59 protein-coding genes and 1 tRNA gene are annotated in these 53483 nt (G+C 62.9%); 32 read left to right on the top strand and 28 right to left on the bottom strand.

The features are described from left to right. Positions 1-136 precede the first annotated feature (136 nt). Positions 137-658 carry an outer membrane protein assembly factor BamE gene (locus tag P9236_RS27220; RefSeq protein ID WP_278077722.1) on the bottom strand — a complete coding sequence of 174 codons (522 nt, stop codon included), beginning with the start codon at positions 656-658 and terminating at the stop codon, positions 137-139. A 117-nt stretch (positions 659-775) separates the two neighbouring features. On the opposite strand from P9236_RS27220, the gene P9236_RS27215 reads away from it, so the two are divergent. From P9236_RS27215 to P9236_RS27185, 7 genes are all read left to right on the top strand, one after another. Beyond that, positions 776-1318 carry a ubiquinol-cytochrome C chaperone family protein gene (locus tag P9236_RS27215; protein WP_278077721.1) on the top strand — a complete coding sequence of 181 codons (543 nt, stop codon included), beginning with the start codon at positions 776-778 and terminating at the stop codon, positions 1316-1318. An 11-nt stretch (positions 1319-1329) separates the two neighbouring features. Further along, the gene (locus P9236_RS27210) at positions 1330-1881 is read left to right on the top strand and encodes a YceD family protein (protein WP_278077720.1); all 552 of its coding nucleotides are present in this window, start codon (positions 1330-1332) and stop codon (positions 1879-1881) included. A gap of 130 nt (positions 1882-2011) precedes the next feature. Then, on the top strand, positions 2012-3082 hold the full coding sequence (gene plsX, locus P9236_RS27205; RefSeq protein ID WP_278077719.1) for a phosphate acyltransferase PlsX: 1071 nt from the start codon (positions 2012-2014) through the stop codon (positions 3080-3082). A 9-nt stretch (positions 3083-3091) separates the two neighbouring features. Beyond that, on the top strand, positions 3092-4063 hold the full coding sequence (locus tag P9236_RS27200; protein ID WP_278077718.1) for a beta-ketoacyl-ACP synthase III: 972 nt from the start codon (positions 3092-3094) through the stop codon (positions 4061-4063). Positions 4064-4180: 117 nt separating this feature from the next. Next, on the top strand, positions 4181-4504 hold the full coding sequence (locus tag P9236_RS27195) for an integration host factor subunit alpha (protein ID WP_010915609.1): 324 nt from the start codon (positions 4181-4183) through the stop codon (positions 4502-4504). A gap of 130 nt (positions 4505-4634) precedes the next feature. Then, complete coding sequence (locus tag P9236_RS27190) at positions 4635-5174, top strand: MerR family transcriptional regulator (RefSeq protein ID WP_278077717.1); 540 nt, start codon at positions 4635-4637, stop codon at positions 5172-5174. Between the two features lie 106 nt (positions 5175-5280). Beyond that, the gene (locus P9236_RS27185; protein WP_278077716.1) at positions 5281-5577 is read left to right on the top strand and encodes a hypothetical protein; all 297 of its coding nucleotides are present in this window, start codon (positions 5281-5283) and stop codon (positions 5575-5577) included. A gap of 60 nt (positions 5578-5637) precedes the next feature. Here the strand turns inward: P9236_RS27185 and P9236_RS27180 are convergent, their stop codons facing one another. The 3 genes from P9236_RS27180 to P9236_RS27170 form a co-directional block, all read right to left on the bottom strand. After that, entirely contained in the window at positions 5638-5898 is a 261-nt protein-coding gene (locus P9236_RS27180) for a hypothetical protein (RefSeq protein WP_278077715.1), read from the bottom strand. 311 nt (positions 5899-6209) lie between these two features. Continuing rightward, positions 6210-6407 carry a hypothetical protein gene (locus tag P9236_RS27175; RefSeq protein ID WP_278077714.1) on the bottom strand — a complete coding sequence of 66 codons (198 nt, stop codon included), beginning with the start codon at positions 6405-6407 and terminating at the stop codon, positions 6210-6212. Between the two features lie 225 nt (positions 6408-6632). Then, entirely contained in the window at positions 6633-7232 is a 600-nt protein-coding gene (locus P9236_RS27170; RefSeq protein WP_278077713.1) for a hypothetical protein, read from the bottom strand. A 307-nt stretch (positions 7233-7539) separates the two neighbouring features. On the opposite strand from P9236_RS27170, the gene P9236_RS27165 reads away from it, so the two are divergent. Next, positions 7540-7806 (top strand): helix-turn-helix transcriptional regulator, encoded by a 267-nt coding sequence (locus P9236_RS27165; protein ID WP_278077712.1) that lies wholly within the window; start codon positions 7540-7542, stop codon positions 7804-7806. A gap of 168 nt (positions 7807-7974) precedes the next feature. Further along, on the top strand, positions 7975-8433 hold the full coding sequence (locus P9236_RS27160) for a YbaK/EbsC family protein (protein ID WP_278077711.1): 459 nt from the start codon (positions 7975-7977) through the stop codon (positions 8431-8433). A gap of 45 nt (positions 8434-8478) precedes the next feature. Here P9236_RS27160 and P9236_RS27155 read toward each other — a convergent pair. Continuing rightward, positions 8479-8555 (bottom strand) — tRNA-Pro (locus P9236_RS27155). Positions 8556-8927: 372 nt separating this feature from the next. On the opposite strand from P9236_RS27155, the gene P9236_RS27150 reads away from it, so the two are divergent. From P9236_RS27150 to P9236_RS27130, 5 genes are all read left to right on the top strand, one after another. Beyond that, positions 8928-10100, top strand: a complete 1173-nt coding sequence (locus tag P9236_RS27150) for a YcaO-like family protein (protein WP_278077739.1) — start codon at positions 8928-8930, stop codon at positions 10098-10100. Beyond that, positions 10097-11428 carry a TfuA-like protein gene (locus P9236_RS27145; protein WP_278077710.1) on the top strand — a complete coding sequence of 444 codons (1332 nt, stop codon included), beginning with the start codon at positions 10097-10099 and terminating at the stop codon, positions 11426-11428. The genes P9236_RS27150 and P9236_RS27145 overlap by 4 nt, the downstream gene beginning before the upstream one ends. A gap of 212 nt (positions 11429-11640) precedes the next feature. After that, the gene (locus P9236_RS27140) at positions 11641-12879 is read left to right on the top strand and encodes a hypothetical protein (protein ID WP_278077709.1); all 1239 of its coding nucleotides are present in this window, start codon (positions 11641-11643) and stop codon (positions 12877-12879) included. Positions 12880-13146: 267 nt separating this feature from the next. After that, complete coding sequence (locus P9236_RS27135) at positions 13147-13989, top strand: hypothetical protein (RefSeq protein ID WP_278077708.1); 843 nt, start codon at positions 13147-13149, stop codon at positions 13987-13989. A gap of 279 nt (positions 13990-14268) precedes the next feature. Further along, entirely contained in the window at positions 14269-16035 is a 1767-nt protein-coding gene (locus P9236_RS27130; RefSeq protein ID WP_278077707.1) for a tetratricopeptide repeat protein, read from the top strand. Here the strand turns inward: P9236_RS27130 and P9236_RS27125 are convergent. The 4 genes from P9236_RS27125 to P9236_RS27110 all read right to left on the bottom strand — a co-directional run bounded on the left by P9236_RS27125 (position 16027) and on the right by P9236_RS27110 (position 20734). Next, positions 16027-17217, bottom strand: a complete 1191-nt coding sequence (locus tag P9236_RS27125) for an O-antigen ligase family protein (RefSeq protein ID WP_278077738.1) — start codon at positions 17215-17217, stop codon at positions 16027-16029. The two genes, P9236_RS27130 and P9236_RS27125, sit on opposite strands and share 9 nt — an antisense overlap. A gap of 143 nt (positions 17218-17360) precedes the next feature. Beyond that, positions 17361-18896 (bottom strand): undecaprenyl-phosphate glucose phosphotransferase, encoded by a 1536-nt coding sequence (locus P9236_RS27120; RefSeq protein ID WP_278077706.1) that lies wholly within the window; start codon positions 18894-18896, stop codon positions 17361-17363. Positions 18897-19034: 138 nt separating this feature from the next. Further along, entirely contained in the window at positions 19035-20162 is a 1128-nt protein-coding gene (locus tag P9236_RS27115; RefSeq protein WP_278077705.1) for a glycosyltransferase, read from the bottom strand. An 8-nt stretch (positions 20163-20170) separates the two neighbouring features. Next, positions 20171-20734 (bottom strand): polysaccharide biosynthesis/export family protein, encoded by a 564-nt coding sequence (locus P9236_RS27110; RefSeq protein WP_278077704.1) that lies wholly within the window; start codon positions 20732-20734, stop codon positions 20171-20173. 264 nt (positions 20735-20998) lie between these two features. Between P9236_RS27110 and P9236_RS27105 the strand changes: the two genes are divergently transcribed. After that, positions 20999-23185, top strand: a complete 2187-nt coding sequence (locus P9236_RS27105) for an exopolysaccharide transport family protein (RefSeq protein WP_278077703.1) — start codon at positions 20999-21001, stop codon at positions 23183-23185. 299 nt (positions 23186-23484) lie between these two features. Further along, positions 23485-23919, top strand: a complete 435-nt coding sequence (locus P9236_RS27100) for a peptidylprolyl isomerase (protein WP_278077702.1) — start codon at positions 23485-23487, stop codon at positions 23917-23919. Positions 23920-24013: 94 nt separating this feature from the next. On the opposite strand, the gene P9236_RS27095 is transcribed toward P9236_RS27100, so the two are convergent. Beyond that, positions 24014-24250: a hypothetical protein gene (locus tag P9236_RS27095; protein ID WP_278077701.1), complete on the bottom strand. Its 237-nt coding sequence runs from the start codon at positions 24248-24250 to the stop codon at positions 24014-24016. Positions 24251-24344: 94 nt separating this feature from the next. Next, a complete protein-coding gene (locus P9236_RS27090; RefSeq protein WP_278077700.1) occupies positions 24345-25571 on the bottom strand; it encodes a GNAT family N-acetyltransferase in 1227 nt (408 codons plus the stop codon). A gap of 90 nt (positions 25572-25661) precedes the next feature. Between P9236_RS27090 and P9236_RS27085 the strand changes: the two genes are divergently transcribed. Continuing rightward, positions 25662-26720 (top strand): polysaccharide deacetylase family protein, encoded by a 1059-nt coding sequence (locus tag P9236_RS27085; protein ID WP_278077699.1) that lies wholly within the window; start codon positions 25662-25664, stop codon positions 26718-26720. 68 nt (positions 26721-26788) lie between these two features. On the opposite strand, the gene P9236_RS27080 is transcribed toward P9236_RS27085, so the two are convergent. Beyond that, positions 26789-27004 (bottom strand): DUF2842 domain-containing protein, encoded by a 216-nt coding sequence (locus P9236_RS27080; protein ID WP_278077698.1) that lies wholly within the window; start codon positions 27002-27004, stop codon positions 26789-26791. 152 nt (positions 27005-27156) lie between these two features. Here P9236_RS27080 and P9236_RS27075 point away from each other — a divergent pair, with 152 nt between their 5' ends. After that, positions 27157-28248 carry a COX15/CtaA family protein gene (locus P9236_RS27075; protein ID WP_278077697.1) on the top strand — a complete coding sequence of 364 codons (1092 nt, stop codon included), beginning with the start codon at positions 27157-27159 and terminating at the stop codon, positions 28246-28248. A gap of 135 nt (positions 28249-28383) precedes the next feature. Here the strand turns inward: P9236_RS27075 and argC are convergent, their stop codons facing one another. After that, entirely contained in the window at positions 28384-29316 is a 933-nt protein-coding gene (gene argC, locus P9236_RS27070; protein ID WP_278077696.1) for an N-acetyl-gamma-glutamyl-phosphate reductase, read from the bottom strand. 29 nt (positions 29317-29345) lie between these two features. Then, a complete protein-coding gene (speB, locus tag P9236_RS27065; RefSeq protein WP_278077695.1) occupies positions 29346-30347 on the bottom strand; it encodes an agmatinase in 1002 nt (333 codons plus the stop codon). A gap of 125 nt (positions 30348-30472) precedes the next feature. Here speB and P9236_RS27060 point away from each other — a divergent pair, with 125 nt between their 5' ends. Continuing rightward, the gene (locus tag P9236_RS27060; protein ID WP_278077694.1) at positions 30473-31750 is read left to right on the top strand and encodes an acyltransferase; all 1278 of its coding nucleotides are present in this window, start codon (positions 30473-30475) and stop codon (positions 31748-31750) included. A gap of 74 nt (positions 31751-31824) precedes the next feature. Beyond that, on the top strand, positions 31825-32883 hold the full coding sequence (locus tag P9236_RS27055; protein ID WP_278077693.1) for a glycerophosphodiester phosphodiesterase family protein: 1059 nt from the start codon (positions 31825-31827) through the stop codon (positions 32881-32883). A gap of 225 nt (positions 32884-33108) precedes the next feature. On the opposite strand, the gene P9236_RS27050 is transcribed toward P9236_RS27055, so the two are convergent. Beyond that, positions 33109-33981 carry an aldo/keto reductase family oxidoreductase gene (locus tag P9236_RS27050; protein ID WP_278077692.1) on the bottom strand — a complete coding sequence of 291 codons (873 nt, stop codon included), beginning with the start codon at positions 33979-33981 and terminating at the stop codon, positions 33109-33111. A gap of 95 nt (positions 33982-34076) precedes the next feature. Between P9236_RS27050 and P9236_RS27045 the strand changes: the two genes are divergently transcribed. Beyond that, positions 34077-34985 carry a LysR family transcriptional regulator gene (locus P9236_RS27045; RefSeq protein WP_278077691.1) on the top strand — a complete coding sequence of 303 codons (909 nt, stop codon included), beginning with the start codon at positions 34077-34079 and terminating at the stop codon, positions 34983-34985. Positions 34986-35037: 52 nt separating this feature from the next. On the opposite strand, the gene rpsI is transcribed toward P9236_RS27045, so the two are convergent. The 4 genes from rpsI to P9236_RS27025 form a co-directional block, all read right to left on the bottom strand. Beyond that, positions 35038-35514, bottom strand: a complete 477-nt coding sequence (gene rpsI / locus P9236_RS27040; protein ID WP_278077690.1) for a 30S ribosomal protein S9 — start codon at positions 35512-35514, stop codon at positions 35038-35040. Beyond that, entirely contained in the window at positions 35514-35978 is a 465-nt protein-coding gene (rplM, locus tag P9236_RS27035; RefSeq protein ID WP_059184834.1) for a 50S ribosomal protein L13, read from the bottom strand. The genes rpsI and rplM overlap by 1 nt, the downstream gene beginning before the upstream one ends. A 327-nt stretch (positions 35979-36305) precedes the next feature. Then, entirely contained in the window at positions 36306-36845 is a 540-nt protein-coding gene (locus tag P9236_RS27030; RefSeq protein ID WP_278077689.1) for a GNAT family protein, read from the bottom strand. Positions 36846-36968: 123 nt separating this feature from the next. Beyond that, the gene (locus tag P9236_RS27025) at positions 36969-37424 is read right to left on the bottom strand and encodes a PaaI family thioesterase (protein ID WP_278077688.1); all 456 of its coding nucleotides are present in this window, start codon (positions 37422-37424) and stop codon (positions 36969-36971) included. 150 nt (positions 37425-37574) lie between these two features. Between P9236_RS27025 and P9236_RS27020 the strand changes: the two genes are divergently transcribed. From P9236_RS27020 to P9236_RS27000, 5 genes are all read left to right on the top strand, one after another. Then, complete coding sequence (locus tag P9236_RS27020) at positions 37575-38396, top strand: enoyl-CoA hydratase (RefSeq protein ID WP_278077687.1); 822 nt, start codon at positions 37575-37577, stop codon at positions 38394-38396. A gap of 40 nt (positions 38397-38436) precedes the next feature. Next, positions 38437-39213, top strand: coding sequence for an AAA family ATPase (locus P9236_RS27015; RefSeq protein ID WP_278077686.1), 777 nt, complete (start codon positions 38437-38439; stop codon positions 39211-39213). Then, a complete protein-coding gene (locus tag P9236_RS27010) occupies positions 39210-39731 on the top strand; it encodes a CoA-binding protein (protein WP_278077685.1) in 522 nt (173 codons plus the stop codon). The genes P9236_RS27015 and P9236_RS27010 overlap by 4 nt, the downstream gene beginning before the upstream one ends. 160 nt (positions 39732-39891) lie before the next feature. Beyond that, positions 39892-41172, top strand: a complete 1281-nt coding sequence (locus P9236_RS27005; RefSeq protein ID WP_278077684.1) for an O-acetylhomoserine aminocarboxypropyltransferase — start codon at positions 39892-39894, stop codon at positions 41170-41172. A gap of 5 nt (positions 41173-41177) precedes the next feature. Beyond that, entirely contained in the window at positions 41178-41522 is a 345-nt protein-coding gene (locus P9236_RS27000) for a cupin domain-containing protein (RefSeq protein ID WP_278077683.1), read from the top strand. 13 nt (positions 41523-41535) lie between these two features. On the opposite strand, the gene P9236_RS26995 is transcribed toward P9236_RS27000, so the two are convergent. The 3 genes from P9236_RS26995 to P9236_RS26985 form a co-directional block, all read right to left on the bottom strand. After that, positions 41536-42243 (bottom strand): transporter substrate-binding domain-containing protein, encoded by a 708-nt coding sequence (locus P9236_RS26995; RefSeq protein WP_278077682.1) that lies wholly within the window; start codon positions 42241-42243, stop codon positions 41536-41538. Between the two features lie 12 nt (positions 42244-42255). Further along, complete coding sequence (locus tag P9236_RS26990; protein WP_278077681.1) at positions 42256-43494, bottom strand: cytochrome P450; 1239 nt, start codon at positions 43492-43494, stop codon at positions 42256-42258. A 107-nt stretch (positions 43495-43601) separates the two neighbouring features. Beyond that, positions 43602-44324 carry a hypothetical protein gene (locus P9236_RS26985; RefSeq protein WP_278077680.1) on the bottom strand — a complete coding sequence of 241 codons (723 nt, stop codon included), beginning with the start codon at positions 44322-44324 and terminating at the stop codon, positions 43602-43604. 108 nt (positions 44325-44432) lie between these two features. Here P9236_RS26985 and P9236_RS26980 point away from each other — a divergent pair, with 108 nt between their 5' ends. Continuing rightward, positions 44433-44753, top strand: a complete 321-nt coding sequence (locus tag P9236_RS26980; RefSeq protein WP_278077679.1) for a hypothetical protein — start codon at positions 44433-44435, stop codon at positions 44751-44753. A 107-nt stretch (positions 44754-44860) separates the two neighbouring features. Continuing rightward, a complete protein-coding gene (locus P9236_RS26975; protein ID WP_278077678.1) occupies positions 44861-45388 on the top strand; it encodes a gamma carbonic anhydrase family protein in 528 nt (175 codons plus the stop codon). Between the two features lie 27 nt (positions 45389-45415). Here P9236_RS26975 and P9236_RS26970 read toward each other — a convergent pair whose 3' ends face one another. The 4 genes from P9236_RS26970 to P9236_RS26955 form a co-directional block, all read right to left on the bottom strand. Then, complete coding sequence (locus tag P9236_RS26970) at positions 45416-45757, bottom strand: ankyrin repeat domain-containing protein (RefSeq protein WP_278077677.1); 342 nt, start codon at positions 45755-45757, stop codon at positions 45416-45418. 129 nt (positions 45758-45886) lie between these two features. Then, entirely contained in the window at positions 45887-46492 is a 606-nt protein-coding gene (locus P9236_RS26965) for a transglutaminase-like cysteine peptidase (RefSeq protein WP_278077676.1), read from the bottom strand. 264 nt (positions 46493-46756) lie between these two features. Then, positions 46757-47371, bottom strand: a complete 615-nt coding sequence (locus P9236_RS26960) for a PilZ domain-containing protein (RefSeq protein ID WP_278077675.1) — start codon at positions 47369-47371, stop codon at positions 46757-46759. A 173-nt stretch (positions 47372-47544) separates the two neighbouring features. Continuing rightward, positions 47545-48183, bottom strand: coding sequence for a PAS domain-containing protein (locus P9236_RS26955; RefSeq protein ID WP_278077674.1), 639 nt, complete (start codon positions 48181-48183; stop codon positions 47545-47547). Positions 48184-48572: 389 nt separating this feature from the next. Between P9236_RS26955 and P9236_RS26950 the strand changes: the two genes are divergently transcribed. Further along, complete coding sequence (locus P9236_RS26950) at positions 48573-49310, top strand: rhomboid family intramembrane serine protease (RefSeq protein WP_278077673.1); 738 nt, start codon at positions 48573-48575, stop codon at positions 49308-49310. Between the two features lie 214 nt (positions 49311-49524). Continuing rightward, positions 49525-49956, top strand: coding sequence for a CBS domain-containing protein (locus P9236_RS26945; protein WP_278077672.1), 432 nt, complete (start codon positions 49525-49527; stop codon positions 49954-49956). 120 nt (positions 49957-50076) lie between these two features. Here the strand turns inward: P9236_RS26945 and P9236_RS26940 are convergent, their stop codons facing one another. Beyond that, positions 50077-50415 (bottom strand): DUF6455 family protein, encoded by a 339-nt coding sequence (locus P9236_RS26940; protein ID WP_278077671.1) that lies wholly within the window; start codon positions 50413-50415, stop codon positions 50077-50079. A 101-nt stretch (positions 50416-50516) separates the two neighbouring features. On the opposite strand from P9236_RS26940, the gene gatB reads away from it, so the two are divergent. Next, positions 50517-52019, top strand: coding sequence for an Asp-tRNA(Asn)/Glu-tRNA(Gln) amidotransferase subunit GatB (gene gatB / locus P9236_RS26935; protein WP_278077670.1), 1503 nt, complete (start codon positions 50517-50519; stop codon positions 52017-52019). Position 52020: 1 nt separating this feature from the next. Next, a complete protein-coding gene (locus P9236_RS26930) occupies positions 52021-52509 on the top strand; it encodes a GNAT family N-acetyltransferase (RefSeq protein WP_278077669.1) in 489 nt (162 codons plus the stop codon). Between the two features lie 45 nt (positions 52510-52554). On the opposite strand, the gene panC is transcribed toward P9236_RS26930, so the two are convergent. Then, a complete protein-coding gene (gene panC / locus P9236_RS26925) occupies positions 52555-53412 on the bottom strand; it encodes a pantoate--beta-alanine ligase (protein ID WP_278077668.1) in 858 nt (285 codons plus the stop codon). Positions 53413-53483: the final 71 nt, after the last annotated feature.

Raw genomic sequence — 53483 nt, 5'->3', positions numbered from 1 at the left:
CCCGGGGGTCCCCCCCCCGGGGGCCCCTCGGGATCGATCCCGCGGGCCTTTTACGAGCCGGATGACATCGCCCGAAACAAAAACCCGCCGGAACGATCCGACGGGTTTTGATTCATTTGTAGGCTCTTGAGCTGGCTCAGGGCGTACCGCCCCCACCGCCCGGGATGCCGGGCGCCAGCTTGCTGGCGCCGTTGATGACCTGGCTGAGGAAGTTCTGGTCCTTGCCGCCCGTCGGCGTCGTCCTCGAGATGAAGTCGAAGATCTTGCCGTCCTTCAGGCCGTAATTGGCGATCTGGGTGACGCGGCCGTCGGCGCCGAAATAGACCGCCAGCACGTGCTGGTCGATGATGTGCGGGTTGTCGAAGGCGACATAGCGCTTGCGCGTCTGCGATATGTAGTAGAAGGCCTCGTTGTCGAAGGTTGCCGTCGTCGACGGCGTGCCCAGCGCCAGAAGCACCTGCTCGCGACTCGAGCCGACCGGCACCGAGTCGATCGCCGCCTGATCGATGACGTAGCCTTTCGTCAGCGTTTCGCTCGGATGGAGATCACCGAACATCTTGGACGAATTGCAGCCGGAAAGCGCGGATACCGCCACCAGCAGAGAGGCCACGCCCGCCGGCACAGGCGTGAAAAACGACTTGAATTTCAGCGCACCCAACAACAATTCTCCATCACATCCCCGCAACTTGCGCTGGGCCGCAAAACCGGTAAACCAGCTTGCATGCCGATGCAACAAGGCCAAATCAAACAAAAGGTCCCCGGGAGACCACCCTCAATGTTCCAGCGCCTTTTTGGCCGCGAACGTCACGCCAACCGCGCCATCACCGAGGCGCTCTACGCACAAATCGTGGCGGCGGCGCGGCAAACCGTGTTTTATTCCGACTGGAATGTGCCGGATACGCCGCTCGGCCGCTTCGAGATGCTGTCGCTGCATATGTACCTCATCCAGCACCGGCTGCGTGGGGAGGGCGGGCCGGCCGCCGAGGTCGCGCAGGTGCTGATCGACGAGTTCTTCCTCGACGTCGATCATTCGCTGAGGGAGCTCGGCATCAGCGATGTCGGCGTGCCGAAGCGCATGAAGAAGCTGGCAAAGATGTTCTATGGCCGCACCGCGGCCTACGACGAGGCCTTGCGGGGCGACGACGGCGTGGCCCTTGCCGCGGCGCTCGCTCGTAACGTCAGGCCCGATGCCGGCGAGTGGCCGGAAGCGCCGCTGCTGGCGAGCTATGTTTCCGCGGCGTCCGGGCAGCTTGCCGCGCAGCCGACCGAATCGATCGTGTCCGGCACCGTGGTGTTCCCGGTCGCCGGAGCCGCGTGAAAGAGGCGAGAATGAAACAACACGCCGAACAGCGAAGCCCCGTATCCTTCGTCGCCAATGTCGCCCGCCTGCCGCAAAAGGGCCTGCCGGTTGTGGTCGAGGCCGATGAGCGGCAGCGTGCGGCGCTTGCCGCCGAATACGACCTGCTTTCGGTCGAGAGCTACCGCGCCGAGCTGCTGGTGGCGTCCTGGAAACGCAACGGTGTCAAGGTCAGCGGCCGCGTCGAGGCCGACATCACGCAGGCCTGCATCGTCACGCTCGATCCGATCGCGACCCATATAGACGAGCCCGTCGAGGCGTTGTTCTTGCCGGAGCAGTCGAAGCTCGGACGCGAAGGCTTCGAGGGCGGCGGCGAGATCGTCCTCGATGCCGACGGGCCGGACAGCCCGGAAACATTTTCCGGCGACACGGTCGATGTCGGCGCGCTCGCCGAGCAGTTTTTCGGTCTGGCGATCGATGCTTATCCGCGCAAGCCCGGTGCCTCGCTCGACGCCGCCGGCGAGGATCAGCCTGCGGAAAGCGAATTCCAAAAAAAGCTGCGTTCGCTGCTCGGAAAATCCTGAAGACGGCCTGGATTTTGGAAAAGTTGGTTGTGCGGCAGCCCAAAACCGCTATTTTCGCCGAACCTTCGCGAGCCCCCTTACCTCGGCATGCGCACGCCGCTAGCCAGGCAAACCGTGAGAAAAACAACGAGTGATCAGGATTTCCATCGATGCCATGGGCGGTGATCACGGACCAGGCGTGGTCATCCCGGCGCTGATGACGGTCGCCATCCGCCGCCCTGACATCCGCTTTGTCATCTATGGTCGCGAGGACGCCGTGCGTCCCGAACTGGCTAAGTTCCCGAAGCTTGCCGAGGTCAGCGAGTTCGTCCACTGCGAGATCGCGGTCCGGATGGACGACAAGCCGAGCCAGGCGCTGCGCCATGGCCGCTGGAAGTCGTCGATGTGGAAGGCGGTCGAGGCTGTGAAGAACGGCGCCGCGCAGGCCTGCATCTCGGCCGGCAACACCGGCGCGCTGATGGCGATGTCGAAATTCTGCCTGCGCACCATGGCCACCATCGACCGCCCGGCGATCGCGGCGCTTTGGCCGACGACGCGTGGCGAGAGCGTGGTGCTCGACGTTGGCGCCACCATCGGCGCGGATGCGCACCAGCTCGTCGATTTCGCCATCCTTGGCACCGGAATGGCGCGCTCGGTGTTCGGCATCGAGCGGCCGAGTGTCGGCCTGCTCAATGTCGGCGTCGAGGAGATCAAGGGCCAGGAAGAGGTCAAGGAGGCCGGGCGCATGCTGCGCGAGGCCAACATGGCCTCGATGAACTATCGCGGCTTCGTCGAGGGCGACGACATCGGCAAGGGCACGGTCGACGTTGTCGTCACCGAGGGCTTCGCCGGCAACATCGCGCTCAAGACCGCGGAGGGCACCGCAAGGCAGATCGGAGGCTATTTGCGCGCCGCCATGAGCCGCACGCTGATGGCCAGGATCGGCTATGTCTTCGCCAAAGGCGCCTTCGACCGGCTGCGCGAGAAGATGGATGTCGGCCGCTCCAACGGCGGCGTCTTCCTGGGCCTGAACGGCATCGTCGTGAAGAGCCACGGCGGTGCCGATTCGGATGGCTTCGCGGCGGCGATCGAGCTCGGCTACGACATGGTGCGCAACAATCTGCTTGACCGGATCGAGGCCGACCTCGATCTGTTCCACGCGCGCAATCCGAATGCCCAGGCAAACAGGAAATCCGGCGTCGCCGTCGACGCCGAGGAATAGGAACGAACCTTGATCAGATCAGTCGTGCGCGGCAACGGTGCCGCGCTGCCCCGCCGCATCATGAAGAATGCCGACTTCGAAGGCATGGTCGAGACCTCCGACGAGTGGATCGTCCAGCGCACCGGCATTCGCCAGCGCCACGTCGCGGCCGACGACGAGACGACGGCTTCGCTGGGCGAGGCCGCGGCGCGCGCCGCGCTTGACAGCGCGGGTTTGACGCCTGCCGACATCGACCTAATCGTGCTGGCGACATCGACCCCCAACAACACGTTCCCCGCGACCGCCGTCGATATCCAGAACCGGCTCGGCATGCATCACGGCTTTGCCTTCGACATGCAGGCCGTCTGCTCCGGCTTCGTTTATGCGGTCGCCACCGCCGACCTCTATATCCGCGGCGGGCTGGCAAGGCGCGTGCTGGTCATCGGGTCCGAAACCTTCTCGCGCATCCTCGACTGGAGCGACCGCTCGACCTGCGTGCTCTTCGGCGACGGCGCCGGCGCGATCGTTCTGGAAGCGCAGGAAGAGGCGGGCGGCATCGCCGATCGCGGCGTGCTGGCGGCCAGCCTGCGCTCGGATGGCATCCACAAGGACAAGCTTTTCGTCGACGGCGGCCCGTCGACGACGGGCACCGTCGGCCATCTCAGGATGGAAGGTCGCGAGGTGTTCAAGCACGCGGTCGGCATGATCACCGACGTCATCGAGGCGACCTTTGCCCAGGCCGGCATCACGGCGCAAGACCTCGACTGGTTCGTGCCGCATCAGGCCAATAAACGCATTATTGACGCTTCCGCCAAGAAGCTCGGGATTGCCGAACAGAAAGTGGTGGTCACCGTCGATTTGCACGGTAACACCTCGGCTGCCTCCGTGCCGCTCGCTTTGTCGGTGGCCGTCGCCGATGGTCGCATCAAGAAGGGCGACCTTGTCCTGCTCGAGGCGATGGGCGGAGGTTTCACCTGGGGCGCGGTGTTGCTCCGCTGGTAAGTGCCGAACGCTAAGTGCCGAACGCACGGGTTCGGTCCTTGACCTTGCCGGATCAATTACTTAGGCTCTGCCGTTGCCTGTATCGATTTACGTTTTTTGAGCTGATGGGACGGTCGCATGGGGGGAAAGACACTTACGCGTGCCGACCTAGCCGAGGCCGTTTACCGCAAGGTTGGTTTGTCGCGAACTGAATCGGCCGAGCTGGTCGAGGCCGTTCTGGATGAGATTTGCGAAGCCATCGTTCGCGGCGAGACGGTGAAGCTGTCTTCCTTCGCAACCTTCCATGTCCGCTCCAAGAATGAGCGCATCGGTCGCAATCCGAAGACCGGCGAGGAAGTGCCGATCCTGCCGCGCCGCGTGATGACCTTCAAATCGTCGAACGTGCTGAAGAACCGCATCCTGCGCTCGCACCAGAACAGCAAGGCCAAGGGCGGCAAATAGCGCGACGACAAATACGGTTGAAAAACGCCGTCAGCTTTGACGCCGGGCTTGAATATTGTTTCATAAATCGCTGAAATAAGGCCTGATTCGGCATAAATACCGGATCGTCGTCCAGCGTGAGGATTCGCCCATGGACAAGAGCCCCGATGCATTCCGCACCATCAGCGAAGTCGCGGAAGATCTCGACCTGCCGCAGCATGTGCTGCGCTTTTGGGAAACGCGTTTCAACCAGATCAAGCCGATGAAGCGTGGCGGCGGCCGCCGTTACTACCGGCCGCAGGATGTCGATCTGATCAAGGGCATCCGGCACATGCTCTATGACCAAGGCTACACGATCAAGGGCGTGCAGAAGCTGCTGCGCGAGAACGGCAATCACTTCCTGGTCGCCATCGGCAATGGCGACATGGCCGCGGTCGAGGCAATCGCGCAGCGCCGACAGGCCGATCAGGTGCCGCTGACGGCGGCTGCCCAGCCGCGCGGCGACGAGGATGCGCTTGTCGGCCAGCCCAAGGTGAAACCCAGCCGCCGTTTCTTCGGCCTCGGCAAGAGTGACGACGAAGGCCCCGTACAGCCGGACTCCTCGAAATTGTCACGTGACAACCGGGCTTTGCTGCAGGAGGCGCTCTTTGACCTCCTGGAGTGCAAGCGCCTGCTCGACCAGGTGCGTTGAGTTCCGGTTGCCGGTCCTGCGGGCTTGAGCCGTCAGCGGCTCTGAAAGTCGGAACTGCCGTCAAGCCCACGCGTTAGGCCTTCTCTGCAGGAGAAGGACAGCTGGCATGGCGTTGTTCGCGACCGATCATGATCTGGACAAGCAGTTTGCGGCGCTCTCGCGGCAACTCGACGATCTCAGGAAAACCTTGGCCAAACGCGGCGATGCCTATTACGAGGATAGCCGCGAGGCCGCGTCCGACTACTATTCGCAGCTCGCCGACCGCCTCCACGAGGCGCTGCCGGCGATCAGGCGCAAGGGCAAGGCGCTCGAACGCACCGCGCACGATCATCCGGCCACAGTGGCAGCGGTAGGGCTGGTCGTTGTCGGGCTGCTTGCCGGCCTGCTCATCAGCCGGCGCTGATCTTCGAGGCATACGAAACGGAGGCGGCGCGTCTACGCCACCTCCGTGCCATGGGAGCGATCAGTTCGCGAGCTTGATCCGGCTCTTCGGATCGACCTTCATGACTTGGCTGCATTTGCCGTAGACGGTGCCGTTCTTGTCCGTGGCGTCGGTATAGGTGCCTTTGCAGTCGAGCTGCAGCACCAGACAGGAACCCGAGCCCTTGCAGACGGCGCCGCCGTCGCCCGTGGGATGCGTGCCGGCAAAGGCAGGGGCTGAGACCGACCCGGAAGCCGAGACGACGAGGGCGGCGGCGAGCGAGATATGCTTGAAGTTGGTCATCTGAGCATTTCCTTCCATTGGTCGTCGGGATCGCCTTCCTGGCGTCCCGGTTGGGCCGAGGAGCGCCTTCGTGGCGTCCATGACCGCTTGGTGCGGCATCCAATGGGGAAGGTTCATGGTGCCGCACGATTTCTTCGTCGGGCGGATTGTGGTTGGGACTGCAACGCAGAAGGTCGAACGCGACCGCGCGTCCCATCAAGGCCGGTAGGTGCACGAGCCAAGCGCTGCCCCGCGCAGCGAAAGATTCCGATGGGAAAGGCATGCTTGGTCAATACAAAGAAGGCCTGTCTTCCCATCGGCAAACGGAAGGATCAGGCCTTCTTCGGAGCCATCTTCTGGTGGTGGTGACGATGATGGCGATGATGCACGCGGTGGTGATGCGTGTGATGATGACGATGGTGATGATGCTTCTTCATCGGAGCCGCGTCGGCGCTGGTCGCGCCAAGGATCGGCATCGTGAACGCCAGGGCCAGAGCCAGCCCGAGGGCGGACAGGAGGGACTTCTTCATGACTTCGTTTCCTTTCGCGGGCGCTCCGAGATTCACCGGACCAAATCGGTGACCCAGGCCTCGCGATCGGGACTATCCTCCTGGTTTTTTTCGACAATTTTTCCGGACTGTAGATTCTTGTTTCTGGATTGTTTCCGACTGAACCACGACGGCCCTGCGCGCCTGTCGGACGCGCAGGGCGCGAAGCGGCATCATGATCTTTTGGAACTCGCCGGCTTCTTCGTCTCACATCGGCGGGGCGACGCCATGATTGCCGACCACCACTCGGCGCGAAACGAGCTTGCCGTCGCTGCCGCGCGAGGCGGTGACGAACACCGCCGTCCCCGGCTTGAGATCCGCCGGTTTGGCGGTTGCGAATTTCACGATCGGCGTCGATTGCGGGATGGCGATCTGCTTCTTCTGGCCGTTGCTGTAGGTGAGCGTCACGGTCCGGCCGCTGACCTCGGTCACGTCGGCGACGGTGCCGTTCGTCATCCGGCTGTTGGGTTTAAGATCCCAGGCGCGGTCGCCCTCTCCCGTTCCCTTCAGGGCTGCCGGGAAGATCACGACTTCCAGCGCGCCACTGCCGCCGTCGGCCTTCGAAACCGATGCGATGCCGAGGAAATCGCCCTGTTTAATATCGGCGGCCGATGCCCTGGCGACGCCGGAGATCATCCAATCGGGAGAAAGGGTGACCGTATCGGTCTTGCCGTCGCGGCCTTTCACGGTCAGCGCCGTTCCGGCGAGGTCGACCACCGTGCCGCGCACCCGCACGGTGTCCGCTTGTGCTACGCTGGCAAGACTTGAAATCGTGCCGAGCACAATCGCGAATAACTTCAGTTTCATGGCATCCGATCCTTCCAAAGGGGTTTTGATGCCGCCCGCCGTCGACCACTGACAAAAACCTAACGAATTGGAGCGGGCAAAATGCCGGCAGGGCCGGCCTTCACCGCTTCAAAAGAACTTGATTGGCCGTCGCGGCACCTTACATGTCGGTGGCTTGCGGCCTTGGCCTCCGGTCGGCGGGACCGGTTCACGATGGCGTGACGGCCGCAACGGTCCCTCTTGGCAAATCACCTGTTAACGGCCATTCTCCCGCCCGTCTCAGGCAACGCCACATTTCATCGGTCTTGTTTCATCCCAAGGAGTTGCCATGCCCAACACCGCACGAAACGCTGTTTCCAACAACATCATTGCCGCGTCCGGCCTCAATCCGCTGAAAGCCGCGCGCGAAACGAGGGGATATACGATCGAGGAGCTTTCCTTGACCTGCGGCCTGGCCGTGGGTGAGATCGTCGACATCGAGGACGGCAAGGACGCCGATCCCGCCAAGCTCAGGCGAATCGCTTCCGCGCTGCAGGTGCCGGAAGAGGAATTGATAATGGTGCCGGCCTCACAGGACCGGCCCACACAACAATAAGGGCGCTCGAACGCCCACATGAAAAGCCCGCCTTGGGATTCACCTGGCGGGCTTTTTTGTGCCCTCGGCCCACAGTAGCCTGGCTCTTGCCGACGGCCGAGGCGCCATGTGCCAATCCCGGCGCCGAGATTCGGCGGTATTTGCCAACATGCCTGACGAGGTTCGCTCATGAGCTTGGAATCGGTCCGCGCTTTCTTTGCCAAGCATGCGCCCGACATCGAGGTCCTGGTCACCGAAGCAAGCTCGGCGACCGTGGCGCTGGCGGCGGAGGCACATGGTGTGATGCCGGCGCAAATCGCCAAGACCATCTGCCTGCGCGTCGGCGACGAGACCATGCTGGTCGTGGCCAGCGGCACCGCCAGGCTCGACAACCGCAAGTGCAAGGACACCCTCGGCGGCAAGCCGCGCATGCTCGACGGCGAACAGGTGCTGGAGGCGACCAGCCACCCGCCCGGCGGCGTCTGCCCCTTCGGCCTGCCGGCGCCGCTGCCGGTCTATTGCGACGTGACGCTAAGGGCCTTCGACGAGGTTGTCCCCGCGGCAGGCGCCACGAACGCCGCCGTGCGAATCGCGCCGCAAAGGATGGCCGATCTCGTCGGCGCCAAATGGGTTGATGTTTGCCAGTAGGGGATTGGTGCAGAAGGGCTTGAGGGCCAAGTCTCAGGCTTGAAATGGTCGGAGTGGCCGGATTCGAACCGACGACCCCTTGACCCCCAGTCAAGTGCGCTACCGGGCTGCGCTACACTCCGTACCGCGCAAAGCCCTATAGTCTCAAAGATTGAAGCGCAAGAGGCCAGTCGGGCAAAATCCTCGAAATTGGAACGAAGCGGATTCCGAAGTGCCGTTGGTAACCAACTGCCGAAGACCACATCGCAAGTCGGACGCTATTCGGTTGTTGGCTGACCAATGCATGTCGCGCAAAAGTGTGCAGCGGTTTTGCGAAGACGAGGTGCATAAAACGAAGACTTAAAGCGCGTCGCCTGAATCCGCTTCACCGCGACGCGCTTTAGCGAGGCCTGCCCTGTTGTGCGTGGGCGGAAATCGCTAAGGTCTCGCGATCTCTCGGGGACCAGGAGACAACCTCAGTGTCGTTGGACACGGTGCCAGCAACTCCTTATCGCATGGAGGGCGCTCGTAGCGCGATTGCTCGGGTTCGCCCACACTGGGCGCGGATGGGGATTACCAGGGTCGCCAATGTGACCGGGCTTGATCGCATAGGCATACCGGTGGTGATGGTGTGCCGCCCCAACGCTCGTTCTCTGGCTGTTTCGCAGGGTAAGGGCATCGACCTGGAAGCGGCCACGGCTTCAGGACTAATGGAAGCGGCGGAACTTTACCATGCCGAGCACATCGAGCGCCCGCTGAAGCTCGGCAGCATGGCCGAACTTTCCCAATCGCACCGGTTCGCCGAGATTGGCAGGCTGCCTCGCATCACCGGAAGGGCATTCACTAAGGACATCGTGACGCTATGGATCGAAGGCCGGGAGATGATCTCCGATGAGGCACGCTGGCTGCCGTTCGAGTCGGTGCGGGCCAACTTCACGGTTCCGCCGCCCCCCGGAAGTGGTTTTTTCGACTGCAGCAGCAACGGGCTCGCTTCCGGAAATACATTCGATGAAGCCATCCATCATGGGATTTGCGAGATCGTCGAACGCGACGCGACGGCCCTGTGGAATCGGATGCCATCCGCTCGCCGACGGCGCACCGGCGTCGACCTCGGCGGTGCGCCGGACGGCCCATGCCGCGACGTGTTGAAGAAGCTGGAAGCCGCAGACTTCGACGTCGCGGCGTGGGAAACGACCTCCGACGTCGGCGTGCCGGCCTTTTTCTGCCTGATCGTCGATCGCCGAGACCGAAACAGCCATTGCGGCATAGGTGCGGCAGCGCACCCGGTGCCGGAGACCGCCTTGCTCAAGGCGCTCATCGAAGCCGCTCAGGTGCGAACGACCTACGTATCGGCGGCGCGAGACGATCTGACCGCCGAGGAATATGGCGAAGACTATCGGGAGAAACGCCGTCGGCACGCCGAGAGATTGCTGGCCGATTGTTCCGCAACGAGGCGAATTGCCTCTGCCGCGGGGAGGGCCGCACGAGGGATCGAGCAGAATGTGGCCTGGCTGATCGAAAGGTTGCAGGCGGCTGGCGTAAGCGAGATCATCGCCGTCGATCTGGCCAAGGAGGATATCGGCCTGCCTGTGGTTCGCGTGGTGATACCTGGCCTGGAAGGTCCCGACGATCATGACGCCTATGTGCCCGGCGAGCGAGCCCGCCGAATGTCGGACGAGGGACAATGAATCCGGTTGTGTTTTGCGGACCAAGTCTGCGGGCGCACGACATCGCACCTTACGATGGATTCGAATTCCGCCCCCCAGTACGCCAAGGAGACCTCTATACCGCCGCTCGCGGCGACCCAAGAGCAATCGGCGTCATCGACGGCTATTTCGATGGTCAGCCGGCCGTCTTGCACAAGGAGATACTTTGGGCCTTGACGCAAGGGATCGCCGTGTTCGGCGCATCCAGCATGGGCGCGCTCCGCGCCGCGGAGTTGCATTCATTCGGCATGCGCGGCGTCGGGCACATTTTCGAAGCCTATCGCGACGGCGAACTCATCGACGACGACGAGGTCGCGCTTATCCATGGTCCGCCGGAAACCGGCTATATCCACCTGAGCGAGCCGATGGTGAATATTCGCGCGACGCTCGAGCAGGCGGTCGCACAAGAGATCATCGACAGGCCGACATGCGCGCGTCTGGCAGCTTCGTCCAAGGCGCGGTTCTATCGGGATAGGACCTGGGCGGACGTCCTGGAAGACGTCGGCGATCCCCGAACGGCGCAGGAGCTGGCGGCCTGGCTGCGGACAGGCAAGGTCGACAGGAAGCGCGAGGACGGATTGCAACTGCTGAAGGAGATGGAGGCGTTTGTCCGCCGCGGCGTTGCACAAGCGCCTCCCGACTTCCACTTCGAGTGGACGGAAAACTGGCACAATGCATCCTGGCGAAATGAAACGGCGTGGATCAGCAACAAAGCTACTGCCGAGGAAGCTGCCATCCTCGATGAGCTTCGGCTGCGCGGCGACTATGCGCGGTTGCGTCGTGAGGCACTGCTACGTCTGCTTGCCCGCGGCGATGACGCAACGCCGGATCGCCTGGCGGTCAGGCGCGCCATGGGCGAGTTTCGCTCGCGGCGAAGGCTTATGCGGCAAACGGACGTAATCGACTGGATACGCAAAAACGGAACGGATCTACCGGGCCTAGAGCGCATGATCGAGGATGATGCGGCCGTCGAGATGCTCGCGCGAGATCGCGATGCCGAGCTGCATCGAGGCATCCTCGACCGGTTACGCGAACTCGAGCTCTACCCTGGCTATCGAGAGAATGCCCTGGCCAGACAGCGTCACTCGCCATCGTTATCCGCGCCGATGCCTCGTGCCCTGCTCGCTGCCTGGTTTTTCGAGGAACAACTCGGCCGCGCCATACCTCGAGACATTGCCGACTATGCCACTTCCATCGGATTGCCCGGTGTCGACAAGTTCTATGACCTTCTGGCTCATGGATATGCTTTCGCGGCCGGCCGCAGCTCGCCCGACGACTCTGGCCTGACCGACGAAATCGGGCTAACTTGAAACCGCATTCGCTGACGATATCGCGACGTGCATGCCTTTGTCCGTACGGGGGGACAATCGTGACATCTGGAGGGGAAGACTCTGTATTCGAGAATGGAACGCGCTTCCGGCTGTTTGCCCAAGCGCCGTTCCTTAGGGCTTTCCACCGGCCCGAAATCGTGCACGTGTCGTCGCCTGCGGGGTCCGTTGGCCCCGGCCCCGGTGACAGGCGCATGTATGTCGTCGACCCCATTGGCAAGGCGTTTGCCTACGGCCTGGCGGAAAATGTGCGCGGTGACCCGCTCTATTTAATGCCGCCTTGGCGCGGCGATGTCTTTCCTCCGGCGTTTCCCGATGTCGACGGGCATTTCGATCACATCGGCCCGGACGATCCGACATTCGAGGCTGCGCATCTGTTTGGCTCGGTGCGTTTCACCCTGGACGTGTGGGAGAAGTATTTCGGCCATCCCATCACCTGGCATTTCCAGCGCGACCTCGACCGGCTGGAACTGGTGATACAGCGCAATCTGCACGAAAACGCCTTCATGGGTTACGGTTTTCTGGAGGTCGGCATACACGAGACGCCCGATGGCCAGGTCGAGCCGTTCACGCTCAACTTCGACGTTGTCGCCCACGAGGTCGGCCACTGCGTCATCTATTCCATCATCGGCGTGCCCGACCCCGGGACAGCCAGCGCGGAATATTACGGTTTTCACGAATCCTCTGCCGACCTTGCTGCGCTCGTCGCGGCCCTGCATTTCGATTCCGTGGTGGACGAGTTGTTGGAAGCGAGCCACGGCAATCTTTACACGCACAATCTCGTCAACCGCATCGCCGAGCTATCCGGTAACAGCCAGATCAGGCTCGCTGCCAACCCGCTATCGATGCTGGATTTCGTCCAGGGCTGGAGCGACGAGCATGCTCTCGCCCAACCGCTCACCGGTGCGATGTTCGACATTTTCGTCGACCTCTTTCACGAGGAGTTGGTCGCCCGCGGTCTGATCACCCAGGACCAGGAAGATCTGTCCGACAGGCTGGAGGACAGCCCCGACTATTTCCGCGTCATCCAGCCGATGTTCGACGAAGCCTATGCTGCGTCACCCTGGGCGTTTCGCGAGGCATTGGTCGCTTCGCGCGACGAGCTCGGCATGCTTCTTGCCGAAACCTGGCGTCGGCTGTCGCCGGATGGTCTCAGCTATGCCGAGGTCGGGAACACGTTGCGCGCCGTCGACAGGATGATGACCGGCGGACGCTGGCGCACCATCATCGACGTCAATCTCAATCGCAGGGCGATCGGTTTTGTGAGTGCCGGCCCCAAAATCAAGCCTTTCGGGCCGAAAAGCCACTTCGGTTTGCCGAGGGTATTCGTCCCGGCGCGTCATGGCGCTTGTTGTGCACGGCACCTGCGCATCGCGAGACATGCGGGAACGCGAAGCGGCCTGACCAGAAGCAGCAGGGCTGGCGTTCTTTGAATAAGACGAGGAGGACCATCTTATGCAATACGTCGTAACGGAAATCATGGATAGCATCGAACTACTGCAGGATCATGTAAATAACATATCTAAAAAACGGGGCAGGGTCATAAGTGTACTATGGCGTGAAAGCGACCGTGTTTATGTTGTGACGCATGAGTTGGAAGTAGATGAGAGACAAAGCCGAGGCCAAAAGGCTGCCTGATGACAAAAATCATACTATTTAACACGTTAGATAAATGATCCAGAAACCGGAGGGTAGCGGCAATGGTAGAGAGCCTTCTTAGCGTGTCGGGTATAAATCTATTCGGCCATTTTGTGATCGATTTGCAGGTGGTGAACCCACTTCTGAATCCGATCATGGCACAGGTAGCGACGGCGAAGCATGTACCAGCGTTGACTGGCAATAAGGTCGTGAATGGCCTGCGTGTGGCAAATAAGAACAAGGTTGTCGTCTGGAAACAGAAGGTTTTGGATCAGATTGGGGTTTATACGGTAGGCGGCGCAGACAGTGCGTGGACCAAGGATGACACGCCTACCGGTGCAATAATCCAGGTGACGGGCGGGGATAGCTTTGTCGGTTTTTTCATGAAGCTTGAGAGCGGGTTCGAATTCATCGGCCGCCGCCCGGGCGCGGGAAACCGAAGCGGGAAGAACAGGCTGCTTGAAGATCAGTTGGAAAACGGCAGGTTTGCAAGGATATATGGCTTCAGTTTCGAGGGAAGCTACTACGACCTCCCAAGGCCTATAATATTTCTGGTGCACGGAGATGGGGAGCTTGTGGCGGAGGATCTCGGCACGTTCAGTGCCGCCCGCTCACCCAGTCCGACCGGGCTGACGGGCCTCGCGGCAGCCGACTTCGACTTCGCCGATGGCCTGCGAGTCTGGTCCTACGACAAGGCCGACTACACGGTCCGCATGGATGTCGAGACAGGCATGTTCGAGGATGTGCTGCTTGCCGCGACGCTCGGCGGCGGACCAGGAGGCATGGATAGCGCCGGCATGAGCGCGCGCGGGATGAGCGCAAGGGGGATGAGCGCGCGCGGCATGAGCGCGAGGGGGATGAGCGCGCGTGGCATGAGCGCCCGCGGCGGCGGCAACAGCGACTGACCGCATGGAATGCGGGTTTTAGCGTGTGCCGGCATCGTGCCGGGATTGGCGACGGCTTGGGGGCGGCGATACGGAACTGCGCCGTCCCGAGGGGCCCGTCGCGCCGAGCGGATGACCGGGATGCGGCATATTTCGGGCATCGCTCCTTGGGCGGACCATGGTCCCGGCGACACTCCCTTGAGCACGATCTAATGTGCCATTCTTTCCGTGCTGCAGTGCGCGGTATCTGCGTGCTATATGGTGCATTGATTTGCGTTGCGAGCGCGGACAAGGGAAGCCATGGCCATCAGCCGATACGAGATGCTTAGTCGAAAGCTGTCGGCGATCGTCTACGCGGACGTGCACGGCTACAGCCGCCTGATGGATCAGGACGAGGCAGGGACGGTTGTCCGCCTGACCCGATCGCTTAACTTGATACGCGGCCTGGCCGGCGACTATGGCGGTTCAATTGTCGACACCGCCGGCGACGGCCTGGTGGTGCTGTTCCCCAGCGCAACCCAGGCATTGCATTTCGCGGTCGAGATGCAGCGGGAGCTGTCCAACGAGGCGGTATGGTCGGGCGCCGACGATCCCATCACCTACCGGATTGGAATTACTGTTGGAGACACGATCGCCAGCGACGGCACCATCTATGGCCACGGCATCAATTTGGCCGCCCGAATCCAATCGCTGGCGGCGCCGCGCGGCATTTGCATCGCCGAATCCGTTCGCCAATTTGTTCGCGATGACCCGGAGTGCTCGTTCCGGTCGCTGGGCAAGCAAAAGCTGAAGAACATTGCCGAGGAAGTCGAGGTCTTCGCCGTCGATTTCGAATTGTCGCATTCCGAGTCCGCAACACCGCCGCTGCTCTTCGCCCCTGCGCCCGAGCGTTTCGTGCCGGAGAGTTCGCTGGCAGTCCTGCCGCTCGAGAACGTTTCGGGCGACCCGGCCGATTTTCATTTGTGCCAGGGTGTCGTGGCGGACCTCATTTCCAATCTGTGCCGATTCCGCAACCTGATGGTGATCGCGCGGCACTCGACGATTGCCGTTGTCGCGCAGACGCAATCACTGCGCGAGATCGCCAATCAATTGGGCGTTCGCTATCTCCTCTCGGGCAGTCTACGCCGGGCAGGCAACCGTCTTCGGGTTGCAATGGACCTGATCGAAGCGCAAACCGAGCACACCATCTGGTCGGAACGCTACGACGGCAGCATCGAGGACGTCTTCGCCTTCCAGGACGACGTTACGGCCACGACTGCGTCGCGGCTGGCCATACAGATCGACATGGCCGAGAAGCGGCGGCTTATGGCGCATAACCATCCCAATATTCACGCCTACGGCATGATCTTGCGCGGACAGGATCTCAGCTTCCGCTTCCGCCCGGAGAGCAATTGGCATGCCAGGCGCCTCTACGAGCAGGCGCGCAATCTCGATCCCGGCTATGCCCGCAGCTATGCGGCCCTGTCGCGGACGTTCAATGTCGAGTGGCGTTATGCGTGGACCAAGGATCCGGAAGCTGCGCTGAACGAGGCGTTGAAACTGGCGAATCTGGCCGTCCAGCATGACGACCTGGATGCGCGCGGCTACTCCGAGATGGGTTTGGCCCACCTCTACAAGAAGCAGCACGATCCGGCGATCGCCGCCTACGAACGCGCCCTGCAACTCAATCCCAACGACGCCGATCTGCTGGCCGAGATGGGTGACTGCCTTGTTTATGTCAGGCAGGCGGAGCGCTCCGTGAAGCTGCTGGAGCGGGCGATGCGTCTCAATCCCTACTATCCCGACGCTTATCTCTGGTATCTTGGCGATGCCTATTTTCAGCTGGGCGAATATGAAAAAACGATAGAGACACTGCAAAAGATGCGGGATGGCTCAGAGGGTCATCGGCTCATGGCTGCGAGCCATGCCTATCTCGGCAACACAAGGGAAGCCGAGATGCATGCCCATGCGCTGTTGGAGGTGCACCCCAACTTCACCACCGAGCAGTGGCGCAAGGTGCCCCCGCATAAATATCCCGAGGACACTGAGCTGCTTGTCGATGGTTTGCGCAAGGCCGGCTTAAAGTAGCGCGGCCGCAGCCGCGACAGGCGCTCGCGCCAGCCGCAATTGCTTCTGATGCCGGTACTCGAGCGCGATCGCGCCCCAGATCAGCCCGAGCAGCAGATAGAGATGGCGCCAGTGGTCGATGTCGATGAAGGTGCCGAGCCCGATATTGCCGAGATAGGCGACATAGGCGCAAAGCAGATAGGGCTGCCATGGCCGGTCGCGCAGCAGAATGCGAAAACCGGCCCCGATCGTCCACAACGTCAGCGTCAGGAACGAGACGAAGCCCAGCCAGCCATAGTCCATCAGCGCCTTCAGCCAGATGTCGTGCGTATCCTCGCCATAGATGGTGCCGAACACCAGAGGACCGATGCCGAATGGATGCTCCATCGCCATCTGAAAACCGATCGTGTAGCGCGCGAAGCGGCCGAGACGCGCGGTATCATAGCTCTGCTCGAGATGCGCGCGCTGCGTGAACATGTCCGACACGCCGGGCAACTGCAGGATGACGAGGATGGCGATGACAAGCAGCGCGACGGCTCCGATCGTCATCACCACCAGCCGTAGCCGGAACATGCCACTGGCGCTCTGCAGGAACAGGCAAGCGGTGAGCAGGACCGCCGACACCGCGAACATGCCCCAGGCGCCGCGCGAGAAGGAGAAGAAGATGCCGGCGGCGATGATCAGCAACGGCACCGCCAGCAGCGGCATGCGCGACACCGGACCGGTCAAAAGCAGGTAGAGCAGGTAAGTGCCGGGCATTACCAGGAACGGCCCGAACACGTTCGGGTCCTGGAAGGCGCCGGCGGCGCGGTCGTATTTGGTGAACATCTCCGCGCCAGGGAAGGCGTGGAAATAGCCGGCGATGCCGAGCAGCGACGTCGCGACGGCCGAGACCACATAGGCGATGAAGATCAGCCGGTAGAGGTCCGGCTGAACCGACGTCACAGAGGCGAAGAAGACCGCGCTGAAGGCCAGGAACAGCGAGACGGCGAGATAGAGCGGCGTGTTGGCGAGATCCGCCATCTGCGTCATCGCCATCATGCCGCCGATGTTCATCGCCACCAACAACACCAGCAGCGGCAGTATGGCCCGCGATATTCTCAGGCCGAACAGCGCCCAGACGGCGATCAGCCCGGCCATATAGAGCTCGTAGGGCGCGGGCTCGCTGATGACGAAGCCGGAAAGCAGGATGCCGACGACGATCGCCGCCGACGAGATCAGCGCGATCAGCTTGGCGTTGACCGCGGAAGGCGGCAACTGGTTGACCGCCCGAGGCGGCAACTGGTTGACCGCCCGAGGCGGCCACTGGTCGACCGCCGACGCCGGCAGTTCATGCGCGACGGCGCTCAATAGGCGTTTTCCGTGTTGAGCAGGCGGATCGGCGTCAGGAACAGGATGCGCAGGTCGAACAGCATTGACCAGTTCTCGATGTAGTAGAGATCGTATTCGGTGCGCATGCGGATCTTTTCATTGGTGTCCATCTCGCCGCGCCAGCCGTTGATCTGCGCCCAGCCGGTGACGCCGGGCTTGACCTTGTGCCGGGCGAAATAGCCGTCGACCACCTCATTGTAGAGCAGGTTGTGCGACTGGGCGGCGATCGCATGCGGGCGCGGCCCGACCAGCGACAGCGAGCCGAGCAGCGCGTTGAAGAACTGCGGCAGCTCGTCGATAGAGGTCTTGCGGATGAAGCGGCCGACGCGGGTGACGCGCGGATCGTTCTTGGTCACCGTCTGCTTGGCGGTCGGGTCCGACCTGTCGGCATACATCGAGCGGAACTTGTAGACTTCGATCACCTCGTTGTTGAAGCCGTGCCGCTTCTGCTTGAACAGCACCGGCCCCTTGCTGTCGAGCTTGATGGCGGTCGCGGTGGCAAGCATCACCGGCGAGAAGAGGAGGATGCCGACGAGCGAGAAGACTATGTCGAAGCTGCGCTTGGCGACCGAATCCCAGTCGTTGATCGGCTTGTCGAAAATGTCGAGCATCGGCACCGAGCCGATGTAGGAATAGGCGCGCGGCCGGAACTGCAGCGCATTGGAATGCGCCGAGAGCCGGATGTCGACCGGCAGCACCCAAAGCTTCTTCAGAAGCTGCAGCACGCGCGACTCGGCGGTCAGCGGCAGCGACACGATCAGCATGTCGATGCGGGCGATGCGGGCGAACTCGATCAGTTCGGAGATGGTGCCGAGCTTCGGGTAACCGGCGACGATGGGCGGCGAGCGCTTGTCGCCACGGTCGTCGAAGATGCCGCAGATGCGGATGTCGTTGTAGGGCTGCTTCTCGACCGAACGGATCAGCGATTCGGCCGACTTGCCGCCGCCGACGATGACGGCGCGGCGCTCCATGCGCCCGTCGCGCGCCCAGCGCCTGATCAGCCTGGACATCACCAGCCTGAGCCCGAAGATCAGCACGAAGCCGACCACGAACCAGCTGCCGAACAGCAGGCGCGAATAGTCCTCCGAGGCTTTCATGGCGAAGGCGGTGAGCGCCATCAGCGCGAAGGTGCCGGCCCAGACGAGCAGCACGCGGCCGAAATTGGCGAGAGGGCGCATCAGCGCCGCGATCTGGTAGCTGTCGGTGACGTCGAGCAGCACCACGGCCAGGAACGAGGCTGCCGCGATCGACAGCGGATATTGCCAGGCGAGATAGTTGAAGAAGCCGACAAAGTAGAAATAGAGACCGAGCCCCGACAGGAACAGCACCGCGAACTCGACCATGCGCAGCACGCCGCTGACCATGATCGGCGACATCGTATCGCGCCGGTACTGCGAGGCGACCTGGCGCGCGACGTCATTGATGCCGCCGGGCACCTGGCCCTCGGCCGGGCCGTCGAATTTGCGCACCGCGTCCATGGAAAAGCGGTGCGCGGGATCGATCTCGTTCATGGGATTGTCCGCGAGCTATGCGCGAGTGAATAGCAAAAGAGAGCTAAGAAAGCCTTGAAACAACCGATGGTTTTGAATGCGTGTTGTTGCTTGTGAGGACTGACGGTCTTCTCACGAGCGTTGGTGAATTAGTGAATTCTAAAGTTTTAGCGCCGTGAAATAAGCCGTCTCGATCTCCGCCGCCATCACGTCGGCGCCGAATCGCGCCTTGAGCTCACCGCCCTGCGGCATTAGCTTGCGGTAGGCGCCGGGATCGTCGAGAGCCGTTCTGAGCTTGCCGGAGAGCTGGCCGGCATCCGGCCGTATCAGGGCAGGGGAGCCTTCGCCGAAGATTTCCGGTATGCCGCCGACCGCGGTCGCTATCATCGGCATGCCGGCGGCCAGCGCCTCGAGCACGATGTAGGGCATTGCTTCCGCACGCGACGGCACGACGATCAGCCCGGCCAGCGCGAAGGCTTCTCTCGCCGACATCGGCGGCAGGAAACGGACTTGGTTCTTCAGTCCAAGCCGTTCCACCTGGGCATGGTAGCGCGGCAGGTCGTCGCCGTCGCCGACCATCACCGCGCTCAGCGGGCGGCCCATCTCGCTGCCCGCCAGCGCCAGCGCGTCGATGAAGATGTCCGGGCCTTTGAGGTCGCGCATCATGCCGATGTAGAGGAGATCGGCGGCATCAACCGGTGCCACGGGTTCGAATTCCGCGGCCCGCAGGCCGTTATAGACCAGCCTGTTGGGGATGGGCGGCTCGCCGACCTTGCGACGATAGGTTTTCCGCTCATAGTCGGAAACGAACAGCAGGCAGTCGGTGAAGCGTGCCATGAAGCGCTCCAGCGCGAAGAACAGCTTTCCGGTTGCCGTCGTTTCGTCATAGTGGAGCGAGCCGCCATGCGGCGAATAAAGGCGGGCCACGCGATACCTTGAAACCCGCAACAGTGAGCCGAACAGACGGGCATAGGCGCCACCCTTGGCGCCGTGCCCGTGCAGCACGTCCGGCCGCAATTCCTTGATGATTCGATATGTGCGCCATGCCGCGGCGATGTCGCCCGGCCCGATGTGACGCTGCATCGGCGTGCGATGGATGCCCAGCGCCAGGCTCTCCTGCATTCCTCCGAACAGCCGCTCCTCATAGTCGCCGCCCGTGGTCGAGTCGCAGACGATGCCCACGGAATGGCCGGCGGCGACCTGCGCCTCGGCCAGGTCGCGCACGTGCCGGAAGATTCCCCCGACAGGTGAGCGAAAGCAGTGGACGATCCGGAGGTGAGCCGCCACGTTGATTTTCAGAACAGGCGTTCGCGGACGTAGACGGTGTCGCCTGGCAGGAGCGGATCGGAAGTCTGCACCCTGCCGGTCATGACCTTGCCGTTGATATCGCGGGTGATGTCGACGCTTTCCTGGTTGGCGCGCGGCGTAAAGCCTCCGGCGATCGCGACCGCCTTCTGCACGGTGAGACCCGGCACATAGGAATACTGCCCCGCGGCTCCGACTTCGCCCATTACGAAGATCGGCCGGTAGCGATCGATCTCGACCGAGACGTCGGGATCGCGCAGATACCCCTGGCGCAATCTGTCGGCGATTTCCTTTTCCAGCTGCTGGGCGGTATGGCCGCGCGCCGGCACGGCGCCGACGAGCGGGAAGGAGATGTAGCCTGACTGATCGACGCTGTAGGTGTTGGTCAGCCCGTCCTGCTCGAACACGGTGACGCGGATGCGGTCGCCTGCGCCGAGTCTATAAGGCTGGTCGAGCACTTCATGGAAGGCGGCGGGTGTCGGGCGGTAGCTGGAGCAGCCGGTAAGCAGCGACAAGGCAAGCATGGCGCGAAAGAGATAAGCAGTGCTTTTCATGATCGGACACGGACCTTCGTCGCTCTCGCCGCCAGTGCTGCGGCCAACCCCAGGAAGTGCGCCCGTTATCATCCTGTTAGGGTTAATGGCCGGTAAAGGACCGTGGCCGGACTCGGCGACGGCCAGCAAAAAACCCAATTGTTCTATTGCTTTCGCCCAATGTTCTTTGAGTGTCTTCTAATAAGCAGGCGCTCTGATCTTAACGGGTGAGTTACCATAGTTGTTTACGGTCCATCCTCGACTCAAAGTTCCGGAGCAGGATGCATGTCCGTTCAGTCCGCGGCCGCAGATGTCGATGTCGATCTGAGGCAGCTCTTCGCCAGTTTGGCGAGGAACTGGCTGCGCATTGTTCTCGTCACGCTTGTGGTCACCGGGCTGGCGTTTGCCTTCGCCTGGCTGGCCACGCCGTATTACAAAGCGACCGCCAAGCTGGAGATCGGACCGCGCGAGTCGGTCTTCACGCGTCCGGCCGGCGCAACCAATGAAGACAAGCCGGCAACCGACGAGGAGGCGGTTGCCACGGAGGTCCAGATCATATCGTCGCCCGATATCCTCAAGAAGGTGGCGACGGACCTCGATCTGGAGAAGCTGCCCGAATTCGACGAAGCACTGAATATGTCGGCGCTGAGTCGCGCTCTCGTCCTTGTCGGCTTGAAGAGCGATCCCTTCGACATTCCGCCGGAAGAGCGCGTGCTCAAGGCAATGCACGATAAGCTCAACGTCTACAGCATTGAAAAGACGCGCGTTATTGCAGTCGAGTTCTCCTCGAAGGACCCAAAGCTTGCGGCGCGGGTCGCGGACGCCATCGCCCAGGCCTACCTTGCCTCCAAGGGCAATGCGAAAAAGGAATCGAACACCGCCGCCACCGGCTTTCTCGGCCCGGAAATCACCGATCTGCAGAACCGGGTGAAGGAGGCCGAAGCCAAGGTTGCCGCCTACCGCGCGCAATCGGACCTCCTGATGGGCGGCAACAATTCGGTGCTGGCGACTCAGCAGCTTTCGGAGCTGTCGACGGAGCTGTCGCGGGTGCGCGCCAATCGCGCCGCCGCCGAGGCGACCGCCGACAGCGTGCGCAAGGCGCTTCAGAATGGCGGCACGCTCGACACCGTGCCGGAAGTTCTGTCTTCCGAATTGATCCAGCGCCTGCTCGAGCGGCAGGTGGAGCTGAGGACCAACATCGCCGACCTGTCGACCACGCTGCTGGACAACCACCCGCGCATTCGGGCGCTGAAGTCGCAGCTTGCCGATCTCGACGGCCAGATCCGCAACGAGGCGCAGAAGATCCTCAGGGGATTGGCGACTCAGGCGCAGACGGCCAAGGCTCGCGAGGACCAGCTCCTCCAGGAGGTCAACCAGCTAAAGGCCGCTTCGGCCCGCGCCGGCGAACAGCAGGTGCAACTCGATGCACTGCAACGTGACGCGAATGCGCAACGTCAGCAGCTCGAATCTTATATGGCGAGCTATCGCGAGGCAGCCTCGCGCGCCGACCGCAACTATCTGCCTGTGGACGCCCGTCTGCTGTCGAAAGCGCAGGTGCCGGCGGAACCCTATTTCCCGAAGACCGGTCCGATTACCGGCGCCGCGGCGGCCGCGTCGCTGCTGCTGATGGCGATCGGCACGCTTCTGAGGGAATTGTTCTCCGGCCGTGCCATGCGTCCGGCCGCCGGCGCGAGATTCGAGCCGATCGAGCAGGTGGCGATGCCGGCGGCGCACCCCGAGCCGGTGATTCCTGAAGCCGCGGACGAAGCCGGCGACGATTCGGTGGCCGACGACCAGGTCAGGCGGGCTGCCGCCATCGAGGAACCGGCTGCCGAGCAGTCCCCGCCGGAAGCATCCCGGTTGTGGCAGTCCAGGCTGGGTGAGATCGATGTCGACAAGGCGGCGGAAAAGCTGATCGCCTCGGGCGCCGTGCGCGCCATCTTCGTCTCCCCGGAGGGCGACGAGGCAGCCGCGACGGCCGTTCTGGTGGCGCGAGAGGTCTCCGACGCCGGCCTGCGCGTGCTGCTGCTCGATCTCACCGCTTCGGGCGCGGCATCGCGGCCGATGCTGGACAGCGGACTTTTCCCGGGCATTACCAATCTCCTAGCCTCCGAAGCGCAGTTCAGCGATGTCATCCATCCCGATCTCTATTCGGACGCTCATGTCATTCCGGTCGGCACCGCCGACCCGATCCGAGCCATGCGCGCCGCCGACCGGCTGCCGATCATCATGCAGTCGCTGACCACTGCCTACGACCTCGTCGTCGTCGAATGCGGCCCGGCCGATGCGCATGGCATCAACCGCCTCGTCGGTGACGGCACGGAAGTCTTCCTGTCGATGCTCGAAGCCGACGACGAGGTGACTCAGGCGGCGGTGAAGCTGATCGAGAACGGCCACCCGGATGTCACGCTGGTGACCCCGGTCGGCCATGAGCCGGGAGATCCGTTGCCCGGACGTCGCTCGGCTGCTTAAGGCTGAGCGGCAGTCGACCTGGTACGCACTTTCGTCGCAACTCTGCCAAGAATCACTGCAAGCCGCCGGGAAAAGAGACAAAGACCGCGACGAACTGAGCATGGTTCAGCCTGCGTCAGGCACGCTAGCCCCTAGGCAAACGCCGGACCGGGGCATTTCTCGGCGGCACCAGCACTTTACATCGGCGGCAGGGCACCTAGTTTTAACGTTTCGCGCCGCGCGCTTCGTGCGTGGATGATCGAGTGCGGGACCGTGAACCCTAGGCCGGTCCCACAAAAACTCCCAAAAGGATGGCTGCTATGACACAGGCCAAGAATGGCGACACTGTACGCATCAACTATACCGGACGTCTGGTCGACGGCACCCAATTCGATTCTTCCGGTGGTGAGCCGCTGCAATTCACACTGGGCGAAGGGCAGGTGATTCCCGGTCTCGAGACCCATGTCGAGGGCATGGAAGTCGGCGCGAAAAGCACCGTCACCGTTCCCGCCGACGCGGCCTATGGCCCTCATCGCCCCGAAGCGGTCGTAACCATCGACCGCGCCAGCGTGCCGGAAAACGTCAACGTCGATATTGGCACTCGATTGCAGGCCCGTACCCCTGAAGGGCGCCCCATGCAAGTGACGGTCGTCGGCGTGGACGATGCCAGCGTCAAGCTCGACGGCAATCATCCGCTGGCCGGAAAGGATCTGGTGTTCGACGTTGAACTGGTCGAGATCGTTCAGGCGGCGTAGTCAGCGCCTGAACGACTGCCCAGGATCGCGGTTTAGAACGCTACCTGGGAAGGCGTCCGCCCTTCCGTAGAAGGTGGCAAAGCGATCGCGAACCTCACGGCGCGCGATCGGTCAGATCATTGGCGCCTTCCTGCCCGGCGCAATGCGCGCAGCAATAGATGATATCGCCCTGCTCGACGCCATGCCCCATGATCCGTACCTTGCAATGAGGGCAAGTCGGCGCAAGCTTCTGGACCGCACACTCGAAGCTGTCAAACGTGTAGGTTTGCCCGCCCAGGCTCACTAGGAACGCCTTGTCGTAGTCATTGCCGCACTGATCGCATTTAGCCATGGCCGTTCTCCTTCTGAGTGCGAAAACCTCTCGGCACTTGATAGGTTCCGCATCGACCAGGGGCTCGACGGCGATTGTGCGACTCTCTCCGGAACTAACTGTCGTCCTCGGCCGCGGCAGGTGCTGCTGTTTGTCCGGCAGCCTTCCGGCGCAGCATCTTGGTCAGGTTCCAGACCGTCGGATTGTTCTTGATGAAGGCCTTCGCCCGCGCGCCTTGCCGCAGCCCCGTCGCCAGCGCCCGCCCCTTCAGCGTAAGCGGCGCAAGCACTTCGAGATGCCGGACCTCGATGTCGCACCAGAGCCGCTTGTAGGGCTCGTCGCCGACCGAGAAATCGTAGACGTCGAAACCGAGCCCGCAGGCTTCCTGGATGTTTTCGAAGAACAGGAAGTCGCCGGGGCTGGTGAAGGCGAGATCGTCCTCGGCGATCGCGCCGAACTCGCAGATCAGGCGCTTGCCCGAGCGGCTGGAGCCGGTGACGGCGCGGAGTTTGCCCGCCACCTCCAGCCCGTGCAGCAGGAAGGCCGGCTTATCCTCGGCAAGCGCGTCGGCAAACAGCGCCCGGAAGAAAGCGCGCACTCCTTCATCGCCGAAGACGTTGGCGATGCCCATCTTGGCGAAGCGCGCTTCCTTCATGTCGAAGAAGGTGCCGAGCAGCCTGTCGACCTCTTCGCGGCTCCGCGCCTCGACACGGCGGAAACTGCCGACGGCCTCGAACTTGCGCGTCTGCGAGCGATGCTTCTTGCGCTTGCGCTTGCCGCTCGCACGGGCAAGCAGCGCATCGAAACCGCCGTCGAGATCGACCGCCAGCGCAAGGTTCGGGCTCGCAAAATTGGGCAGCGCGGCAAGCGGGTTCGCGGCGCCGTCGAGATCGGGCAGCAGACGTTCCAGCGAGACGAGGTCGATGTCCGGCCGCGCTTTGGCGATTGCCTTGAACAGCGAACGGATCGCCGGGCCGTCGATGCTTGGCAGCAGCCGCGGGTGGGCGGCGGGGAAATTGCCGTTAGCGTGACGTCCGCCGGCGAAACGAGCGACACGGAACGGACCGCTTCGCACGACTTCCAGCGCCAATGAAAACGCCGGTCGGCCTTCGACATTCAACGTGGCGACGACCATGTCGGATTTGGTCTCGGCCGCCCAGTTGCGCACCCAGGAGGCGCTCTGCGCCGGGGCAAACAGCGCCGAAGCGCAGAATTCCGCATAGTCCGCGAGCCCGGCGCCCACCGCTGTCGTCAACCGGTCCCGGCTCGAGGCAGGCGCGCGCGCCGGCGCTTCGTTGGCCGCGACCCGATTGCCGTCAAATGACGCGGCGGCGTCAACCATCCCTCAATCCTTAAGACGTATTGGTTGCAACCTGGGGTTCGCATAGGCGCGTGTCGTGCTGGGATGAGCCTAGGCGGAAAAGGTGAAGGAATGATCGACGGGGGCGAGGCAATCCGGAAACTGGCGTTGAACGTTGCCCGCTATACCGGCCTCGCACCGCTGGCGAAGCCATTTGTCGGCGGCATCGGCGCCATCCTAATGCTGCATCGCGTGACCGCGACGCCGGAGAAACCGAACAGCGTCAACCGCCATCTGAACATCGCCCCTGCCTTCCTCGACGAGCTGATCGCCGACATGAAGGGAAGGGGCTATGCCTTCGTCGGTCTGGACGAAGCGATCGCGCGCATTGAGGCGGGCGGCAAACATGGCCAGTTCGCCACAATCACCGCCGACGACGCCTATCGCGACAACATGACCGAGGCGCTGCCGGTGCTGGAAAAGCATGGCGCGCCGGTCACCATCTATGTCGCGCCAGGCTTGATCGACGGTGCCGTCGACCTGTGGTGGGACGTCGTCGAGGATATCGTCGACACCAGCTCACGCCTGGCGCTGAAGACGACGAGAGGATCCTCGGTCATCGATTGCTCGACACCCGGCCGAAAGATCCAGACCGTCGCGCGTCTGAATGCCTGGTTGACGCTTGAAGTCCCCGAAGAAGAGCAGGGCACTGCGCTGCGCGAACTGGGGCGCTCGAACGGCATCGAGCTTGGCACGGGTCGCTCCGCAACGCTGATGAACTGGGACGAGATCCGCGCGATGGCCGAGCACCCGCTGGTGACGATCGGCGCCCATACCGTCAACCACCGCAACCTCAAGCGGCTGTCCGAAGCGGACGCGCGCCGCGAGATCGGTGACGTCCGCCGCATCCTCAAGGAAAGACTCGGGCAGGAGCCGCGCCATTTCGCTTACCCCTACGGCTATGCCCGCGCGGTCGGTTGCCGCGAGGTGGGTTTTGCCCGCGACGCCGGCTATGTCTCGGCGGTGACGACCCGGCACGGCGTGCTCAGAGCCGAACATGCCGGTTTCCTGCATGCGCTGCCGCGCATCTCCGTCAACGGCCGCTACCAGAGCATCGCCCATATCCGCACGATGCTGTCGGGTGTGACGACGCCCCTCGCCAACGCCGGCAGGATGGTCGTCACCATCTGAGCAATTCCAGGAAGAGTGTGCAGCGGTTTTCAGTCCGGAATTGCGACAAACAAAGAAAGCTGCTCGTTTCAGCCTTTCTGCGGCGGCTCGATGATCAGCCATTTGATGATGCCCATCGCCGGCAGCACCCAGAGCAGGCCGCTGAGCAGGAAGAACAGGAAGTGCGCCATCGAACCATATTCGGCGAGCCTGGTGACCGCGATGGCCGAGGCGATCAGCGCGTAGATAATGACCAGCGCCACCAGCAGGATGGTTCCGATCAGCTTTTTCAGGCGAATGGGCATGTCGCGGTCCCGTTGACCAGCCTCGATTAGGCCGAACGGAAGGCTCGCGCAACCGTCTCCAGCCAGCGCGACGGCGTGCCGCGCTGTCCGGCCTTGCCAGCGGGGCGGTCATGGTCCACCAATCGCGCGTTTCAACCGCCGGGAAAAGTCCCATGGCTGCCATCACCGCCACGGCCCCATACGCCGCCCGCGACCGCGATCTCCACAACCGGGCGCTGGTGCGCGGCTGGCTGTATTTCGTGCTGCTCGTGCTGGTGGCGCTGGTGCTGGTCGGCGGCGCCACCCGGCTTACCGGTTCCGGCCTGTCGATCACCGAATGGCGGCCGATCCACGGCGTGATTCCGCCGCTCAACGATGCCGAGTGGCTGGAAGAGTTTCAGCGCTACCAGCAGATCCCGCAATATGCCGAGCTCAACAAGGGCATGAGCATCGAGGCCTTCAAGTCGATCTTCTGGTGGGAATGGGTGCACCGCATCCTCGCACGCAGCGTCGGCGTCGTCTTTGCCTTGCCGCTTCTGTTCTTCTGGGCGACGCGCCGCATTGAGCACGGCCTCGGCCCGAAACTGGCCGGTATCCTGCTGCTCGGCGGCCTGCAAGGCGCCATCGGCTGGTGGATGGTGGCTTCGGGTCTGGTCGACCGCGTCTCGGTCAGCCAGTACCGGCTGGCAACGCATCTGACGATTGCCGCCATGATCTTCACCGCCACGATGGTGGTCGCACGCGGCCTGGCGCCCCACTCCGAGCGGGCCGCCGACCGTTCTACGCAGCGGCTCGCCGGCGTGATCGTGCTCCTGGCGCTGATCCAGATCTATCTCGGCGGCCTGGTTGCCGGTCTCCATGCCGGCCTCTCCTACAACACCTGGCCGCTGATGGACGGCAAGGTGATCCCGTCCGATCTCCTGCTTCTGAAACCGGCCTGGCTGAACTTCTTCGAAAATCCGAAGACGGTGCAGTTCGTGCACCGGCTCGGCGCCTATACACTCTTTGTGGTGGCGCTCTGGCACATGATCGCGACATGGCGACGCCAGCCGGGCACCACTCATGCCCGCCGCGCCACGCTGCTGTTCCTACTGGTGCTGCTGCAGGCATCGATCGGCATCGGCACGCTCTTGATGCAGGTGCCGCTGCACATGGCGCTGACCCATCAGGGCTTTGCCTTGATTGTGCTCGGCTTTGCCGCTGCACATTGGCGCGGCACCAAGGGCGCTTATCCGCTGCCGACCGAGATCGCCATCAGGGGCTGAAGCGAACCTTCCGGATCGCCTGGATTGCCGGCGACCGTCCTCGCACGTCACCTCCCAGATGCGGCTGGAGAACGTCTCGGCAACGAGCTCGGGCGCGCTGAGCTTCCCGCGCTCAGGCAGCGCCTGCATCGTCGCTCAGTGCGCGATGCCGAGCATCAGGTCCAGGTTCTGCACGGCAGCGCCCGAGGCACCCTTGCCGAGATTGTCGTAGACGGCGAGCAGCAGCGCCTGCGCCCGCTCGTCATTAGCGAACACATAGACCTTCATCCGGTTGGTGCCGTTATAGACCTCCGGGTCGATCTCCGGCAGGCGCTCCATATGCGTGAAGGGCGCGACCTCGACCACGCCGCCCTCGATCGAGGCGTAGTGGTCGGCGATCGCCGCATGAAGCTCGGCTCCCGTCGGCGCGCGATCGAGGCCGCCGAGCTGCAGCGGCACCACCGTGATCATGCCCTGCGCGAAATTACCGACCGCCGGCTGCATGATCGGATCGTGCGACAGTTTTGCGTAGGTCCTGAGCTCCGGCACATGCTTGTGCTGCAGCGTCAGGCCATAGGGCAGGAACTCGGGCGCATCCTCGCCCTTGCCGACATAGTCCTCGATCATCGGGCGGCCGCCGCCGGAATAGCCGGAAATGCCGTTGACGGTGATGGGAAAGTCGGCGGGCAGCAGACCGGCGGAGACCAGCGGACGAACCGTCGCGATGGGGCCTTGCGGCCAGCAGCCGGGATTGGCGACGCGCTTTGCGTTGGCGATCTTTTTCGCCTGATCCTTGTCCATTTCGGCAAAGCCATATTCCCAGCCCTCCGCCACGCGATGCGCGGTCGAGGCATCGATGACCTTTGTCGTGCCGTTCTCGATCAGCGACACGCTCTCCTTGGCCGCAGCATCCGGCAGGCAGAGGATGGCGACGTCGGCGGCGTTGAGGAATTCGGCCCTGGCCGCGGCTTCCTTGCGGCGCTCGGCGGGAATGGAGATGATCTCCAGGTCACCGCGGTCGGCCAGCAGCGCCCTGATCTGCAGGCCCGTCGTGCCATGCTCGCCATCAATGAAGATTTTCGGTTTCATCGGTTACCAAATTCCTTGCAATTTCAAGACTATATGCCGTTTGCGTTATGCAAAATTGCATGAGTGCCGTTGTTCAGGTCCTCAAGCCGCGCCTTCCGTTCGGCCACCAGGCCAAGATAATGCATGGCAATGATCGATCCGGCGATCGCCGTAATATCGGCATGATCGTAGGCCGGCGCAACCTCGACGACATCGGCGCCGACGATATCGACCTGGCCGAGCTGGCGCAGCGTCGAAAGCATCTTGGCCGATGAAGGGCCGCCGGCAACCGGCGTGCCGGTACCGGGCGCGAAGGCCGGGTCGAGGCAGTCGATGTCGAAGGTGAGATAGGTCTTCCTGCCGCCGGTGCGCTCGACGATCGCATAGGCGATGTCGGAGGCGCGCATCTCCTCGACCTCGTGGCCGTAGAGGATCTTGATGCCGAAGGTGTCCGGCGCATGAGTGCGGATGCCGATCTGGATCGAGCGGTCGGGATCGATGATGCCTTCACGCACGGCTCGCGCGACGAAGGAACCGTGGTCGATGCGCTTGCCGTCGTCCGGCCAGGTGTCCTGATGCGCGTCGAACTGCACCAGCGCCAGCGGCCCGTGGATAGCGGCATGCGCCTTGAGCAGCGGCCAGGTGACGAAATGATCGCCGCCGAGCGTCAAGAGGAAGGCGCCTGATCTCAGGATCTTGGCCGCCTCGCGCTCGATCGCGCCCGGAGTCTTTTGATGGTTGCCGCTGTCGAGCAGGCAGTCGCCATAGTCGACCACCGCGAGCTGCTCGAACAGGTCGCGCGAGAACGGATATTGCGGATCGTTGTCGAGGATCGCCGAGGCGCGCCGGATCGCCTGCGGGCCGAAGCGCGCGCCGGGACGATTGGTGACCGCGGCGTCAAAGGGAATGCCCCACACGACGGCGTCCGCGCCCTTCACGTCCTTCGTATATTTGCGCCGCATGAACGACAGCGCCCCGGCATAGGTCGGCTCGAACGACGCGCCCGTCTTGGAACGGGCGGTGAAGGCGTGGTCGATCTCTTTGTTCGCCATTGCGGGTCCTCGGTTGTCAACGGGCAGCCACAACTACAGAACCGGCACGCAACATGCCAGTCACAGCTTGCGGGATACGGAACGGCGCTCGCCGAGTGCCAGGGCAACACAGGATTTGTATCATTATGACCGAAGCGGCCTTGCTGAACCTCGCACCCGCTCCGGCGGCGACACGGACCGGCGCGGCGGCTGGCGAGCGCTTCCTGGTGCTCGATTCCCGGCGCGGCATCTGCGCGCTTTTGGTGGCACTGTTCCATTTCCCGACGATGTCGATGATCTCCCAAAGCGCCTTTGTCGGCGGCTCCTATCTGTTCGTCGACTTCTTCTTCGTGCTGTCCGGTTTCGTCATCGCCAGCTCCTATGGCAGCCGGCTGGGCGAGCCGAATGAGCTTGCCAGCTTCGCGCTGGTGCGTTTCGGCCGCATTTACCCGCTGCATCTCCTGATGCTCACCGCCTTCGCCGGCTTCGAGGCCATGCGGCTGGTGCTGCCGGCACTGCACGGAACGGGTTCCGCGCCATTCACCGGCGGCTTCGGCGTGAGAAGCCTCGTCGCCAATCTCTTCCTGCTGCAGGGCATGGGGGTGGAGGATCATCTGAGCTGGAATGCCCCGAGCTGGAGCATTTCCGCCGAGTTCTTCACCTATCCGCTCTTTGCCGGCGTGGTGTTCGCGACCGGCAAGCGTGCCTGGATATGGTTCGTGGCCGCCGCGGCGACAGCGCCTTTCTTCCTGCTTGCCTTTTCGACCCGTCATATGGACGTGTCCTTCGATTTCGGCTTCATTCGCTGCCTTTATGGCTTCTCGCTCGGCGCGCTGCTTGCCTGGTTTCAGCATGATTCCATTGCAGAGGCGCGACAGGCGATGGTCGGCGGGGCAGGGCGCATCGCCTGGACGCTGGCCGAGTTCGTCATGATCGCGGTGATTGGGATGTTCGTTTCCGTCGCCGGAACGAATGACACCGGCATTGCAGCACCCGTCGTCTTCGCGCTGGCCCTCTACCTCTTCGCTCACGAGGGTGGCCTGGTCAGTGCGCTGCTGCGCAGCCGTCCGATGCTGCTGCTCGGCTCGCTCTCCTACTCGATCCACATGATCCACATCTTCGTCCAGGCGCGCATGATCAACATCGGCGGCCTCATCGAGCGCAAGCTCGGGTTTGGCATCGTCGGCGGCATGACCCTGCGCGGCGATCAGGTGGCCGGCTTCGGCGTCGGCTCGCCATGGATCGGCTTCGCCGCGATCGTGGCGATGTTGATTGCCGTCATCGTTGCGCCCTGGTTCTCCTGGCGTTTCGTCGAGAGGCCGGCGCTGGCTTGGTTCCGTCGTCTTTCCAAGCGGATTTGGCCCAAGCAACTCCAGGAAAAGTGTTTTCCGCCCGCAATTGCGTCAAAACAAGGAGACAGCTAGCCGGCTTCGTTCACCGCCCTGTCATGGGCATCGCCTAACCGGGGTCCTGACCCGGAACGGAGCGATTCCCCCTGATGCGAACACTCTGGCTGAGCCTTCTTCTGTCCGCCGCGCTTGCAACTGCCTCGAGCCAGGCTTTGGCCGGCGAGACGCGCTCTGCCCAAATCCTCGACCGCTTCGAGCACGCCAACCAGTGGCGCGACCATGTGATGATCGCCGCGCACCGGGCCGGCAGCATGCAGGCCGGCAAGACGCTCTATGCCGAGAACTCGCTTGCCGCGGTCGAGGGTTCGATCGCGATCGGCGCCGAGATCGTCGAGGTCGATGTCAGGCGCTCGAAGGACGGCGCGTTCGTCATCATGCATGACAGCTGGCTCGACCGCACGACCACCTGTAAGGGCGAAGTGGCGAAATACACGCTGGCCGAGCTGAAAAAATGCCGGCTGGTGATCGAAGGTACGGGCGTGGTCACCGACGAGCCGGTATCGACGCTGCGCGAGATGCTGCTCGCCACCAAGAACAGGATACTGATCAACCTCGACAACAAGCTGGAGGTGACCGACCTGCCCGGCATGATCGTGGTGGCGCGCGATCTAGGTATGGCCGAACAGGTTATCGTCAAGGAGAACTTGTGGAACCGTCAGCGTATCGACGCCGCCAAGACTGCGCTTGCCCAGGCGGGCGGTGGCTTCCAGTTCATGCCCATCCTCGCCGATGACGCCGTTCACGACGCAAGTTTTGCCGGCGAGGTCGACAAGGCGTTCGCGCCACGCGCCATCGAACTGATCGATTGGCGCAACGGCGCCGAGACACTGACCGCCTCCGGCGGCCCGCTGTTCAGCACCCGCATGCGGGCCTTGGCCGTGCGGGGTGACTGGCACCTTTGGGCCGATACCTACGCCATCGTCAACAAGCCGGGCGGCTTCCTTGCCGGCGGCCGCGGTGACGAGCTGGCGGTGGCCGCCAGCCTGCCGCGCGAAGCCTGGGGTTTCTGGGTCGACCGCGGCGCCACCATCATCCAGACCGACGAGCCGAAGGCGGCGATCGACTGGCTGGCGGCGAACGGTTTTCGGGTGCCATATGCGACCGATGGCCGGCCTGCAGAGCCGGCTCATACGGCGAGTATCAATTAGAGCGCGGCGCGGGAGCTGCTAATCTCCCCCCAAGCGGGGGAGATGCCCGGCAGGGCAGAGGGGGGTGCTGTCCCGCGAGCCTATCTCCTGTTTTGATCGATAGCGGCCGCATTTCGAAATCATTTTTGGTTGCAAACCTATTGAGGACTGGCGTTCCTTCGCGCCCCCCTCTGGCCTGCCGGCCATCTCCCCCACTTTGGGCCCACAAGGGGGGAGATCAGCCAATCACGCAGCCTTGGCCACTCCATCCAACTCGCTCAACGCATCCTGCGACAACTCCAATTCCGCCGCCGCAAGATTCTCCCGAAGATGCCCGACCGACGACGTGCCTGGTATCAGTAGGATGTTCGGCGAGCGCCGCAGCAGCCAGGCAAGCGCGACCTGCATCGGCGTCGCGCCAAGCCGGTGCGCGACGCCCGACAAGGTCGAGGACTGCAGCGGGCTGAAGCCGCCGAGCGGGAAGAACGGCACATAGGCGATGCCGTCGCGGGCAAGCTCGTCGATCAGCGCATCGTCTTGCCTGTGCACCAGATTGTATTGGTTCTGCACGCAAACGATGTCGCAGATCCTGCGGCCCTCCGCGATCTGCGCGCGGGTCACGTTGCTCAAACCGATATGGCGCACGAGGCCTTTGCGTTGCAACTCGGCGAGCTTGGTGACTTGCGCCTCGATGGAGCCTTCCGCCGGACCATGCATCCCGAACATGATGCGCAGATTGACGACGTCCATTGCCTCGAGGCCAAGATTGCGAAGGTTGTCGTGCACTGCCTGCTCGAGTTCGTCGGCTGTGAAGGCCGGCAGCCAGGAGGCGTCTTCGCCGCGACGGGCGCCGATCTTAGTGACAATAGTGAGATCGTCGGGGTAGGGCGCCAGCGCCTCGCGGATCAATCTGTTGGTGACGTGCGGCCCGTAATAATCACTGGTGTCGATATGGTTCACGCCTTGCGCCACCGCTTCGCGCAGCACGGCGACTGCTGCGTCATGATTTTTGGGCGGACCGAACACGCCTTTGCCCGCAAGCTGCATGGCGCCGTAGCCGAGGCGGTGGACCGAGCGGCCGCCGAGTTTGTAAGTGCCGGATTTGTCTACGCTGGACATCGTGTTTCTCCTTCGCTGTCGACGGCGGAGATAGGGCATGGTTGCTGTTCCGATAATCGACTATAATCGGCACAGCTTGTACGAAATTCAGGACAATGACGGCGGACCTCAACGATCTCCAGGCGTTTATGGCGGTGGCGCGCGCCGGCGGTTTTCGCGAAGGAGCCCGTGCGACGGCGGGCAGCGCCTCCGCGCTCAGCGAAGCCATCCGCCGTCTGGAAACTCAGCTCGGTGTTAGGCTCTTCAACCGCACCACGCGCAGCGTTGCTTTGACCGAGGCTGGCGCCAGCCTGCTGGCGCGGCTAGGCCCCGCATTGGGCGAGGTAGAAGCTGCGCTCGATGTGGTGAACGGCTTTCGCGACCGGCCTGCCGGAACCTTGCGTCTCAACGTGCCGATAAGCGCCTCGCGGCTGGTGCTGCCCAGAATCGTTCCGGGATTTCTCGCGGCCTATCCCGCCATTCGCCTGGAAGTGATCGCCGAGGAGAACTTTATCGATCTGCTGGTGGCCGGCTGCGACGCCGGAATCCGCTATGACGAGCGGCTGGAGCAGGACATGATCGCGGTACCGATCGGGCCGCGCGCGCAGCGCTTCACGACCTCCGCCGCGCCGTCCTACCTTGACCGGCGCGGGAGGCCGCAGCACCCGCGCGACCTGCTTGGCCATGCCTGCGTGCGCGGCCGTTTCCCGAGCGGGGTCATGACGCCCTGGGAGTTCGAGCGCGACGGCGAGGTGGTGCGGGTCGATCCCACGGGCCCATTGGTCGTCAGCATCGGTGGAGGCGTCGATCTCGCCATCGATGCGGCAATCGCCGGCGTCGGCATTCTCTGGCTGTTCGAGGACTGGGTGCGCCCGCATTTCGAGAGCGGCGTTCTGGAACCAGTGCTGGAGCCGTGGTGGCAGGAGTTTTCCGGGCCGTTCCTCTACTATCCCGGACGCCGTCTAGTGCCCGCGCCGCTGCGTGCCTTCATCGACTACATCAAAACGCCGGCGGGGCGCTGGTAATGGAAAAAGGCCGCCCGGAGGCGGCCTTTCGAAAGCTTGGAACCCGTAAAGCTTAGCGCTTCGAGAACTGGAAGCTGCGGCGGGCCTTCGCCTTGCCGTACTTCTTGCGCTCGACCACGCGGCTGTCGCGGGTGAGGAAGCCGCCCTTCTTGAGCACCGCGCGCAGCGCCGGCTCATAATAGGTCAGCGCCTTGGAGATGCCGTGACGCACGGCGCCGGCCTGGCCGGACAGGCCGCCTCCGATGACGGTGGCGACGATGTCGTACTGGCCGGCGCGATTTGCCGCGACGATCGGCTGGTTGAGGATCATCTGCAGCACCGGACGCGCGAAATAGGTCGCGAATTCCTTGTCGTTGACGGTGATCTTGCCGGAGCCCGGCTTCACCCAGACGCGCGCGATGGCGTTCTTGCGCTTGCCGGTGGCATAGGCGCGGCCCGACTTGTCGAGCTTCTGGACATGGACGGGCGCGGCCGGCTGCGCGGCGGTCGTGACAGTCCCGAGTTCTGCGAGCGAGGAAAGCTCAGCCATTACGAGGCCCTCTTGTTCTTGGAGTTCAGCTTGGCCACGTCGAGCGTGACGGGCTGCTGAGCGGCATGCGGATGTTCGGCGCCTGCATAGACGCGGAGATTCTTCATCTGGCGGCGGCCAAGCGGGCCGCGCGGGATCATGCGCTCGACGGCCTTCTCGACGACGCGCTCGGGGAAACGGCCTTCGAGCAGTTGGCGCGCGGTGCGCTCCTTGATTCCGCCGGGATGGCCGGTGTGCCAGTAATAGACCTTGTCGGTGTACTTCTTGCCGGTGAACACCACCTTGTCGGCGTTGATGACGATGACGTTGTCGCCATCATCGACATGCGGGGTGAAGGTGGGCTTGTGCTTGCCGCGCAGATGGTTGGCGATGACAGTGGCGAGGCGGCCGACGACGAGACCCTCGGCGTCGATCAGCACCCACTTCTTCACCACATCCGCAGGCTTCTGCGAAAAGGTAGCCATGGTTTTGCTCTCAGGTTGACCTTCCCGGCCAAGAAGGACAAGGAAGGCGTTTCTTGTTGCTTGGATTGACGAGTGCGCTGGAGGCTACCCGCCAATAACAAAACGGCGGCCGTTGCGGGCCGCTGCTTCGCGAGGGCTTATAGGCGAGGGTGCTTGGCACGTCAAGGCGGCCAAAAACGCATCTGGCGCATAAAATAGAATAAAAACAATAGCTTGTCTATGTGGTGTTATTTTACCGCACGGAAGTTGTGCTTGGCCTTCGATTTCGTTACGGGCGGCACCGAGACAAATGTGAGCGGAAACGTCGGTTTCGACTCGTTGCTGACCTCAAGGCCGAATAAACCCTCTGTCTAGCACGCCCATTATGATGTCATCCTGCCACGTGCCGTTGACAAAGGCTGCCTCACGTTCACGGCCTTCTTCAATCATGCCGCACTTGCGATAGCACGCGATAGCACCGGCATTGGTTGCCAGCACGCGTGCGGAGACGCGATGCCAGTCGTGTGTGAAAGCGTATGTCAGAACGAGCTTGACCGCTTCCGCACCGTATCCTTTGCCTAGGTATGCAGGGTCATCGATACCGATTGCTAGAGAAGCCCTTTTGTCGTGCCTATCCAGGCTGTGGAGGCGGACATGGCCGATGAAATGACCAGCATCGATCACCCAGGCATATTCCTGTTCCTCGATGAAGCGGATGGCAGCCTCCGCATCGCCTCGCGTAAAGTGAGCAGTTGAGTCGAACGTTCCGCCGTAAGCCTCAACGATTTCCTTGTGTCGCCGAAGCGCAAGCCGCACGTTCACATCTTGAGAGTTCGGCCTGCGCAGGACGAGACGCGGACTGTTGAGTTCTGGAAGCTCGGATGTCATTTACAAAGCCTAGGACGACACGGCCTCGCTGTCGAATGGCTGCTTCCCAGCCTAGGCACAAATCCAGTTCGAGGGTGCCAAGCGCTGGATTTTCACCGCTAGTTCGTCTGAACATACCAATTGTCAGGATGATGCTCGCTTCGGCGGAATCGAATAGGTGCCGGTGGCGTGCGCCACGGTGTGCTTATCCGGGCCGGCGACGATGTCGATGTCGAAGACCATCAGGCTTTTGCCAAGCTTCAGGATCCGGCAATGGCCGTCGATCGGCCCGGCTTCGGCCTTGCGCATGAAGTTGATGTTGAGGTTGGTGGTTACCGACAGCGCATCCGGCCCGGCGTGGCTGAGCACGCAGACATAACCGCCGATGTCGGCCAGCGTGAACAGTGATGGGCCTGAGACCGTGCCGCCCGGGCGCAGATGCCGCTCGTCGGCGTTGAGCCGCACCGTGCAGCCGCCCGGAAACACCTCGATCGCTTCGTAGAAAGAGAACTGGTCGTTGAGCTGCGGATAGACGCTCGCCATCAGCGCGTTGACTTCCGCCGCGTTGAGCACCGGTTTCAGATTGCTTTGGGCTGGCATCGGCGGTGTCCTATATGAGTAGGCAAGTTCCAGGCACGCTGGACCAAACGGTGCGACGGAGAAAACACGTCTCGCGGCTGTTCTTCAACCGGCAGCGTGCTAGTTCTGTTGTTCCGTGAACCGCGAGCGCTGACCCGAGAGGTTTAGAAAGTGGCTGAAGTCGTTGCCATCAAGCCGGCCGTCGGCGACGGCCCCGTTTCTGCCACCCAGGACAAGGGTGTGCTGCGCCTCACGCTCGCCAGCCCGCCGGCCAATGCGCTCTCGCTGGCGACGATGGCTGCGCTGCAGGCCGAATTCGATCGCGTGAAGGCCGACAAATTCGTGCGCGTCATCATCCTGGCGGCGTCCGGCAAGGTGTTTTGCGCCGGCCACGACCTCAAGGAAATGACCGCGCACCGCGCCGATGCCGACCGCGGACGCGCCTTCTTCGAAAAGACCTTTGCCGCCTGCGCGACGCTCATGCAGACCATCGTGCGCCACCCCAAGCCGGTGATCGCCGAGGTCGATGGCCTGGCCACCGCTGCCGGCCTGCAGCTTGTCGCGAGCTGCGACCTCGCCATTGCTTCGCACGAGGCGACCTTCTGCACGCCGGGCGTCAATATCGGCCTGTTCTGCTCGACGCCGATGGTGGCGCTGTCGCGCAACGTGTCGCGCAAGCAGGCGATGGAAATGCTGCTCACCGGCGAGACGATCGACGCCGCGACCGCCAAGGATTTCGGCCTGATCAACCGCATCGTGCCGCGCGAATATCTGAATCAGGTTGTCAACAAATACGCGCAAACCATTGCTTCCAAATCCTCTTTGGTGGTCAAGACCGGCAAGGAGGCCTTCTACACCCAGGCCGAGATGGGGCTCGCCGACGCCTATGCCTATACCGGCCGGGTGATGGTGGAGAACATGCTGGCGCGTGACGCCGAGGAAGGCATCAGCGCCTTCATCGGCAAGCGCAAGCCGGAATGGACCGACGAATAGCCCGGATGCAGCGGTGCTTTTCCATCGTTGAGGGTCCGACGTGGCTGCCCGCAAGCAACTGACGCGGCTGAAGGCGCCCTATCTCAGGCGCATCCTGCTCGAGCCATCGCTGGTGGCGGATTGGGACCAATACCCCTGGAACCTGCCGATCTTCCGGGACCGCGAATTCGAGTTCGAATTCACCACGCCCATCACCATCATCGTCGGCGAGAACGGCACCGGCAAGTCGACGTTGCTCGAAGCCATAGGCGCGCTGGCCGGCTATGACGAGGCCGGCGGCGGCAAAGGCTACCGGCCGGTCGATCATTCCAGTGCCGTGGACAAGAGCGGCATTTCACTTGCTGCCGCGTTACGGTGCCATTGGCTGCCGAAGGTTACCGCGGGATGGTTCTTTCGCGCCGAGTCGTTTTATTCGGTAGCGCGCTATCTCGATCGGGCAGCACTGGATGTTGGCGCTGCACCGCCTGACTTCCTGTCATGGTCGCATGGCGAGGGCTTCATCCGCTTCTTCGAGGAGCGCTGCCGCCGCCAAGGCATCTACATCCTAGACGAGCCCGAAAGCGCGCTTTCACCGACGCGCCAGATCGAGTTGCTGAAGCTGCTCCAGCGGATGGAGCGTTCCGGCATCGCGCAGGTGATCATGGCGACGCATTCGCCGCTGCTGATGGCCTGCCCGAACGCGCGGCTGTTCCGCATCAGCCGCTTCGGTCTCAATCCAACCGATTTTCACGACACCGATCATTTTCGCATGATGCGCGACTTCTGCAGCGATCCGGCTGCCTTTCTCGCCGAAGCGCTGTATGAGGACGAGCCATGAATCACGACGCCTACGACAACACCTACATCGCCGGTATCCTGAACTCGGTGAAGACGATCGCCATGGTCGGCGCCTCCCCCAACGACGTGAGGCCCAGCTATTTCGTGCTGAAATATCTGCTCGCCAAGGGCTTTTCGGTGCTGCCGATCAATCCCGGTCATGCCGGCAGGCAGATCCTCGGACAGACGGTCTATGCCAGCCTGGCCGACCTGCCGCATCCGGTCGACATGGTCGACATTTTTCGCGGCTCACCGGCAGTGCCGGGCATCGTCGACCAGGTGCTGAAGATGGATTCGCTACCCAAGGTCGTCTGGATGCAGCTAGGCGTGCGCCATGACGAGGCGGCTGCCCGCGCCGAGGCCGCCGGCATCAAGGTGGTGATGAACCGCTGCCCGAAGATCGAATACGGCAAGCTGTCGGGCGAGATCGGCTGGACCGGTGTCAATTCCGGCGTGCTGTCGTCGAAGAAGCCCTTGATGCGCCAGGGCTTCCAGAGCTTCGGTGTGAGGCAGAAATAAGCCTCCCGCAGACTGCGCAAAATTATTCCGGGAAGAGATCGATTTTCTCTGGCGTTCGCCCCAGATCGCATGCCGAAAGGTATTTTCTTCTTTGCATTCCCAGCCGGGCTTCGCCAAGAATGCCCGGCGATTTTCGCTAGATCACCAGAGGGAGGTTTCCGTGACCCGTACGCCCGGTTTCAACACGCTCGCCGTTCATGCCGGCGCCAAGCCGGATCCGGCGACCGGCGCCCGCGCCACGCCGATCTACCAGACCACCTCCTATGTCTTCGACGACGCCGACCATGCCGCATCGCTGTTCGGGCTGAAGGCCTTCGGCAACATCTACACGCGCATCATGAATCCGACGCAGGCGGTTCTCGAGGAACGCATAGCGGCGCTCGAAGGCGGCACAGCGGCCCTTGCCGTCGCATCCGGCCACGCCGCCCAGGTGCTGGTCTTCCACAATCTGATGCAGCCGGGTGACAATTTCGTATCTGCCACAAAGCTTTATGGCGGCTCCATCAACCAGTTCGGCCATGCCTTCAAGAACTTCGGCTGGCAGGTGCGCTGGGCCGACACCAACGATCCGTCGACCTTCGAAAGCCAGATCGACGACAAGACCAAGGCGATCTTCATCGAAAGCCTCGCCAATCCGGGCGGCATCTTCGTCGACATCGAGAAGATCGGCGATATCGCCCGCAAGCATGGCCTGCCGCTGATCGTCGACAACACGCTGGCCTCGCCCTATCTGGTGCGGCCGATCGAGCACGGTGCCGACATCGTCGTGCATTCGCTGACCAAGTTCATCGGCGGCCACGGCAATTCGATCGGCGGCGCCATCATCGACGGCGGCACCTTCGACTGGTCGAAATCGGGCAAGTATCCGATGCTGTCGGAGCCGCGCCCCGAGTATGGCGGTCTCGTCCTGCATGAGACCTTCGGCAACTTCGCCTTCGCGATTGCAGCCCGCGTGCTCGGTCTGCGCGATATCGGCCCGGCCATCTCGCCCTTCAACGCTTTCCTGATCCTGACCGGCCTCGAAACGCTGCCGCTCAGGATGCAGCGCCATTGCGACAACGCGGCGAGCGTCGCAGGCTGGCTGTCGAACCATCCGAAGGTCGCGTGGGTGAACTATCCCGGCCTGCCCGGCGACAAGAACAACGCGCTGCAGAAGAAATATTCGCCGCAGGGCGCGGGCGCTGTGTTCACCTTCGGCCTCACGGGCGGCTACGAGGCTGGCGTCAAGTTCGTCGAGGCGCTGGAGCTGTTCTCGCACCTTGCCAATGTCGGCGACACCAAGTCGCTGGTCATCCATCCCGCCTCGACCACGCACCGCCAGCTTTCCGACGAGCAGAAGATCAAGGCCGGCGCCGGACCGGACACGGTCCGGTTGTCGATCGGCATCGAGGACGTCAACGACATCGTCGCCGATCTGGAACAGGCGCTCGGCAAGGTCTGACCGCCATGTCGGCTTTCCTTGCCGTCAATACCGAAAGCGTCGAACCGGAGGCCGGCGCGCCGGCCCCGGACCGCGTGATTTCGGGCGAGCCGAAATTCCGAACCTGGAATGTCGAGGAGCGGGATGGCGGCCTCTATGCAGGCATCTGGGAAGCGACGCCCGGCAAGTGGCGCATCGTCTATGACGAATGGGAGTTCTGCCACATTCTGGCGGGCGTCTCGGTGATTGCCGAGGACGGCGGCGAGACGCGCACGGTCAGGGCCGGCGACAGCTTCGTGCTGCGGCCCGGCTTCAAGGGCACCTGGGAGGTGCTCAAGACGACGCGGAAGGAATATGTGATCCGGCTCTAGACGGGGCGGGGTTTCAGAGCACGCGCCCGATGTCGGCATCGCCAAATCCGAAGCCGGTCATGAGCTCTCGATGCCAAGGGCTGCCGAGCAAATCATCCAGGCACCGATCCACTTGGTGGCGGAGCACGGCATTGCCCTTGGCCAACGCGAAGGCGCCCGCGGCAGGCTGCCTCTCGGATGCCGGAACCTCGACAACCTCAAGCGGCGTATCGGGTCGCCGAGCGATGTAGCCGCGATGCGCCATGGCGACGCTGGCATAAGCCTGCACCGCGCCCCGTGCCACGGCCTCCGCTGCCTCCGCCTGCGACGCGAATATTCTGATACGTTCGGGCGGGATGCCGTTCTGCAACGCAGTTTGATGCTGAATCTGGTCTGAGATCACGGCCAGCATCGCTGAAGGGTGCCGGGCGAGGGAACGGTAGCCCTCCAATCCTAGAGGATCGTCCTTGACGACCATCAGGCCATCCGGCAACGACCAGATCGGTCGTGTGAAATCCACGAGCTTTCTACGCACGTCCGAGATGAACAGGCCGGTCGTCATGTCCCAGCCGCCGTTGGCTAATCCGGGCAGAAGCTCGGCGAATTCTGTCTCGACCGGCGCGAAATCCTCCGCCTTGAGCATCTGGCAGATTTTCTCGGCGAGCTTCACGTCGCAGCCGCCGAGTTCGCCGGAAGCGTCGGTGAAGCAGAAGGGAGGCTCCTGCAGAAAGGCGAATCTCATTTCGTGTTGCCTTCAGTAAGTCACCACGAGCTTTTCCAGCCCGTGGAAGTGATAAGTGTCGCGAAAGCGTGGCTCCTCGGCCAGTTGCAGGTTCGGCAGCCGGTCGAACAGCGTTTTTAGCGACACCTGTAGTTCGAGCCGCGCCAGCGGCGCGCCGATGCAGAAATGGATGCCGGCGCCGAAGGAGACGTTTTTCTGGTCCACGCGGTCCGGGTTGAAGGTTCCAGGATCGGCAAACGCCAGCGGGTCGTGATTGGCCATGCCGAGCAGCAGAGCGATCATCTCGCCGGGCTTGACCAAAATGCCCTGTGAAACTTCGATCTCCTCATAGGCATAGCGCAGGAACATGTGCAGCGGCGCGTCGAAGCGCAGGCATTCTTCGACCGCTGCCGCGTTTGCTTCAGGCGTGGCGAAAAAACGGCGCGGATCGTCGCCTTGCGCGAGGATCGAACGCACGGCATTGCCGGTCTGGTGCACGGTCGCTTCGTGCCCCGCATTGAGGAGAAGGATCGCCGAGGAAACCAATTCGTCTTCGGACAGCTTCTGGCCGTTGTCCTGAGCCTCGATCAGCAGCGAAAGCAGATCGTCGCCGGGCTTCTTGCGCCGCTCTGCAATATAGCCGCGCAGGAAGTCGGAAAAATCGCGCGCGGCGCGGTTCGCGGCCTCTTCAACCACGTGCGTGCGGCCATGCATGTACATGGCGACCATCTGATGCGACCAGTCGAGCAATTGCGGTCCCATCTCGACCGGGACGCCGAGCATCTCGGCGATGATGGTGATCGGCAAAGGCGAGGCGTAGGCGGGCAGGAGATCGGCGCCGCCCGGCTCGAAGCGGTCGATCAGCTCATTGGCCAGAGCCTCGATGTGCGGCCTCAGCCGCTCGACCTGACGCGAGACGAAGGCGCGGTTGACCAGTGTCCGCAGCCTCGTGTGCACCGGCGGCTCAAGCTCCAGCATGGAATTCGCCTCGATCGCGTCGAAGGCAGCAAGGTGCGAGCGATCGTCGCCCACGCCGCGGCTGTCGGGAATGCCTGCCGGGTTCTGCCGGCCGAAACGGCGGTCGCGCAGCAGGCGGTTGACATCGTCGAAGCCGCCAAAGCACCAGAAGCCGTAATCCTCCCAGAAGAAGGCGTTCGAGGCGCCATGCAGGAAGGCATAGGCCTCATACGGGTTCTGCACGAAGGCCGGCTCGTGCGGGTCGAGCCGCAGGCGGCGGCTAGCGGGATCGAAGGCGAGATAGGCTGGCATCATGTTCGACCAATAGCGCGCCTTGTCAGCCTGATGCCAGATCGTATCTTGGCGTCCGTTATGCCGATGCGTTGAGCCCAGGAGGGGATGAAGGGTCGCAGCGGCGCGCTTCAGCGTCCAGTCCTCAGGATGCCTGCCACCTTCGCGGCGATCGCGGCATCGAGCGCCTGCCAGTTCCCTAGAAGCTCGCGCGGAAAACGGTAGGTGAAGCTGAGATCGTCGCCGACCTGGATGTCGCGCTCGCAGGGCGCCAGCGATTCCTCGGCACTTGGCCCGCTTAGGCAGCGGGCGACGAACGGGTCCTTGCCCGGCCGGTCGGCGACCGCCAGCACCTCGTTGAGATAGCCCGATTTCTCGGTGAAGCCGTAAAGCGTGGTGCCGTCCGGGCCGGGCGTGCCCGGCCTGACGATCAAGGCACTGTAGATCGGCGCGAAACGGCCGCTCATGTCGCGCGACATCATCCGCGGCTCGAATGACAGGAAGATGATCTTCTTGGTCGTGGCGTGGTTGAAGTCGTCGCGCGCGGCGCTGCTGTAGCCGTCCATCTCGGGATAGCGCAGGTAAAGATCGAGGCGCGAGGCGATACCGTCGCGCCTGGCCTGGTCGAAGCGGATGAAGTTGGCCGGCACGCTGATCAGGTTGTTACCGATGACGATCTGTCGGACGGTCGTGTCATCGGTATAGCCAGCCATGGCTATTGACCGGCCTAGCCACTTGCCACCAACGCTGATCGCCACCGAAAGCAGGGCCAGCGCCGCGAAGGCGTAGAAGACCCGCTTCATGAAGGTCGAGTCGACGACCTCGAATTGCTCGGCGGCGGCTGCCTCTCTCATCGCGATCCCCGATCCGCTCACCTGTCCTTAGGTGGCACAGCTTGCGCGGCATGGCCCTTGCAGCGCGTTGGCACGACTGTGCGGTCTCATGGTAAACGGTTGGTAAAGATGGATATCATGTTGCTCCCTCTCTACGCTTTTGCGGTCGGCCTGACGGCGTGCGGTCTCGCGGGCTCGGCGATGGAACTGATCTCCGGCCGCCGGTTGGCCTTTGCCGAGCCCTATGTGTCGCCCGCCCATATTGCGCGGTCGCTTGCGGCGACCGCCTGCGCCGGCCCATTCATGCTCACCAATGAAGCGCTGGCTGCACGGCGCGAGGGGCGTATCGGCACGCTGGCGCTGCTTTCCTGCGGCTGCACGGCCGTGGCCTGGGCGCTGGCGCTCGGCATCGTGCTGATCGCCATTGCCTCATGGGCAACTGGTCTTTAGGTCTTTGATTTTAAGCATGTCTTTGTCGCGAAACCGCTGCACACTTTCGGGAGACATGCGTTAGGCTCTGCCGAATTCCCGGCTTTGAGACGAATCGGAGACGAAAAATGCCGATCTTCGCGATCGATGGGAAAGCGCCTCGGTTCGAGGATGCCGAAACCAACTGGGTTGCGCCGGACGCCACGCTGATCGGCGATATCAGCATAGGCCGCAATGCCGGCTTCTGGTTCGGCGTCGTCATCCGCGGCGACGGCGAGCCGATCACGATCGGCGCCGACACCAATGTGCAGGAACATACGGTCATGCACACCGATCCGGGCTATCCGCTCACCATCGGCCAGGGCTGCACGATTGGTCATCGCGCGCTGCTGCACGGCTGCACGGTCGGCGACAACAGCCTGATCGGCATGGGCGCCATCGTGCTCAACGGGGCCAAGATCGGCAGGAATTCGCTGGTCGGCGCCGGCGCGCTGGTGACGGAAAACAAGGTCTTTCCGGACAATTCCCTGATCGTCGGTTCGCCCGCCAAGGTGATACGGACGCTGGACGACGCGGCGATCGAGCGGCTACGCGTCTCAGCCGCGCACTATGTTGCCAATGGCAAACGCTTCAAGGCCGGATTGAAGCAGGCCTGAAGCGAGCTGGCCGGTGGCGCCGCCGGCTTAGCCTTGCCGGGACATCGCATCGCGCAGCAGCGACGCCCCCGCTTCGAAGCCGGCTTCGTCGGCGTCTTCCAGGGCGGTCTCATAATCGTCGATGTGCGTCCTGAGCGATGGATCCGCGCCCGATGCCAGCAGCAGGCGGATTGCCTCCGCATCGCGCTGCGCCACCGCATAGTGCAGGGGCGTCCAGTCGTTCACGCCGCGCATGTTCGGGTCGGCGCCGTGTTCCAGCAGGAGCCGGATGACGTCCAGCCTGTCCGGCCGCTTCGTCGACAGTGCCGCGATGATTGAAGGAAAACCGGCAAGGTCCTCATAGTTCGGATTCGAGCCCGCACCAGGCAAGGTTGCGATGAAAGCGATTGGGCTGTCGCCGGAAAAGGCGGAGCCGGCCCGGGGACAGGGCCGGCTCCTAAAACCCGGTCGTTGGGGACGGGGAGGGTGGGGACTCGACCGGGCTTTTTGGTCGCGTCCTTAGCGGACGCTGGCGACCGCGTCCTCGCGGCCGTCGTTGATCGACACCCAAACGCCCGAACTCTCGGTCGATTGACGTTTGAGGTAGGTATAGACCGTGTCGTTCCAGGCGAGCACTTTCGGCTCGAGGTTGTCGAGGATGAATTCGCCGAGACTGGTGCGTACTGTCAGCACCGCGTGACCGTCGCCATTCGGCTGGCGCACGACCGTCATCAAAAGGTCGCCGGCGGGCACGCCAGCGGCCATCAGCTCGCGACGCTTCTCCAGCGCATAATCCTCGCAGTCGCCATAGCCGTTTTCGGGATAGGCCCAATATTCCTCGACCCCATAAATCTCCATGTCGGTGCGCGGCTTGACGTGCGTATTGACCGAATTGTTGACGTTGATGATCGTCGTCCACAGCTTGCGGGTCAGTTCGACCGGTGATCCTTTCGGCGTCCTCTCGTTGCACTCGACCGGGATGCGCTGGCAGAATTCATAATGGCCGACCGGTTGGGTGGTGCGGCCGCCCGTATGCATGAAAACCGGTCCAGCGTTTGCCGTTCCCCAAGCGGAAAGCTGCATCGCCATTGCCAAGAGCAACAGCTTGCCCCTCATCATTTTCATTATGGTAGTCTCCCCGTTTGAGAGAGACTGTGCCACGTTGGGATTTATTTGGCGCAAAAACCCGAAGCAGATATTGAGTAAAACGCCCGTAGAATAAATATAAAATTTGAACTGTCTCGATTTCGGATTGTTGAGATTTCGCCGGGCGCCATCCCCGGCTCTCGCGGTGCCTCGACATGCCGCCTGATTACGAGAGGCACAATCCGACCAACGAAAAACCGGCCGCAAAGGGGCCGGTTCAGTGCTTGCCTGGTTTCGGAGTGGTCAGGACCGCGGCGCGTTGAATTCCGAATCCAATGTCTCCGGCCGCTGGATGACGGCGAACTCGATGGCCACGCCGTCCTCGAAGTGACGCACCACCTGGCCGCGCATTGTCCCCAGCATGACCTGCACGCCGATCGCCGGCTTGACGTCGATCTCGATCGCCGCGCCCGAAAGCGATAGGTCGATGATGCGGCACTGATATTGGCGTCCGTCGGTGAGCTGCAGCACGCTCATCGGATTGCGCGGCGCGACGCGCTCGTGGCGGCGATCTTCCGGCAAGTCCAACTCATGCTTGTTGGCAAGCCAGGTGAGCTGCGCGGCGAGCTTGTCCTTCTTGCGGTCCGAAGCGATGACGGTCATGGCGAATCCGTCCTGCGAGGTCCGCGTTACGACGCCTTCGATACGGCCGATATGGTCGATATAGGCAATGACCTTTTCGCCCGGCATGCCGACGCGATCGGTGCGCAAGGCGACGTTGCCGGGCGACATGTCGATCACCTGGCACGGATGCTCGGTGCGGTCTTCCAGCATGAATCGCCCGTAGATCTTGACCCGGACGCGCTGGAAATTACGCCGCTCCACTCGGGACGGCGCGTATTCCGCCGCTGACCTCATGACTGCCTACACCCCGTTGGCATTCCGCGCGCCGATGCGAGGAATTTCACCAAAAAAAACTACAGCAAAGCAGGTTAACAAAGGGGAAAAAGCCGGCCCTAGATGGCTTGGGACCAGACGCCATGGCAAGGCGGGAAGCAAGGTCCGATCGGGCCAAAAACATCGCGATCGCCTTATTCGTTGCGCCCGCCGTCAAAGACGACGAGGTGCCGGATCCGGCGCACGCGGCCGAGCGCCGAAATGGTTTCGGGCGCATCGAACTCAGTCGGAACGAGCGACGGAACGTCGATCGCGGGTCGGTTCTTCAGGAACATCGGTTCCTTGTCGGGGTCGATGACCCGGATCGCGTCGATCAGGGCGTCGACGAGCGGGTCGGCGCCCAGCCAGAATGGCCTTTCCGCAGCGCTGATAATGCCCAGGCAGCGCGGGTTCTCGACACCGCCGTCGAGAGGCAGCGCAAGCAGTTCGAACTTGTTGGAACGGCCGTTTTGGCTAAAGCCCTCGTAGTTCAGCAGCAGGACCGATTTCTGGTCGAAGACGCCGTGGATGAGCCGCGACACCAGCCGCTGGTCCTTCTCGCGCCAGAGCGAAGGGAAGGAGAACCCCTTGAGCTCGCGGCCGTAGTAGGCGCAGAGCCTGGTGCCGGCCAGCCGGAACACGGCTTCGCCGCGCGTGTCGCGCTCCAGGATGAACGTATCGGCCAGAAGCGACTTGATGTCCGCCGGCTCGACTTCCGAACGTTTCGGGGCCGGGCGGCCATCACGCAGCTGGTTCCAATATTGGAACAGCGTGATTGATCCGTTCTGATTCATTTCCATTCCGCTCCGAGCAATCTGTCTTTCTTGCTGTCCCATCGGCGAACAGACAGGGCGCCCTCCGATGACCTTCATGCGGTGCGGAGCAGGATGCGTGCCAGTATCGTTAACGTTTGTTCACGGGTCGGGGACGTTAAGGTTAACAAATGGTTTACATTGCGTGCCTGCGGAGCCTGTGGCACATCGAAAACCACTCCAAACGGCGATCGACAGCGCTTTAGTCGGAGTTTTCGGGGAGCAGGGGACTCGACCGGCCGTTCAGGGGAAGCCCTGGACGGCTTTCTTTTTGATTCGCTTCGGCTGTGGCGATTCGCGGTTTGTGATTCGTTTGGACGTGAACTACATGCTGGCGCTCACATCGAATCTCCAGCCAGCTCCAGGCGCGCATGAACGAACCGACAAGCCCGACTGAACCCGGACCGCGGCCGGACGAAGAGGCGCCGGAGCCGCGCCGCGAGCCGGTGTTCAACCTGCCGCCGGTGGTGCTGGCGGTGATCGCGATATGCGCGATCGTCTTTTTGCTGCAGCAATATGTGCTGAACGAAACCCAGCAAATGACGCTGCTCTACGATGGAGCCTTCATCCCGGTGCTCTATATCGGCCAATACGGCTTCGACTGGTTCCTGTTCACGCGTCCCTTCACCTACGCCTTCATGCATGGAGGCTTTGCCCATATCGCCATCAACATGGTCTGGCTTGCCGCTTTCGGCTCACCGCTTGCCAATCGCCTCGGTGCCCTTCGATTTGCGGTGTTCTACGCCGTGACCGGGCTCGCTTCGGTCGCGCTGTTCTGGGCAATGCACCCTTACGGCGAGATGCCGCTCGTCGGCGCTTCGGGCGCGATCTCCGGCATGATGGGTGCGGCGGCGCGCTACGGCTTCCGCATCGACCGCTCGTCCGGCCGGGCGGCCTTCGCCGGCGATCCGTTGCCGATCGCAATCGTGTTGCGCTTGCGTGGCGTCGTGACCTTTCTCGGCGTTTGGATGGTGATCAATCTCGCCACCGGCCTGCTAGGCTTCGCGCCGGGTGTCGACGGCCAGATCGCTTGGGAGGCCCATATCGGCGGGTTTGTGGCCGGCTTCTTCGGCCTGCGTTTTTTCGACCGCCCGCAGCCGGCGGCCTAGCACTGCTGCGCACTTGAAATGCAACCAATCACGGCGCACGATGTTGCCATGCATGTCTCCCAAAACTGCGAAGCGGTTTGGGAGAGAGCCATGCATCAAAACAATGACTTAAAGCGTGCTGCGGCGCGCTTTAAGTCACCCAGCGTCTTCTCGAGGGCGCTGGGGCTTAAGCCGGTCAGGGCAGGAGCCGGCGAGCAAGGCTGAGGAGGACGCCATGACGGTTAAGGCAATTCTTGAAAGCAAGGGCCATGACGTGTTCACGCTCGGGCCCAATGAAAAGCTGAGCGAAGCCATCCGGATCCTGACCGAACACCGGATCGGCGCGCTGGTCATCACCAATGGCGACCGCAAGATCGTCGGCATTCTTTCGGAACGCGACATCGTGCGGGTCATAGCCAGGGAAGGAGCGGCGGCGCTCGATATCGCGGTGCGTTCGGCCATGACGCCCAAGGTCAAGATCTGCAACGAGAGCCATACGGTCAACGAGGTCATGGAAATCATGACCAGGGGCCGCTTCCGCCATCTTCCGGTGGAGAAGGATGGTATGCTCGATGGCATCGTCTCCATCGGCGACGTGGTCAAGCGCCGCATCGAAGATGTCGAGCGCGAGGCCGAGGAGATCCGGGCCTATATTGCGACGGCATAGCCGCGCTCGGTTGCCAATCCATCTCGAAGCGCGTCGCAAGCCGCGCTGGCTTCGCGCTTCAAGTCTTTGCCTTTATCATGCCGTTTTCGAAGAAGCGTTGCACAGTTGGCGCGACCTGCATCAGCGCGGCCCGGCAGCGTGCTGGAGGCGCGCGATGAGGTCGGCGTTGCGACAATATTGCGGTGGGGCATCGGCTTGTTCGTGGCTGTCGAGCCACGTCGCGCATTCGGCTTGATGATCGCATGAGCGGCACCGGTCGGCGGCCCGATTGGCAACCGCAAGGTGGTCCGGAATGATTTTGAGCTGCCGGTCGACGCCCATCTTCTGCATCATTCGGTCCATCAGCGAGGTTCTGACGTCGATCGTAAGCAGATAATCCAGAAAGCTCATATCGCTCGCGCTCCTGCCTTTTTCAGAGTCTCTCGCAGGATCGCAGCCGCACGCATTGATTTCGGTCAAGAGACGACTCCCTTGCCAGCCCGAGCCGATTGATCTAGCGAACGGTTGACATCCTGCGCTGCCAGAGCGTGGGAATTCGACCAATAAGCATCCGGACCGTCATGAGCATCATCGATACCCGCACGCCAGATCCGAAACGCCTGATCTCCGGAGCCACCGGCGATTGGGAGATCATCATCGGTCTCGAAGTGCATGCGCAAGTGACGTCCGAGGCGAAGCTCTTCTCCGGCGCCTCGACCTCTTTCGGCGCCGCGCCCAACGCCAATGTCAGCTTGGTCGACGCGGCGATGCCCGGCATGCTGCCAGTGATCAACGAGGAGTGCGTCAAGCAGGCGATCCGCACCGGGTTGGGCCTGAAGGCCGCGATCAACCACAAGTCGGTCTTCGACCGGAAGAACTACTTCTATCCGGACCTGCCGCAGGGCTACCAGATCTCGCAGTACAAGCAGCCGATCGTCGGCGAGGGCAAGGTGATCGTGTCTGTCGGTCCGGATCGGCAGGGCGAATTCGAGGACATCGAGGTCGGCATCGAGCGGCTGCATCTCGAGCAGGACGCCGGAAAGTCGATGCACGACCAGCATCCGACCATGTCCTATGTCGATCTCAACCGCTCGGGCGTGGCGCTGATGGAGATCGTCTCCAAGCCCGACATGCGCTCCGCCGACGAGGCCAAGGCCTATGTCAGCAAGCTGCGCACCATCATGCGCTATCTCGGCACCTGCGACGGCAACATGGACGAAGGCTCGCTGCGCGCCGACGTCAACGTCTCGGTGCGACGCCCCGGAGGCGCCTTCGGCACGCGCTGCGAAATCAAGAACGTCAACTCGATCCGCTTCATCGGCCAGGCCATCGAATCCGAGGCGCGCCGGCAGATCGCCATCCTCGAGGATGGCGGTGCGATCGAGCAGGAGACCCGTCTTTTCGATCCCAACAAGGGCGAGACGCGCTCGATGCGCTCCAAGGAAGAGGCGCATGACTACCGCTATTTCCCGGATCCCGACCTTCTGCCGCTGGAGTTCGACCAGGCCTATGTCGATGATCTGGCACAGCATCTGCCGGAACTGCCCGACGACAAGAAGGCGCGGCTGATCGGCTCGCTCGGACTCTCGACCTACGACGCGTCGGTGCTGGTGTCGGAGAAGCCGATCGCCGACTATTTCGAGAAGGTGGCGGCCGGGCGTGACGGCAAGCTTGCCGCCAACTGGGTCATTAACGACCTGCTGGGTGCTCTCAATAAAGCCGGAAAAGATATTGAAAACGCGCCGGTTTCGCCCGATCAGCTGGGGGCGGTCATCGACCTGATCAAGGAAGGCACGATCTCCGGCAAGATCGGCAAGGACCTGTTCGAGATCGTCTGGAACGAGGGCGGCGACCCACGCCAGCTGGTCGAGAGCCGAGGCATGAAGCAGGTCACGGACACCGGCGCCATCGAGAAAGCTGTCGACGAGGTTATCGCCGCCAACCCCGACAAGGCCGAGCAGGCGCGCGCCAAGCCGACCATGGCCGGTTGGTTCGTCGGCCAGGTGATGAAGGCGACCGGCGGCAAGGCGAACCCGCAGGCGGTCAACGAGCTGGTCAAGGCCAAGCTCGGCATCGAGGGCTAGCATGTTCGTGCGGACGGCGAGCGAACGCGATCTCGCCGCCATCCGCGGACTGCTGGTCGAGACCTGGCACGCCACCTACGATGCCGTCTACGGCGCCCGGCGCGTCACCGAGATCACCGATGACTGGCATTCGATCGCCTCGCTCAAGGCGCGGCTGACGCGCCCCAACTCGGAATTCATGGTGGCCGACGACGGCAAGCGCCTCGGCGGCATGGCGTTCGCTTCCGCCACCAAGGACCCGAAGATCGTCCTGCTCAACCAGCTCTACGTGCATCCGGACTGTCAGCGGCGAGGGATCGGCCGGTCGCTGCTCGACGAGGTAGAGGCCAGCTTCCCGGAAGCGCGGTCATTACGCCTGGAAGTGGAGGAGGCGAATTCTCCGGCGATCGCCTTCTACGAGGCGAATGGGTTCCGGCCCGCCGGCAGGACAGCCGATTGCGGCGGCGGTTCGGGAATGCCCGCGCTCATCCTGGAGAAGCGGCTGACGTAGATCGTCCGAAGATGATTTGATTCATCCCCAGGCGTCCAAACTTCGTCACTCAGGCGCGGGAAGAATCTCCACATTGTCGATCAGCCTGGTCGTGCCGAGCCAGGCCGCGGCGAGCAGGCGGCCGTCGCGGTCCCGCCGCCAGGGCCTGAGCGTCATTGCTTCGCGCGCAGCGACGTAGTCGACCTTTCCAAAGCCTGCCCGAACGAGCGCTTCTGCGGCATCCTCCATGGCGGCGGTCTCATCGGCGCCAGATGTCACTTTCGTCGCCGTTTGGCGCAAAACGGCGTTGAGCTTGCGCGCGACCTCGAGTTCGGCCTCGCTGAGATAGGCGTTGCGCGACGACATGGCGAGGCCACGGGAGTCGCGCACTGTCGGCGCGCCGATGATCTCGACCGGCAGGTCGAGATCGCGGCAAAGCTGCCTGACGACGCAAAGCTGCTGGTAGTCCTTCTCGCCAAACACCGCGCAATCGGGCGCCGCCTGCAGGAAAAGCTTCGCCACCACCGTGGCGACGCCATCGAAGAAGGCCGGCCTGAAATCCGTTTCAAGGCCGGCAGCAGGGCCGCCGACCGAGATCTTGGTGGCGAAGCCTGCCGGGTACATTTCCGTCACACCCGGTGTGAAGGCGAGATGCGCGCCGGCTTCCCGCAACCGGTCGAGATCGAGGGCCAACTGGCGCGGATACTTGTCCAGGTCCTCGGTCGGCGCGAACTGGGCCGGATTGACGAAGATCGAGACGACGCAGCGCTCGGCCTGTTCGAGCGCGATCCTCACCAGCGAGATGTGGCCGTCGTGCAGGGCGCCCATGGTCGGCACCATGGCGATCCTCTGGCCTTCCTGGCGCCAGTTCCGGATTTGCGCCCGCAGCGCTGCGACGCTGTCGACGATGATCGGCCCGCTCATCAGGCAACCTCACGATTGCGTTGAATCAGTTTAAGAGCTGATTGGGCGTTGGTCCCGCGCCACCGTGACGA

Source organism: Mesorhizobium sp. WSM4884 (genome assembly GCF_029625675.1).
Classification (GTDB): Bacteria; Pseudomonadota; Alphaproteobacteria; order Rhizobiales; family Rhizobiaceae; genus Mesorhizobium.
The sequence above is the reverse complement of the archived record's forward strand: the minus strand, read 5'-3'. Positions and strand labels throughout refer to the sequence as shown.

What these genes read in the sequence shown, in the direction of transcription:
- P9236_RS26950 (WP_278077673.1), top strand. Translation starts at nt 48,573, where the DNA reads ATGAACGAACCGACAAGCCCGACTGAACCCGGACCGCGGCCGGACGAA.
- P9236_RS27110 (WP_278077704.1), bottom strand. Translation starts at nt 20,734, where the DNA reads ATGAAAAGCACTGCTTATCTCTTTCGCGCCATGCTTGCCTTGTCGCTG.
- P9236_RS27095 (WP_278077701.1), bottom strand. Translation starts at nt 24,250, where the DNA reads ATGGCTAAATGCGATCAGTGCGGCAATGACTACGACAAGGCGTTCCTA.
- P9236_RS27010 (WP_278077685.1), top strand. Translation starts at nt 39,210, where the DNA reads ATGAATCACGACGCCTACGACAACACCTACATCGCCGGTATCCTGAAC.
- P9236_RS27090 (WP_278077700.1), bottom strand. Translation starts at nt 25,571, where the DNA reads ATGGTTGACGCCGCCGCGTCATTTGACGGCAATCGGGTCGCGGCCAAC.
- P9236_RS27100 (WP_278077702.1), top strand. Translation starts at nt 23,485, where the DNA reads ATGACACAGGCCAAGAATGGCGACACTGTACGCATCAACTATACCGGA.
- P9236_RS27050 (WP_278077692.1), bottom strand. Translation starts at nt 33,981, where the DNA reads ATGTCCAGCGTAGACAAATCCGGCACTTACAAACTCGGCGGCCGCTCG.
- P9236_RS26975 (WP_278077678.1), top strand. Translation starts at nt 44,861, where the DNA reads ATGCCGATCTTCGCGATCGATGGGAAAGCGCCTCGGTTCGAGGATGCC.
- P9236_RS27195 (WP_010915609.1), top strand. Translation starts at nt 4,181, where the DNA reads ATGGGGGGAAAGACACTTACGCGTGCCGACCTAGCCGAGGCCGTTTAC.
- P9236_RS27045 (WP_278077691.1), top strand. Translation starts at nt 34,077, where the DNA reads ATGACGGCGGACCTCAACGATCTCCAGGCGTTTATGGCGGTGGCGCGC.
- P9236_RS27145 (WP_278077710.1), top strand. Translation starts at nt 10,097, where the DNA reads ATGAATCCGGTTGTGTTTTGCGGACCAAGTCTGCGGGCGCACGACATC.
- P9236_RS27185 (WP_278077716.1), top strand. Translation starts at nt 5,281, where the DNA reads ATGGCGTTGTTCGCGACCGATCATGATCTGGACAAGCAGTTTGCGGCG.
- P9236_RS27150 (WP_278077739.1), top strand. Translation starts at nt 8,928, where the DNA reads ATGGAGGGCGCTCGTAGCGCGATTGCTCGGGTTCGCCCACACTGGGCG.
- P9236_RS27080 (WP_278077698.1), bottom strand. Translation starts at nt 27,004, where the DNA reads ATGCCCATTCGCCTGAAAAAGCTGATCGGAACCATCCTGCTGGTGGCG.
- P9236_RS27025 (WP_278077688.1), bottom strand. Translation starts at nt 37,424, where the DNA reads ATGCCAGCCCAAAGCAATCTGAAACCGGTGCTCAACGCGGCGGAAGTC.
- P9236_RS27130 (WP_278077707.1), top strand. Translation starts at nt 14,269, where the DNA reads ATGGCCATCAGCCGATACGAGATGCTTAGTCGAAAGCTGTCGGCGATC.
- P9236_RS26960 (WP_278077675.1), bottom strand. Translation starts at nt 47,371, where the DNA reads ATGAGGTCAGCGGCGGAATACGCGCCGTCCCGAGTGGAGCGGCGTAAT.
- P9236_RS26930 (WP_278077669.1), top strand. Translation starts at nt 52,021, where the DNA reads ATGTTCGTGCGGACGGCGAGCGAACGCGATCTCGCCGCCATCCGCGGA.
- P9236_RS27170 (WP_278077713.1), bottom strand. Translation starts at nt 7,232, where the DNA reads ATGAAACTGAAGTTATTCGCGATTGTGCTCGGCACGATTTCAAGTCTT.
- P9236_RS26980 (WP_278077679.1), top strand. Translation starts at nt 44,433, where the DNA reads ATGGATATCATGTTGCTCCCTCTCTACGCTTTTGCGGTCGGCCTGACG.
- P9236_RS27215 (WP_278077721.1), top strand. Translation starts at nt 776, where the DNA reads ATGTTCCAGCGCCTTTTTGGCCGCGAACGTCACGCCAACCGCGCCATC.
- P9236_RS26990 (WP_278077681.1), bottom strand. Translation starts at nt 43,494, where the DNA reads ATGATGCCAGCCTATCTCGCCTTCGATCCCGCTAGCCGCCGCCTGCGG.
- P9236_RS27175 (WP_278077714.1), bottom strand. Translation starts at nt 6,407, where the DNA reads ATGAAGAAGTCCCTCCTGTCCGCCCTCGGGCTGGCTCTGGCCCTGGCG.
- rpsI (WP_278077690.1), bottom strand. Translation starts at nt 35,514, where the DNA reads ATGGCTGAGCTTTCCTCGCTCGCAGAACTCGGGACTGTCACGACCGCC.
- P9236_RS27135 (WP_278077708.1), top strand. Translation starts at nt 13,147, where the DNA reads ATGGTAGAGAGCCTTCTTAGCGTGTCGGGTATAAATCTATTCGGCCAT.
- P9236_RS27165 (WP_278077712.1), top strand. Translation starts at nt 7,540, where the DNA reads ATGCCCAACACCGCACGAAACGCTGTTTCCAACAACATCATTGCCGCG.
- P9236_RS26995 (WP_278077682.1), bottom strand. Translation starts at nt 42,243, where the DNA reads ATGAGATTCGCCTTTCTGCAGGAGCCTCCCTTCTGCTTCACCGACGCT.
- P9236_RS27055 (WP_278077693.1), top strand. Translation starts at nt 31,825, where the DNA reads ATGCGAACACTCTGGCTGAGCCTTCTTCTGTCCGCCGCGCTTGCAACT.
- P9236_RS26955 (WP_278077674.1), bottom strand. Translation starts at nt 48,183, where the DNA reads ATGAATCAGAACGGATCAATCACGCTGTTCCAATATTGGAACCAGCTG.
- P9236_RS27210 (WP_278077720.1), top strand. Translation starts at nt 1,330, where the DNA reads ATGAAACAACACGCCGAACAGCGAAGCCCCGTATCCTTCGTCGCCAAT.
- P9236_RS27000 (WP_278077683.1), top strand. Translation starts at nt 41,178, where the DNA reads ATGTCGGCTTTCCTTGCCGTCAATACCGAAAGCGTCGAACCGGAGGCC.
- P9236_RS27075 (WP_278077697.1), top strand. Translation starts at nt 27,157, where the DNA reads ATGGCTGCCATCACCGCCACGGCCCCATACGCCGCCCGCGACCGCGAT.
- P9236_RS27085 (WP_278077699.1), top strand. Translation starts at nt 25,662, where the DNA reads ATGATCGACGGGGGCGAGGCAATCCGGAAACTGGCGTTGAACGTTGCC.
- P9236_RS27030 (WP_278077689.1), bottom strand. Translation starts at nt 36,845, where the DNA reads ATGACATCCGAGCTTCCAGAACTCAACAGTCCGCGTCTCGTCCTGCGC.
- argC (WP_278077696.1), bottom strand. Translation starts at nt 29,316, where the DNA reads ATGAAACCGAAAATCTTCATTGATGGCGAGCATGGCACGACGGGCCTG.
- P9236_RS27105 (WP_278077703.1), top strand. Translation starts at nt 20,999, where the DNA reads ATGTCCGTTCAGTCCGCGGCCGCAGATGTCGATGTCGATCTGAGGCAG.
- speB (WP_278077695.1), bottom strand. Translation starts at nt 30,347, where the DNA reads ATGGCGAACAAAGAGATCGACCACGCCTTCACCGCCCGTTCCAAGACG.
- P9236_RS26985 (WP_278077680.1), bottom strand. Translation starts at nt 44,324, where the DNA reads ATGAGAGAGGCAGCCGCCGCCGAGCAATTCGAGGTCGTCGACTCGACC.
- gatB (WP_278077670.1), top strand. Translation starts at nt 50,517, where the DNA reads ATGAGCATCATCGATACCCGCACGCCAGATCCGAAACGCCTGATCTCC.
- P9236_RS27160 (WP_278077711.1), top strand. Translation starts at nt 7,975, where the DNA reads ATGAGCTTGGAATCGGTCCGCGCTTTCTTTGCCAAGCATGCGCCCGAC.
- P9236_RS26965 (WP_278077676.1), bottom strand. Translation starts at nt 46,492, where the DNA reads ATGAAAATGATGAGGGGCAAGCTGTTGCTCTTGGCAATGGCGATGCAG.
- panC (WP_278077668.1), bottom strand. Translation starts at nt 53,412, where the DNA reads ATGAGCGGGCCGATCATCGTCGACAGCGTCGCAGCGCTGCGGGCGCAA.
- P9236_RS27190 (WP_278077717.1), top strand. Translation starts at nt 4,635, where the DNA reads ATGGACAAGAGCCCCGATGCATTCCGCACCATCAGCGAAGTCGCGGAA.
- P9236_RS27120 (WP_278077706.1), bottom strand. Translation starts at nt 18,896, where the DNA reads ATGAACGAGATCGATCCCGCGCACCGCTTTTCCATGGACGCGGTGCGC.
- P9236_RS27180 (WP_278077715.1), bottom strand. Translation starts at nt 5,898, where the DNA reads ATGACCAACTTCAAGCATATCTCGCTCGCCGCCGCCCTCGTCGTCTCG.
- P9236_RS27060 (WP_278077694.1), top strand. Translation starts at nt 30,473, where the DNA reads ATGACCGAAGCGGCCTTGCTGAACCTCGCACCCGCTCCGGCGGCGACA.
- rplM (WP_059184834.1), bottom strand. Translation starts at nt 35,978, where the DNA reads ATGGCTACCTTTTCGCAGAAGCCTGCGGATGTGGTGAAGAAGTGGGTG.
- P9236_RS26945 (WP_278077672.1), top strand. Translation starts at nt 49,525, where the DNA reads ATGACGGTTAAGGCAATTCTTGAAAGCAAGGGCCATGACGTGTTCACG.
- P9236_RS27140 (WP_278077709.1), top strand. Translation starts at nt 11,641, where the DNA reads ATGTATGTCGTCGACCCCATTGGCAAGGCGTTTGCCTACGGCCTGGCG.